Annotated in this window: 57 protein-coding genes and 1 pseudogene (2 of these 58 running past the window's edge); 31 read left to right on the forward strand and 27 right to left on the reverse strand. The window is 48.2% G+C overall.

Annotation, left to right across the window (positions count from 1 at the left end):
• The 5 genes from NC981_RS08340 to NC981_RS08360 all read left to right on the forward strand — a co-directional run.
• Positions 1–400: the end of an alpha-amylase family glycosyl hydrolase gene (locus tag NC981_RS08340; protein ID WP_348242411.1), read on the forward strand. Its footprint begins 1,253 nt before the window's first position; 400 of the gene's 1,653 nt are visible here — the last part of the coding sequence; the start codon falls outside the window, past its left edge; it ends in the stop codon at positions 398–400.
• Positions 401–529: 129 nt separating this feature from the next.
• A complete protein-coding gene (rpsO, locus tag NC981_RS08345; RefSeq protein ID WP_190377056.1) occupies positions 530–799 on the forward strand; it encodes a 30S ribosomal protein S15 in 270 nt (89 codons plus the stop codon).
• Between the two features lie 4 nt (positions 800–803).
• Positions 804–1,337: a PAM68 family protein gene (locus NC981_RS08350; RefSeq protein WP_190377013.1), complete on the forward strand. Its 534-nt coding sequence runs from the start codon at positions 804–806 to the stop codon at positions 1,335–1,337.
• Positions 1,338–1,439: 102 nt separating this feature from the next.
• Complete coding sequence (gene aroF, locus NC981_RS08355) at positions 1,440–2,501, forward strand: 3-deoxy-7-phosphoheptulonate synthase (RefSeq protein WP_190377012.1); 1,062 nt, start codon at positions 1,440–1,442, stop codon at positions 2,499–2,501.
• 184 nt (positions 2,502–2,685) lie between these two features.
• Positions 2,686–4,350 (forward strand): mechanosensitive ion channel family protein, encoded by a 1,665-nt coding sequence (locus tag NC981_RS08360; protein ID WP_348242412.1) that lies wholly within the window; start codon positions 2,686–2,688, stop codon positions 4,348–4,350.
• A gap of 67 nt (positions 4,351–4,417) precedes the next feature.
• Here NC981_RS08360 and NC981_RS08365 read toward each other — a convergent pair whose 3' ends face one another.
• Positions 4,418–5,467: a PfkB family carbohydrate kinase gene (locus NC981_RS08365; protein ID WP_348242413.1), complete on the reverse strand. Its 1,050-nt coding sequence runs from the start codon at positions 5,465–5,467 to the stop codon at positions 4,418–4,420.
• A gap of 227 nt (positions 5,468–5,694) precedes the next feature.
• Between NC981_RS08365 and NC981_RS08370 the strand changes: the two genes are divergently transcribed.
• Positions 5,695–6,180, forward strand: a complete 486-nt coding sequence (locus NC981_RS08370; RefSeq protein ID WP_348242414.1) for a DUF4383 domain-containing protein — start codon at positions 5,695–5,697, stop codon at positions 6,178–6,180.
• 5 nt (positions 6,181–6,185) lie between these two features.
• Here the strand turns inward: NC981_RS08370 and NC981_RS08375 are convergent, their stop codons facing one another.
• From NC981_RS08375 to NC981_RS08390, 4 genes and pseudogenes are all read right to left on the reverse strand, one after another.
• Positions 6,186–7,094 (reverse strand): CoA-binding protein, encoded by a 909-nt coding sequence (locus tag NC981_RS08375; RefSeq protein ID WP_348242415.1) that lies wholly within the window; start codon positions 7,092–7,094, stop codon positions 6,186–6,188.
• Positions 7,095–7,462: 368 nt separating this feature from the next.
• The gene (locus NC981_RS08380; RefSeq protein WP_348242653.1) at positions 7,463–8,650 is read right to left on the reverse strand and encodes a succinate--CoA ligase subunit beta; all 1,188 of its coding nucleotides are present in this window, start codon (positions 8,648–8,650) and stop codon (positions 7,463–7,465) included.
• Positions 8,650–9,558: an SDR family oxidoreductase gene (locus NC981_RS08385; RefSeq protein ID WP_348242416.1), complete on the reverse strand. Its 909-nt coding sequence runs from the start codon at positions 9,556–9,558 to the stop codon at positions 8,650–8,652. The genes NC981_RS08380 and NC981_RS08385 overlap by 1 nt, the downstream gene beginning before the upstream one ends.
• A 94-nt stretch (positions 9,559–9,652) precedes the next feature.
• Positions 9,653–9,757: pseudogene (locus NC981_RS08390) on the reverse strand (type II toxin-antitoxin system YoeB family toxin); the annotation flags it as partial.
• 79 nt (positions 9,758–9,836) lie between these two features.
• On the opposite strand from NC981_RS08390, the gene NC981_RS08395 reads away from it, so the two are divergent.
• Genes NC981_RS08395 through NC981_RS08405 form a run of 3 tightly spaced genes read left to right on the forward strand, consistent with a single transcriptional unit; the run spans position 9,837 to position 11,302 of the window.
• On the forward strand, positions 9,837–10,469 hold the full coding sequence (locus tag NC981_RS08395; protein ID WP_348242417.1) for a sigma-70 family RNA polymerase sigma factor: 633 nt from the start codon (positions 9,837–9,839) through the stop codon (positions 10,467–10,469).
• Complete coding sequence (locus NC981_RS08400) at positions 10,466–10,786, forward strand: hypothetical protein (protein ID WP_190377006.1); 321 nt, start codon at positions 10,466–10,468, stop codon at positions 10,784–10,786. Before NC981_RS08395 ends, NC981_RS08400 begins: the two co-directional genes overlap by 4 nt.
• A gap of 12 nt (positions 10,787–10,798) precedes the next feature.
• Positions 10,799–11,302, forward strand: coding sequence for a Spy/CpxP family protein refolding chaperone (locus NC981_RS08405; RefSeq protein WP_348242418.1), 504 nt, complete (start codon positions 10,799–10,801; stop codon positions 11,300–11,302).
• 26 nt (positions 11,303–11,328) lie between these two features.
• Here NC981_RS08405 and NC981_RS08410 read toward each other — a convergent pair whose 3' ends face one another.
• Entirely contained in the window at positions 11,329–11,691 is a 363-nt protein-coding gene (locus tag NC981_RS08410) for a single-stranded DNA-binding protein (RefSeq protein WP_190377004.1), read from the reverse strand.
• Positions 11,692–11,951: 260 nt separating this feature from the next.
• Between NC981_RS08410 and NC981_RS08415 the strand changes: the two genes are divergently transcribed.
• The 5 genes from NC981_RS08415 (at position 11,952) to NC981_RS08435 (ending at position 15,791) form a co-directional block, all read left to right on the forward strand.
• Positions 11,952–12,953: a rod shape-determining protein gene (locus NC981_RS08415; RefSeq protein WP_190377003.1), complete on the forward strand. Its 1,002-nt coding sequence runs from the start codon at positions 11,952–11,954 to the stop codon at positions 12,951–12,953.
• Positions 12,954–13,050: 97 nt separating this feature from the next.
• Positions 13,051–13,914 (forward strand): rod shape-determining protein MreC, encoded by an 864-nt coding sequence (mreC, locus tag NC981_RS08420; protein ID WP_348242419.1) that lies wholly within the window; start codon positions 13,051–13,053, stop codon positions 13,912–13,914.
• Entirely contained in the window at positions 13,911–14,477 is a 567-nt protein-coding gene (gene mreD, locus NC981_RS08425; RefSeq protein ID WP_348242420.1) for a rod shape-determining protein MreD, read from the forward strand. The genes mreC and mreD overlap by 4 nt, the downstream gene beginning before the upstream one ends.
• Before the next feature lie 333 nt (positions 14,478–14,810).
• Positions 14,811–15,380, forward strand: a complete 570-nt coding sequence (locus tag NC981_RS08430) for an HPP family protein (RefSeq protein ID WP_348242421.1) — start codon at positions 14,811–14,813, stop codon at positions 15,378–15,380.
• A 108-nt stretch (positions 15,381–15,488) separates the two neighbouring features.
• Positions 15,489–15,791, forward strand: a complete 303-nt coding sequence (locus NC981_RS08435; RefSeq protein WP_190376999.1) for a hypothetical protein — start codon at positions 15,489–15,491, stop codon at positions 15,789–15,791.
• A gap of 58 nt (positions 15,792–15,849) precedes the next feature.
• Here the strand turns inward: NC981_RS08435 and NC981_RS08440 are convergent, their stop codons facing one another.
• The 4 genes from NC981_RS08440 to NC981_RS08455 form a co-directional block, all read right to left on the reverse strand.
• Positions 15,850–17,031 (reverse strand): MlaD family protein, encoded by a 1,182-nt coding sequence (locus NC981_RS08440; RefSeq protein WP_348242422.1) that lies wholly within the window; start codon positions 17,029–17,031, stop codon positions 15,850–15,852.
• A gap of 5 nt (positions 17,032–17,036) precedes the next feature.
• On the reverse strand, positions 17,037–17,819 hold the full coding sequence (locus NC981_RS08445) for an ATP-binding cassette domain-containing protein (protein WP_190376997.1): 783 nt from the start codon (positions 17,817–17,819) through the stop codon (positions 17,037–17,039).
• Between the two features lie 165 nt (positions 17,820–17,984).
• Positions 17,985–19,055, reverse strand: a complete 1,071-nt coding sequence (locus tag NC981_RS08450) for a hypothetical protein (RefSeq protein WP_190376996.1) — start codon at positions 19,053–19,055, stop codon at positions 17,985–17,987.
• A gap of 556 nt (positions 19,056–19,611) precedes the next feature.
• Positions 19,612–20,661: a glucokinase gene (locus NC981_RS08455; protein WP_348242423.1), complete on the reverse strand. Its 1,050-nt coding sequence runs from the start codon at positions 20,659–20,661 to the stop codon at positions 19,612–19,614.
• 106 nt (positions 20,662–20,767) lie between these two features.
• Between NC981_RS08455 and pdxH the strand changes: the two genes are divergently transcribed.
• The 3 genes from pdxH to NC981_RS08470 all read left to right on the forward strand — a co-directional run bounded on the left by pdxH (position 20,768) and on the right by NC981_RS08470 (position 22,497).
• Complete coding sequence (gene pdxH / locus NC981_RS08460) at positions 20,768–21,412, forward strand: pyridoxamine 5'-phosphate oxidase (protein ID WP_348242424.1); 645 nt, start codon at positions 20,768–20,770, stop codon at positions 21,410–21,412.
• Positions 21,413–21,457: 45 nt separating this feature from the next.
• Complete coding sequence (locus NC981_RS08465; RefSeq protein ID WP_348242425.1) at positions 21,458–22,045, forward strand: Uma2 family endonuclease; 588 nt, start codon at positions 21,458–21,460, stop codon at positions 22,043–22,045.
• 62 nt (positions 22,046–22,107) lie between these two features.
• A complete protein-coding gene (locus tag NC981_RS08470; protein WP_348242426.1) occupies positions 22,108–22,497 on the forward strand; it encodes a hypothetical protein in 390 nt (129 codons plus the stop codon).
• Between the two features lie 13 nt (positions 22,498–22,510).
• Here NC981_RS08470 and NC981_RS08475 read toward each other — a convergent pair whose 3' ends face one another.
• Both NC981_RS08475 and NC981_RS08480 read right to left on the reverse strand, forming a co-directional pair.
• Entirely contained in the window at positions 22,511–24,496 is a 1,986-nt protein-coding gene (locus NC981_RS08475) for an AarF/ABC1/UbiB kinase family protein (protein ID WP_348242427.1), read from the reverse strand.
• 342 nt (positions 24,497–24,838) lie between these two features.
• Complete coding sequence (locus NC981_RS08480; RefSeq protein WP_348242428.1) at positions 24,839–25,006, reverse strand: hypothetical protein; 168 nt, start codon at positions 25,004–25,006, stop codon at positions 24,839–24,841.
• Between the two features lie 190 nt (positions 25,007–25,196).
• Here NC981_RS08480 and NC981_RS08485 point away from each other — a divergent pair, with 190 nt between their 5' ends.
• On the forward strand, positions 25,197–27,371 hold the full coding sequence (locus tag NC981_RS08485; RefSeq protein WP_348242429.1) for a hypothetical protein: 2,175 nt from the start codon (positions 25,197–25,199) through the stop codon (positions 27,369–27,371).
• On the opposite strand, the gene NC981_RS08490 is transcribed toward NC981_RS08485, so the two are convergent.
• Positions 27,368–28,762: a DUF2079 domain-containing protein gene (locus NC981_RS08490; protein ID WP_348242430.1), complete on the reverse strand. Its 1,395-nt coding sequence runs from the start codon at positions 28,760–28,762 to the stop codon at positions 27,368–27,370. The genes NC981_RS08485 and NC981_RS08490 overlap by 4 nt on opposite strands.
• A 124-nt stretch (positions 28,763–28,886) precedes the next feature.
• Complete coding sequence (locus NC981_RS08495) at positions 28,887–29,573, reverse strand: zinc metallopeptidase (protein ID WP_190376988.1); 687 nt, start codon at positions 29,571–29,573, stop codon at positions 28,887–28,889.
• A 223-nt stretch (positions 29,574–29,796) separates the two neighbouring features.
• On the opposite strand from NC981_RS08495, the gene yqeK reads away from it, so the two are divergent.
• The 3 genes from yqeK to NC981_RS08510 all read left to right on the forward strand — a co-directional run bounded on the left by yqeK (position 29,797) and on the right by NC981_RS08510 (position 31,754).
• The gene (gene yqeK / locus NC981_RS08500) at positions 29,797–30,477 is read left to right on the forward strand and encodes a bis(5'-nucleosyl)-tetraphosphatase (symmetrical) YqeK (RefSeq protein ID WP_348242431.1); all 681 of its coding nucleotides are present in this window, start codon (positions 29,797–29,799) and stop codon (positions 30,475–30,477) included.
• 44 nt (positions 30,478–30,521) lie between these two features.
• A complete protein-coding gene (gene rsfS / locus NC981_RS08505) occupies positions 30,522–30,926 on the forward strand; it encodes a ribosome silencing factor (RefSeq protein WP_348242432.1) in 405 nt (134 codons plus the stop codon).
• 336 nt (positions 30,927–31,262) lie between these two features.
• Positions 31,263–31,754 carry a CGLD27 family protein gene (locus NC981_RS08510; protein ID WP_348242433.1) on the forward strand — a complete coding sequence of 164 codons (492 nt, stop codon included), beginning with the start codon at positions 31,263–31,265 and terminating at the stop codon, positions 31,752–31,754.
• A gap of 73 nt (positions 31,755–31,827) precedes the next feature.
• Here the strand turns inward: NC981_RS08510 and NC981_RS08515 are convergent, their stop codons facing one another.
• From NC981_RS08515 to NC981_RS08530, 4 genes are all read right to left on the reverse strand, one after another.
• On the reverse strand, positions 31,828–32,037 hold the full coding sequence (locus NC981_RS08515) for a chlorophyll a/b-binding protein (protein WP_190376984.1): 210 nt from the start codon (positions 32,035–32,037) through the stop codon (positions 31,828–31,830).
• A gap of 67 nt (positions 32,038–32,104) precedes the next feature.
• A complete protein-coding gene (locus tag NC981_RS08520) occupies positions 32,105–32,983 on the reverse strand; it encodes an aldo/keto reductase (protein WP_348242654.1) in 879 nt (292 codons plus the stop codon).
• A gap of 122 nt (positions 32,984–33,105) precedes the next feature.
• Positions 33,106–33,441 (reverse strand): hypothetical protein, encoded by a 336-nt coding sequence (locus NC981_RS08525; protein ID WP_190376982.1) that lies wholly within the window; start codon positions 33,439–33,441, stop codon positions 33,106–33,108.
• A gap of 520 nt (positions 33,442–33,961) precedes the next feature.
• A complete protein-coding gene (locus tag NC981_RS08530; RefSeq protein ID WP_348242434.1) occupies positions 33,962–38,077 on the reverse strand; it encodes a chemotaxis protein CheB in 4,116 nt (1,371 codons plus the stop codon).
• 652 nt (positions 38,078–38,729) lie between these two features.
• Between NC981_RS08530 and NC981_RS08535 the strand changes: the two genes are divergently transcribed.
• Both NC981_RS08535 and NC981_RS08540 read left to right on the forward strand, forming a co-directional pair.
• Complete coding sequence (locus tag NC981_RS08535; RefSeq protein ID WP_348242435.1) at positions 38,730–39,956, forward strand: FGGY-family carbohydrate kinase; 1,227 nt, start codon at positions 38,730–38,732, stop codon at positions 39,954–39,956.
• 186 nt (positions 39,957–40,142) lie between these two features.
• Positions 40,143–40,505: a DUF559 domain-containing protein gene (locus NC981_RS08540; RefSeq protein WP_348242436.1), complete on the forward strand. Its 363-nt coding sequence runs from the start codon at positions 40,143–40,145 to the stop codon at positions 40,503–40,505.
• A 238-nt stretch (positions 40,506–40,743) separates the two neighbouring features.
• Here the strand turns inward: NC981_RS08540 and NC981_RS08545 are convergent, their stop codons facing one another.
• Positions 40,744–41,133 (reverse strand): VOC family protein, encoded by a 390-nt coding sequence (locus NC981_RS08545; protein ID WP_348242437.1) that lies wholly within the window; start codon positions 41,131–41,133, stop codon positions 40,744–40,746.
• 76 nt (positions 41,134–41,209) lie between these two features.
• On the opposite strand from NC981_RS08545, the gene NC981_RS08550 reads away from it, so the two are divergent.
• The 8 genes from NC981_RS08550 to bioF all read left to right on the forward strand — a co-directional run bounded on the left by NC981_RS08550 (position 41,210) and on the right by bioF (position 47,208).
• Positions 41,210–42,292, forward strand: coding sequence for a class I fructose-bisphosphate aldolase (locus tag NC981_RS08550; protein ID WP_348242438.1), 1,083 nt, complete (start codon positions 41,210–41,212; stop codon positions 42,290–42,292).
• A 509-nt stretch (positions 42,293–42,801) separates the two neighbouring features.
• On the forward strand, positions 42,802–43,974 hold the full coding sequence (locus NC981_RS08555) for a pyridoxal phosphate-dependent aminotransferase (RefSeq protein WP_348242439.1): 1,173 nt from the start codon (positions 42,802–42,804) through the stop codon (positions 43,972–43,974).
• 18 nt (positions 43,975–43,992) lie between these two features.
• Positions 43,993–44,256 (forward strand): type II toxin-antitoxin system HicA family toxin, encoded by a 264-nt coding sequence (locus NC981_RS08560; RefSeq protein WP_348242440.1) that lies wholly within the window; start codon positions 43,993–43,995, stop codon positions 44,254–44,256.
• Entirely contained in the window at positions 44,246–44,458 is a 213-nt protein-coding gene (locus tag NC981_RS08565) for a type II toxin-antitoxin system HicB family antitoxin (protein WP_348242441.1), read from the forward strand. Before NC981_RS08560 ends, NC981_RS08565 begins: the two co-directional genes overlap by 11 nt.
• Positions 44,459–44,610: 152 nt before the next feature.
• Positions 44,611–45,456, forward strand: coding sequence for an alpha/beta fold hydrolase (locus NC981_RS08570; protein ID WP_348242442.1), 846 nt, complete (start codon positions 44,611–44,613; stop codon positions 45,454–45,456).
• 35 nt (positions 45,457–45,491) lie between these two features.
• Positions 45,492–45,839, forward strand: coding sequence for a DUF1823 family protein (locus NC981_RS08575; RefSeq protein WP_348242443.1), 348 nt, complete (start codon positions 45,492–45,494; stop codon positions 45,837–45,839).
• 3 nt (positions 45,840–45,842) lie between these two features.
• Positions 45,843–46,058, forward strand: a complete 216-nt coding sequence (locus NC981_RS08580; protein WP_190376969.1) for a hypothetical protein — start codon at positions 45,843–45,845, stop codon at positions 46,056–46,058.
• A complete protein-coding gene (gene bioF / locus NC981_RS08585; protein WP_348242444.1) occupies positions 46,048–47,208 on the forward strand; it encodes an 8-amino-7-oxononanoate synthase in 1,161 nt (386 codons plus the stop codon). The genes NC981_RS08580 and bioF overlap by 11 nt, the downstream gene beginning before the upstream one ends.
• Here the strand turns inward: bioF and NC981_RS08590 are convergent.
• The 8 genes from NC981_RS08590 to NC981_RS08625 form a co-directional block, all read right to left on the reverse strand.
• Entirely contained in the window at positions 47,175–48,647 is a 1,473-nt protein-coding gene (locus NC981_RS08590) for a gluconokinase (protein ID WP_348242445.1), read from the reverse strand. The two genes, bioF and NC981_RS08590, sit on opposite strands and share 34 nt — an antisense overlap.
• 131 nt (positions 48,648–48,778) lie before the next feature.
• Positions 48,779–50,647, reverse strand: coding sequence for an ATP-binding protein (locus tag NC981_RS08595; protein WP_348242446.1), 1,869 nt, complete (start codon positions 50,645–50,647; stop codon positions 48,779–48,781).
• Between the two features lie 139 nt (positions 50,648–50,786).
• Positions 50,787–52,832 carry a DUF4157 domain-containing protein gene (locus NC981_RS08600; protein WP_348242447.1) on the reverse strand — a complete coding sequence of 682 codons (2,046 nt, stop codon included), beginning with the start codon at positions 52,830–52,832 and terminating at the stop codon, positions 50,787–50,789.
• A 104-nt stretch (positions 52,833–52,936) separates the two neighbouring features.
• A complete protein-coding gene (locus NC981_RS08605; protein WP_348242448.1) occupies positions 52,937–53,155 on the reverse strand; it encodes a hypothetical protein in 219 nt (72 codons plus the stop codon).
• A gap of 12 nt (positions 53,156–53,167) precedes the next feature.
• Positions 53,168–54,991, reverse strand: a complete 1,824-nt coding sequence (locus NC981_RS08610) for a hypothetical protein (protein ID WP_348242449.1) — start codon at positions 54,989–54,991, stop codon at positions 53,168–53,170.
• A 15-nt stretch (positions 54,992–55,006) separates the two neighbouring features.
• Positions 55,007–55,624 (reverse strand): phage tail protein I, encoded by a 618-nt coding sequence (locus tag NC981_RS08615; protein WP_348242450.1) that lies wholly within the window; start codon positions 55,622–55,624, stop codon positions 55,007–55,009.
• The gene (locus NC981_RS08620; protein ID WP_348242451.1) at positions 55,625–56,512 is read right to left on the reverse strand and encodes a baseplate J/gp47 family protein; all 888 of its coding nucleotides are present in this window, start codon (positions 56,510–56,512) and stop codon (positions 55,625–55,627) included.
• Between the two features lie 39 nt (positions 56,513–56,551).
• Positions 56,552–57,403: the final stretch of a baseplate J/gp47 family protein gene (locus tag NC981_RS08625; RefSeq protein WP_348242452.1), read on the reverse strand. Its footprint extends 3,066 nt past the window's final position; the window shows 852 of its 3,918 coding nt (coding positions 3,067–3,918); the start codon falls outside the window, past its right edge; the stop codon is at positions 56,552–56,554.

The following is a 57,403-nucleotide window of genomic DNA, read 5'->3' on the forward strand; positions in this document are numbered from 1 at the left end:
TGATGAATTCGGACAAGCCACCCACAAAACGCAAACAACTCTGGAGCCGAACCAATTAGATTGGTCGTTGCTCGACCACAATCGCGATTTGTTTGAGTTCTACAAACGAGCGATCGCCCTCCGTCACGAAAAATCCTCGCTCCGCACCGACAATATCGAATTTTTCTTCGAGCATCTAGACGATAAAGTTTTGGCGTATGTGCGCTGGAACGATGACGGCGAAAGGGTGATTGTGGTCGCAAATTTCTCTGATCAAACTTATGAGAATTATGCGATCGAGAATCTTCCAACCGATTGCTGTTGGCAGGACTGGAACGAGGGCAGCGAAATCGCAGTGAATGAGGGGAGATCTGCGATCGACCTCCCCAGCCTCAGCGCAAAAGTTCTGTTAAGTCATTAAGGTAAGGCGTAGAGGGATTAATTTTTCTCCTCTACTCCCCACTCCCCAAAATTTCCCTTACCTCTCCCCCGAATTGCTGTGATAATATTAAAAGCTGCCGTATTCATCGCAATTCAGGACAAACTCTCAATGGCACTGGTACAAGAACGCAAACAAGAAATTATTAGCCAATATCAAGTTCACGAAACCGACACCGGATCGGCAGACGTGCAAGTGGCAATGCTCACCGAGCGCATCAACAAGCTCAGCCTGCACCTCAGAAGCAACAAAAAAGATCACGCTTCCCGCACCGGACTGCTGAAGATGATTGGTCAGCGCAAGCGCCTTCTTGCCTACATCCAGAAAGGCGATGCCGATCGCTATCGCGCTCTGATTACCCGTCTTGGTATCCGGGGTTAAATCCATGCCCGATAACGCCCCTGATCCCAACTCAGAGCGACTTCCATTCGAGCCAGGACGCAAGAAAGCGAAGTCATCCGCAAAACCCGCGCCCGAACCCGCGAAAACTCCCGCAAAAGAAGCAAAGCCAGCCCTAATCGAGAAGCGCCCCAAATCTTCTCCGAAAAAGGCTCAGGCCCCCGCTCCCAGCCGCGAAGATCTCGCTGTCCCTGAAGTGGTCAGTCGGCGGATGGCGCGGCGGATGGCGTTCTTTTGCGGCGTTCCGACGACGTTGGGCATCGCTACATTTGTGGTCAGCTATTTCATCGTGACCCAAGGCATTTACAAATTGCCGAATACTGCGGTTGTGCTTGTGAGTATGCTCTTTTTTGGGTTAGGGGTGGTTGGATTGTCCTACGGCATTCTCTCAGCCTCGTGGGACGAAGATCGCGTCGGTGGAATTGTTGGAGCCAGCGAATTCTCGACCAACTTTGGACGACTGACCGGAGCCTGGAAAGAAGCCCGCGAGCAGCAGCGCCAAAAACGCAGCCAGAATTAGGGATTCGATCGAGTACGGTACGATTAATTGACAGCAGACTGATCCGGGCAGTTCACTGCTCGATCGGCACAAGAATCAACACATTCAGCAGGAACGTTTAACATGATTGTGGTTATGAAAGTCGGCTCCCCGGAAGCCGAAATCGCCCGCCTCACCGAAGAGTTCTCGACTTGGGGACTCTCTCCCGAAAAGATTGTTGGAAAGCATAAAGTCGTGATTGGCTTGGTCGGTGACACGGCTGAGATGGAGCCACTCCAGATTCAAGAATCCAGCGATTGGATCGAGCAGGTTTTACGAGTTGAGCAACCCTTCAAGCGGGCAAGCCGCGAGTATCGCCACGGTGAAGCCAGCGAAGTTCCGATTTCAACCCCGAATGGTGTCGTTTACATCGGTGAGAATCACCCAATCGTCACGGTCGCAGGCCCTTGCTCGGTCGAAAACGAAGAGATGATTATCGAAACGGCTCGTCGAGTCAAAGCAGCAGGCGCACAGTTCCTTAGAGGTGGCGCATTCAAGCCCCGGACTTCTCCCTATGCATTCCAAGGACACGGAGAAAGCGCACTCGGTTTGCTGGCAGCAGCACGTGAAGCGACCGGACTGGGGATTATTACAGAATTAATGGATGCCGCAGATCTAGAACCGTTGGCAGAAGTAGCTGACGTGATTCAGATCGGCGCACGCAATATGCAAAACTTCTCGCTGTTGAAGAAAGTTGGCGCTCAAGACAAGCCGATTCTGCTCAAGCGGGGAATGGCAGCGACGATCGAAGACTGGCTGATGGCAGCAGAATACATCCTTGCTGCCGGAAACCCGAATGTAATTCTGTGCGAACGCGGAATTCGGACATTCGATCGCGAATACGCCCGAAATACTTTAGACCTCGCAGCGATCCCCGTTCTCAGAACGTTGACCCACCTGCCCATCATGATTGATCCAAGTCACGGAACCGGACGCGCTGAGTACGTTCCTGCAATGGCGATGGCATCGGTTGCAGCAGGAACTGATTCGCTGATGATCGAAGTTCACCCGAATCCGAAGAAAGCCTTATCGGATGGGCCGCAATCGCTCACCCCGGATCAGTTTGATCAATTGATGAAGCAGCTCGCGATCGTCGGTAAACCCCTCGGACGCTGGACAGAACAACGTCAACCCATCGCCGTTTAGGTCTATCGGTTGAAATCTTACGCCTCCTGAAGATCTTCAGGAGGCGTTTGTTTTTGCACTTCTTCCGCAATGGAGAGACGATCGCTACAGCCGCTTCGCTAGAATCCTCGACTGATAAATCAAAAGGAGGTGTGAATTGCGATCGCGCAGGTTTATCTTCACGGTTGTCTTAAGCATCTTACTGATGTTGAGTTCTTCGGCTCTAGCGCAGAATCCTGTTCTACCGAGTCCAAAACTGGAACTCCCGCAATTTAGCAATACCGAGGTCAGAACGGCTCCAGTCCGTCTAGATGGACGAGAACTGTTTCAGATTGCGGTTCCAGCCAACAGTGGAGCAAGTCAGCCGAACCAAAGCAGCGCGCTTCAAGTCCGAGTGCAAGGCATCGAAGCAACGCTACAGCGCCTCGCAAATCAAACCAGCGCGGCTGCACCACAGGTTACCGCGACGATCGACACCAGCAGTAATCTGCCTATAATTACGGTGAATCGGCAGTATCTCATGACTGTGACGACGCTGGATGCTCAACTGCAAGGACAAGAACTAACGACTTATGCAGAAAGTTTGACGCAAATCATTCGGGACGGTCTGATTCAGGCACAGCGCGAACGGCAGCCTGAATTTATTGCACAACAGGCAGGGAAGGCGAGCGCGATTTTGTTGGGTATGGTTGCTTTAAGTTGGCTGGTTTCTCGCTTGCAAGCTTACCTCCGAAGGCATCAAAGACACCAGCACAGCGAAGCATTATCTCTCTCTGAATTGCCGCCCAATACGCCTGAAATGGCGAGTTCTCGCACTCAGTTGATGGTGAAACAACAGTTAGCAAATCGTCAGCAACGCACCATGAAAGATGTGCGCCGTCGATCGCTTCAGCTTGTGCAGCTCATCATTTGGGCAACGGGTGGATATACGATTTTAGGGCTGTTTCCGCAAACGCGATCGCTTCAGCCGCTTGTGCTTTCGACTCCGTTGAAGGTATTAGGAATTATTGTTCTAACCTATCTAGCGATTCGATTCAGTGAACTATTAATCGATCGTCTCTTTATTGCGCTTGATATTCCCCAGCAATCTACTCCGGATGTTTCTCAACGAGTGGCGCTGCGTGTCTCGACTTTCTCCCGCGTTGTCAAAGGGTTATCTACACTGATTTGGGTCAGCATTAGTTTGATCACAATCTTATCGATTCTTGGGATCCAAGTTTTGCCATTGTTAGCAGGTGCGGGAATTATTGGACTTGGCATCTCTTTAGCGTCGCAGAACTTAATTAAGGATGTGATTAATGGATTTCTGATTCTGTTGGAAGATCAGTACGCAGTCGGAGATGTGATCCAAGTTGGAACGATGACGGGATTTGTTGAATCAATTAGCTTAAGGATTACGCAGATTCGCAATTCAGAAGGGCGATTAATTACGATTCCAAACAGTGCGATTTCGATCGTCGAGAATCTTTCTAAGGATTGGTCGCGAGTTGATTTATCGATTGCGATCGCGTTTGATGCCGATGTGGATCAGGCGATTCACTTAATCGAAAAAGTTGGACAGGACATTAGCCACGACCCAAACTGGCAAACCAAAATATTAGAAACACCCCAAGTCTTAGGAGTTGAAAATATCAGCAATGAAGGAGTCACAATCCGAATTTGGATTAAAACTCAACCGTTGCAGCAATGGTATGTGGGGCGCGAATTTCGGAAGCGATTAAAGCGAGCGCTGGATGTGGCAGGAATCTCGATCGCCATTCCGCAACAAGCTTTTTCGGTGCGAGGCGCGATTGACGATGAAATTTTTGACCCCAATGAGAATGAGAACTCTAACCTTCAACAATCCTCTAACCCTAATAAGGCGAATTGATGTTAAAAGATCGAACAAGTCACAACTGCACCAAACGATGCTTCGATATTCCCTTATTACGCGAGATTTAGTAATTGTTGAATGCTACGACTTCAAGCTCCGATCGCTCAATCAGCGTTTCTAATGCCGTTTTCATCTCCGTTGTCGTTGTCGTTGTCGTTCCGAATCGTCTCACCACAATACTTGCTGCTAAATTGCCTAACACCACTGCTTCCCAGACCGTTGCGCCTGCAATTAATCCAAGTGTTAACGCAGCGACCACCGTATCTCCGGCTCCAGTCACATCAAAAACCTTTGTACGATTGAAAGCGGGAATATGCTGCTCGTTGCCGGAACGATCGAACAATGTCATCCCTTGTTCACCACGGGTGATCAGAATGTATTGCGCGTGCGTTAATCGTAGTAAATCTCGCCCTGCTCTAGACAGCGATGCAGCATCACTGATCGCATATCCAACGGCTAACTCTGCTTCGGGTAAGTTAGGCGTAAAAATCATTGCATCCTGATAACGCGGAATCTGCTTTTGCGAATCAACGATCGTTCTTGAATGCTCTAATGCTGCTTCGATCACCGGTTGCGTTAGCGTCCCATCGCCGTAATCAGAGCAGACGATCGCATCAACGAGATCAATCTGATCGCGAATATAAGCGGCTAACTGCTGCTGAAGTTCAAGCGCGGGTAACGCATTCGATTTACGATCAATTCTCACAATCTGCTGTGTTACAGACTGGCGCGAGTGTCCTGTAATTCGAGTTTTGGTTACAGTGGGTCGATCGACCTCCCAAACGACCCCTTCTATATCGACTCCTGCTGCTTCTAACAGTTGTGCTAGTGCTTGCCCTTGAATGTCTTTTCCGAGGAGTCCCACTGCTTTAACTGTCGCTCCCAATTGGGCAAAATTGTAGATTGCATTCGCGCCGCCGCCCGGAATTTGCTGCGTTTCTTCGTGGCGCAGAATCAGCACCGGAGCTTCCCGTGATACTCGTTCGACTTCCCCATTGAGAAATTCATCTAGCGTCAAATCTCCGACCACTAATACAGTCGCTTCAGAAAATCGATCGATTAATTCAAATAGGCGATCTCGATGCGATCGTAGTAACTCAATCCCGTCATTCATAGCCCAGCAAACCTTCAATTTGCGCTCTATTATGTCGGAAATGAAAAAATTCAGAATGCTGCTTGAGACAGATGAAAGCACTTTTTTCGTATTCAGCAGGTTTTGTGAAAGTAATAGTCTTTCGGCAGATTTCTTTCATGTAGAACATAGTTCAATGAAAACTATAAGCAACATTTTTGCTTACGACATTTTTGCTTACGACTACTCATTGAACCCACAACACTATCATGCAAGACAAGTTTAAAATTTCCTTCAAAAGCCTAGCAGACCTAGAAAAGGCAGTTGCCCTCATTCTTGGCATTACTTTTCTAACGATCGGAATCGCTGGATTTCTTCCTCAATTCATGGCACTACCTGGAAGTGCCCCTGTAACGGGTGATGTCTATATTCCTCGCCTGTCTTCTTCGGATGGTTACGGTCACTTGTTTGGATTGTTCCCGACCAACTATGTGCATAATGCAGTGCATATCGTTGTTGGTTTGTTGGGACTTGCCGCAGCAACTAGCTTCAGCGGTTCACTTGTCTACAACCAAGGTTTTGCAATCGCCTACACCGCGATCGTGCTGTTCGGCTTGATTCCTGCAACTAATACCACCTTTGGTCTGATGCCAATCTACGGTAACAACGTTTGGTTTAACGCTCTAACGGCTGTACTCGCGGCTTATGCGGGATTTGTAAAACCCGCGGAACTGGCAAAAGCAACCGAGGTATAATTTCGCTAGATTGCTTCTCGCACAGGCGTTTTCAAAATTCGTTTCATGATTTCAGGAATCTCAGAAGGGCGTTCAGCCACTGGGATTCCTGCACGTTTAAAGGCTGCAACCTTGCTTTCTGCGGTTCCCAAATCAGGCCCAACATTTGCAGCCTGTAAATCAATAATTGCGCCCGCGTGTCCCATGCGGCGATTTCGGGGAGCGCTGCGACCTGCCACATACGCAATCACAGGTTTGTCGATCGCTTCTGCAATATATCGGGCTGCGGTTTCTTCAAAGTCCCCGCCAATTTCCCCAACCAGCACAATCACATCAGTCTGCTCATCTTCGTCCAAGATCTGAAGCCACTGCGGAAACGTGGAACCCGCGATCTGATCACCTCCTAAGCTCACTGCGATCGATTGTCCATACCCCGCCTGTGTCAGCGTCCAAGCCACTTCATACGTGAGCGTTCCATTGCGGCTTACAAGCCCGATCGCACCCGGTCGGTAAAACTCTGGCGGATGAATCCCTAGCAGCACTTGTCCCGGTACAATCACACCCGGACTGTTTGGGCCCACAATCAAGGTTTCAGTTGCCTCAGCTTTGCGGATCAGATGTACCATATCAAGTGGGGGAATTCCGTGACTGACGAGGACAATCTGACGGATGCCAACCGAAATTGCTTCGAGGGCTGCATCCAACGCGGCATAAGGTGGCGAGAAAATTACTGTTATATCTGCCCCACCAACCTTTGGTAAGGCTTGTTCGAGCATATCGAACACTGGAATTCCTGCAAGCGTCTGCCCACCGTGACCCGGACTCACACCCGCGACAATTTGTGTGCCATACTGCTGCATGAGTGGCGCATAGAGTTTTCCCAATGGCTCTAGGATGCCCTGCACAATGACTTTGCTAGCTGGCGTAAAATTCATAAGAAGGTAGGTAAGCAAGGGATAAATAAATCATTCCGAGGAATGATGTCGGTTACTGTTCAAAGTGAGCCTTTTGCTAGGAATATAAACGGTCAGTTTCGACGAATGCAACCTGCCCAAATTGTTGAAACGAGCGGGTACGTATTCGTCTTTTGCAAGACTTACCGAACAGTGAGCAAATTGAATTTGAATCTATCTTTTTGCCGAGTGCTAGAACAGGCAAATTTTGGCTATTTCTCAAATTATAGAAGGCGCAGCGAGATTGGAAATCCTTAGATTTGCCAAAATCAACAAATGCAACTTAATTTTGTCTAGAAAAATCAGTAGAATTACCTGATTATACCTTGATTAAAAATAGATAAGAGCGCTTAACTCTCTCGTTTTTTCGCAAGAGCAATTAACCGCGCGATCGCACTATCCAAATCATCGATCAGAATGGCTGGAGTGACCGAGAGTTGCTCTTTTGCTTCGGTTAGGTTCGTGCCCAATAGCCGCACAACCAACTTTGGTGATGGAGCGCCCCGACTGATTCTAAGATCTTCTTTGTTGCTAATGGCTCTTGTCGGTGCAGGCGGACGCAGAAAGCGAACGATCGCGGTTGCAACTTGGTCGCTCTTGACCGTTCCGCTCACCATGTTGATTAATATCGCTTTAACTTGCTTATTTCTTGATAGCAACGATAAACCTTGCTCTAGTCGATCGCACAGCGTTTCGGGTTGCCAGTTGTGGTGCGTGTCACTGCCGATATTGACATAGTGCAGTAATTTTCCGCCTGCTTGAGCGATCATATCCATCGTTGTCATCGTTAAAGCGGCTCCGTTGCACAAAATCGCAATCTGTCCCTCTGGATCGATCGTCGTTAGCGACTCTGGTAAGCGATCGATGCCAAACTTGCGAGGACGGGGATCGAGAGCAGCTAATGCAGGATGACGGCCCAAAGCGGCATCATTGACGGTGATTTTCCCGTCGAGTGCCATTAGCTCACCTGTCGCACTCACGCCGAGTGGATTAATTTCAACTAAATCTAAGTCTTTGTCGATGAACAGGCGATACAGTCGCTCAACAATCTCACTGAAAGCGTTAATGAGGTTCCCTTGTAGTCCCATTTTCAGCGCTAAGCGTCGCGCATAAAACGAGGAGAATTCTTGATCAATGATGACGTGCTGCATTTCGTCAATCGCCGTTTGCACATCGATTCCCCCTTTTGTCGATCCCAGAATCACAGGTCGTCGAATTGATTGATTGAGAACAACGGCGAGATAAAGCTCCTGCTGCGCCTCATACTTTGCTTCTGCCAACAAGACTTTGGGATATTCCCCCATAATTGGCAGATTAAAAATTGAATGCGCCGCTGCGATCGCGTCGATCGTATTCGACACAAACCGCACACCCCCAACCCGTCCACGCTCACCTACATAGACTTGAGATTTGAGCGCGATCGGATACGGGATTTTCAGCGCTTTGAGATCGGTCGGACGCTCGATACATTGCGAAGGCAGCACCGGAATGCCGACTTCGCGGAACAAATCTTTGGCTTGATATTCGAGGAGATCCATTACAGGGAGGGCTGACGGTGACGAGTTTTCCATTCCTTGGCAACGCGATCGATGCCGTAGAATCTTTGCCAAAAGCGATCGACGATCCATGTGGGAAGTGCCTTTGTCATCATAAATACAGTCAAGCCGCCTGCGGTCGCTGCAATGTAACGAGAGCGGGGATGCTTCGCCACGATCGCCTTGATGATCACAGTCGCGACACGCTCCGAAGTCCAAGCCTGACGTTTTGTAATTTTATCCAAGTTTTTCAGTTGCTCAAACGCGGCTCGATAGGGTGTATTCTTCCCATCGGGCATCGTGTTATGAACTTCACGATCGACCACATCAAAAAATTCTGTACTGACAGGCCCCGGTTCGATTACGCTGACTCGAATATTAAACGGCTCTAATTCCCGCCGCAGACTATCGCTGAGCGATTCCAGCGCAAACTTAGAAGCGCTATACAATCCACCAAACGGAAACGCAATCCGACCTCCGAGCGAACTGACATTAATAATTTTGCCGCCGCCGTGATCGCGCATCACCGGAATTAAGGCTTGAATCAATCCGATCGCACCGATCACATTTACCTGAAACTGTCGCTGAACGGATTCGATCGGAATCAACTCAACAGGCCCCATCTGTCCGTAACCCGCATTATTCACCAGTACATCTACGCGCTCAAACTTGTCGATCGCCGTCTGCGCCAACGCCTTGACCTGATCCGGCTGTCCCATATCCGTTGCGACAACGAGAACTTCAACTCCAGACTGACGAATCCGATCAGCGATTTTTTCTAATTTATCGATGCTCCGAGCCGCCAGAATCAATCGGACGTTGGGCAAGCGATCGGCTAACGTTTGCGCGAGTGCGGCTCCGATTCCCGCCGATGCACCCGTAATTAAAACGACTTGAGACGACGCAGACATAAGCAAAAGGAGTGATTTCTTCTCATCGATCCTATGCTATCTGAATCAATCCGAGCAGCAGAGTTATTAGAACTTCTCAATCGGCGTAGTGGTATCAGCAAGAAATTACGGTTAAAGGCTCGTCATCTACTGCATAAACTAAGCGATGGGTCTCATCAATACGCCGCGACCAAAATCCTGCTAAAACTATTTCTTGTACAAGACTACTCATTTCAATTTGAGTCAGCAATGGTTAATTGAACCTTTCTAAACCCGTTGCAGTCTAAACAGTATCTTGAATGGATGGCACTTGGTCAGTGACTACGGCAGAAATTTCTTGGATAGGTTCTATATTCCCGGTGCAAGCAGATGATTCTCCCTCAAATTTTGCCGATCAGGGCGATCGCGAACTGATCAAAGACAGCATTGCGGGAAATACTCAAAGCTTTCGCCGCCTCTACAGACGCTATCAAAATCGCGTCCGGGCATTGCTCTACCAACTGTGCGATCCTCACGCGATCGATGATTTGGTTCAAGAAGTATTCTTGCGGGTTTGGAAAGGCTTACCCAAGTTTCGCCAAAATTCCCAGTTCTCCACTTGGCTGTATCGAATTGTCTGGAATGTGGCATCCGATTACCGCCAAGCGGCAGCAAAAAGCCGATCGCGCCTCGAAGTCCTGACCCAACACGCCCCCACCCAGCAAGATGCCCCCGATCTGATGCAGATGCACTACGAAGATATTGTCATGCGCGGCTTGAAGGAATTGAGCTTCGACCATCGCACGATTCTAGTGCTGCATGACTTGGAAGGAATGCCGCAAAAAGAAGTCGCTGATATTTTAGAAATTCCGGTTGGTACAGTGAAATCAAGGTTATTTCATGCACGTGGGGCAATGCGCCAATTTCTCGATCGTCAAGGAGTTCAACTATGAAGCCATTTTCCCAAGATGACGAGGATCTCGCTCAGTTTCTTCGGCAGCATCGATCTTCACCGCCTGCCGCAGCACCGGATTTAGAAGATCGAATTATTCAATCTTTGCCAAAGCGCCGCGTTTCTCGTCCGCTCATCTTATTTACTGCGGGAATTGCAGCAAGTTTTATTGGTGTGATGATTGCTCAACCTGTTCGATCGCCGTCACCCGATGCTGCAACCCTCGAAGCCTTTATGGAAAGTAGCTGGTCAACGGTTTTAGACGGAACTAGCGATACCAATTCTGATTACCTTGCGCTGGTCGATTCTACTAATTAGGAGTTCAGTACTATGTTGCGTCGTGTTGCCCTGATTGCAACTTCATCAGTTTTAGTATTAGTTGGAAGTGCAGCAGTATTACGGGCGGTAGATTTCCGGCAAGATCGTTTCACCGAAACGATCGCCCAAGTTCCCGCTCGTTCAATGCGCGATCGTCCCGGTAGAGGCGACGGAGGATTGATGCGTGAACTGAATCTTTCAGCCGATCAAATGACCAAGATTCAGCAGATCCGATCGCGCTATCGGGATGAGTTAAGTAACGATCGAAACGCTGCTCGCCAAGCACAGCAAGAACTTCGCGCTCTGATGGCGGGAACTGCAACCGATGCTCAGATCCAAGAAAAATATCGTCAAGTCAAAGATCTGAGAGCCAAGGTCGCAGATGCTCAGTTCAACAGTATGTTAGAGATCCGAAATGTGCTGAGTATAGAGCAGCGGCAGAAATTTGCGGAGCGCATGGACAAACGTAGAGGAGAACTGCGAGACCGATTACCGGGACGATCTCCAGGAATTTAGCGGGGAAGACTCCCCGCCCAGAGATTCTAGAAATCTTCTTCGTAAGCGGAAGTATCTCCACCTTCGTTGTCGCGCTTTGAGCCGAGAAGCTGCAAACGATCGACCAAAACCACAGGACTCGATCGGGCGGCTCCCGTGTTTTTGTCTGTCCAGGTATCCAGCTTCAGCGATCCCTTAACTCCAATCAAGCTGCCTTTGCGAACATAATTTGCTGCCACATCCGCTTGCTTGCCCCAAAGCTCCAAATTAAACCAATCGGGCTGGTCACTATTTTTTGTTTGTCGATTCACCGCCAGCGTCAAGCGACATTTAACGCTGCCCGACTCAAAATATTTGACATCAGGTTCCCCACCAACCCGTCCAACCAGCGTCACGACATTTAAGCTCATAGTTCATCTGTACCCTATTTAGCGATCGCCTCTATGTTAATCGATTTTGCTGCCTAAACGAAGACTCGATCCTTTTGGTGAATTTCATCTCACGGCTAGGTAATTCTTCGGAAATGCCCCTAGACTCAGGGTGGAAACTATAATAAGATCCACTATCGACTGACATCATTGCGTAGCATTGCAATCTTCAGCATACTCATTACACTTTAAGAGGCAGGAATCTAGTGGGTCTTTTCAGTCGCTTCTCCCTCTCGCGGGACATGGGTATCGATCTCGGTACCGCTAACACCCTAGTCTACGTATCTGGCAAAGGCATTGTTTTATCTGAACCGTCCGTTGTCGCGATCGATCAAACCGACAAAGTTCCACTAGCCGTAGGTGAAGATGCCAAACGAATGCTGGGTCGCACACCCGGAAACGTAGTCGCCCTGCGCCCCCTGCGTGACGGTGTAATTGCCGATTTTGATACGGCTGAGTTGATGCTGAAACACTTCATTCAGCGCGTCCACGAAGGCAAAGCGCTCGTTTCCCCTCGCATCGTGATCGGCATTCCTAGTGGAGTCACTGGAGTCGAGCGTCGTGCGGTGATGGAAGCAGCTTCACAAGCCGGAGCGCGTGAAGTGTATTTGATCGATGAACCTGTTGCTGCCGCGATCGGTGCCGGTTTACCCGTAGCAGAACCGACCGGAAACATGATCATCGATATTGGTGGAGGCACAACTGAAGTCGCGGTTCTGAGTTTGCAAGGAACAGTTTTGAGCGAGTCGGTACGAGTCGCAGGGGATGAATTGAGCGATGCGATCGTTCAGTACATGAAAAAGGTTCACAACCTGGTGATTGGGGAACGCACGGCTGAAGAAATCAAAATCCAAATCGGTTCTGCTTATCCGAGTGCCGCCGACGAAGAAGTCATGGAAGTACGAGGCTTGCACTTGCTGTCTGGACTGCCGCGAACCGTGACGATTAAAGGGCCTGAGATTCGCGAGAGTATGTCAGAGCCACTTTCTGTGATTGTCGATGCTGTCAAGCGCACTCTAGAGCGCACACCACCGGAACTTGCAGCAGACATTATCGATCGAGGAATTATGCTGGCAGGGGGTGGCGCATTGCTCAAAGGACTGGATACCCTGATCAGCCACGAAACCGGAATTGTGGTTCACGTTGCCGCCGATCCGCTCAGTTGTGTTGTGTTGGGGACAGGTCGCGTGTTAGAAAACTTTAAGCAATTAGAGCGCGTTTTCAGCACTCGTCCGCCCCGCTAGATTGTCCTGATCAGGCGCATCAAAGCGTGGAAATTATGTAAAGTCTTGCATCGATAAGACTCAGTTTGCTATGCAGTCTATCTCTTGAGAATGCTGAATGTACGAATTGCGCCGCTGGTGGGATCGCTTTGGAGTCCCATTTACTCTTGCTACCCTGGGACTAGGAACGGCACTCTTAGTTCGGCAGACTCAAGCTGGTTTTGTGATGGAAACCTATCAATGGCTTACCCGTCCATTTCAGTCCAAGCCTGTTTTACCCGAACAATTAGCAACTGCTCAGAATAACGAACTGCGCCAGCGGCTGATTGAGCTAGAGAGCAAAAATCAGAAATTAGAAGAATTACTGGGACTGGCTCGATCGAAGCAAGTGAAAGGGCTTCCGGCACCTGTGATCGGGCGCAGCGCAGGCCACTGGTGGCAACAAGTGACGCTTGGACGCGGCACAAATGATGGGGTCAAAAAAGGGGCTGTTGTTCTGAGCCCAGGAGGACTCGTCGGGCGAGTGACGCAGACGACCGCGAGTACAAGCCGCGTTCTCCTGCTGAGCGATCCATCCAGTCATGTGGGTGTGGTAATTAGCCGTAGTCGGTTTATGGGATACCTGCGCGGTAAAACGGGAAATCGGGCAGTGGTGGAATTTTTTGAAAAAGTCCCCGATGTTCGCAAAGACGATGTGGTCACTACTTCTTCGTTTAGCCAGTTGTTTCCAGCAGGAATTCCAGTTGGACGAGTGGAATCGGTTGATCTCACCAAAAGCCCTGCTCCTGAAGCGACGATCGAGCTAACCGCTCCAATCAACTATTTAGAGTGGGCAATCATTTATCCACATACACCCGCCCTTGCAGATCCTCAGCCTGCTGCTCCACAACCCGCAGCATCGCCCTTGCCAGAGGCAACGATTGCACCTGATGGATCTTCCGCTTCGCCTGCTCCAACCGCCTTACCCAGCCCTACGCCATGACTCTTCGTGCGATCGCAAAATTCACGGATACCTATCCGATCGCTCGCCCACTCCTCAACGGTGGGATCACGGTGGGATCGGTCTGGTTATGTCTGCTGTTGCTCCCGCTACGATTGCCTGGAATGGAATTAGCGGGAATTAGTCCGAACTGGCTTTTAATTTGGGTTGTGGCATGGAGTGTTAAGCGCGTCGTCTGGCAAGGGGCGATGGCAGGATTAATTTTAGGGTTACTACAAGATGGAATGTCTTCATCCCATCCTACTCATGCGCTTGGATTGATTGTGGTGGGGGCGCTGACCGCAAAGCTGCAAAAGCAGCGCTATGTCCAAGAAGATTTTATTTCAGTGGCGTTGATTGTTTTCTTGATGGCAGTGGTTTCGGAGACGATCACGGCGCTACAATTTAGCGTTTCAGGCGGTCGATCGCTCTCCGACATCTGGACGTATCACCAATTTATTGCACTGAGCTCTGCCATTCTCAGCAGCCTGTGGGCACCTGTGGTTTACTTCCCGCTGAATCGCTGGTGGGAGACAATGGGCATTGCAGAACAGAAACAGAATTAATGCGATCGTCTTCCACTGTCGCCACTGCCATAGCCAGCACTCGCACAACTCCCCAAGCCTGCAATTCGATTCAGACCAACTGCATCCACAATTTGTAATTTCATTGCCAACACTCCCGTGTTCACTGCAATACCCAGGTTTTAGGGGGTGCAGCCTCGGCAGTGAAATCAAATTCTTGCGCGGACTGATCGAAATCCTGCTCAATCTGTAGACGAACTCATATAGGCTTGATAAGAAAAAACTGTAGTGAAAGGCACAGTTTCTCTGTTTCGAGCATAATTGTTACGGTATTCTGACAATAGTTCAACTTTAGTTCAACTATTGAGTGCTGTTATGAGAAAGCTCTTTTCCGAAAGCCACGCTGAAACCTTGACTCGATCTCGATCAACGGTACGATCGCTGCGATATTTCTTACAGCACTTTGGAACTACCAACCAACCTCAGTTCTCTTACAGTCAAATTCTGCTCTGTTGGCTCGGAAGTTTCCTCAGTATTGCAACGCTGGCTTATCTTTCAGTACACACTCACCATCCGCTGATTGCGGCTCCCTTTGGTGCAACTGCCGTCATTCTCTCCACCCTCCCCGACAGTCCGCTTGCTCAACCCCGCAACGTGATTTTAGGAAACTGTATTGGCGCGATCGTCTGCATTCTCTCGGTTCACTACTTTGGGACGGCTCCTTGGGTGATGGCGCTATCGGTTGCTACAGCTATCAAGCTGATGCAATTAACCAAAACGATCCATCCTCCGGGCGGCGCGGTTGCCTTAGTCGGCGTGATGAATAGTGCATCTTGGGACTTTCTCTTCACTCCCGTATTAGCCGGATCGCTGATCATGGTTGGTTGTACTGCGGCGTTCAGCCGTTTCGCTACAGGAAAAGGGTATCCGAAGCGCTGGTTCTAGCGATCAAACAGAAGTATCCATTGAGGTTGACGAATCATACCTATAGAAAATTTAGAACGTTATTAGGACTTCTGTTCGCTAGATTCTTGAAAGAAGATTAAATAATAGATGGTGATTATGACAAGCTTAGGAACGAAAACTTTGGGAGCGCTACTGATCAGTGCTTCACTGCTGACTGGGAGCGTTTTACTGACAAGCTGCGGACAACCTGAAGCTGAGAAAAAACCAGAATCGCAAGCGCCACAGGAAGCCGTGAACCAACCAGCCAATCAGCAGCAACAAAACCAGAATCAAGCCCAAGATGATGACGACAAGAATCAAGCCCAAGATGACGACGACAAGAATCAATCGCCTGGTAAAGACGATGACGACGACAAGAATCAATCGTCTGATAAAGACGACAATGATTGATCGTCTTGAACAAGTCCCCTAATTCATCGTCAACTTTCAAGACAGTTTGATCAGCGTTCTAGGGTGTTGATGAACCCGTGTCGATCGGTTTTGCTGCGGATTGAGGGGGTACAGGCTGCGCGGTTGGTGCAGCTAGAATCTGAGCAATCTCGGCTTGTTGCTGGAGCTGTTGCGTCGAAGACACCAAGCCGCTTAATCCGTTAATTAATCGCCTCAAATTATCGCGCAGCTTTGGATCGCCCGTTAGCTCATCTAAATCTGAAGTGATCTTTTGCGTATTCTCAAAGGTTGCTCTAGCAGAATCTAAAGTCTGTTGCAGCATAGTTACCGTTGTCGGATTGTTCAGCGTGGCTGAAACATCCCGGAGATTTGCGGAAGTTTGAGCTGCATTTGCTGACAGTGTTTCTAAGTTGCGGAGCAAATTACTCCCCTCAACTTGATTTAGCAACGGACTGAACCGCGCTACACTGCCGCGGAGTTCAGTGCTTGTCGCACTCAAATTATCCAACGTCGAAACCAAGGTCGATCGATTCGCTGTAATGAGCTCATTGATTTGCGCGATCGTTAACGTGGCTTGATCTGCCGTATTTGCGATCGATCGTGCCGTAGATGAAAAAGTTCTCACTTCAGTTCGTGCCGTTCTCACCAATCCGGTGACTTCGCGGCTGAGCCGGGCAATCTCAGAGGCTGCCTCGCTGCTATTTTTCGTCAGGGTATTGATATTGCCAGTAAATTGAGGATTGCTATAGGTATCTGCAAAGCGAATCGTCGCCCGAATCAACTCATCGGTGCTAATCCCAATGACGCCTCTGATGCGGGAATTTTGGCAGAGAATTAGTTCGCGATCGCAGTTACGATCGCGAGGCCCCGCCGAAACCGCTGTCTCAGGAATCGCTCGACGTGGCGTAATATCTAGCACCGTTTCACCGAGTAAGCCTGTTTGATTCACGCTCAGGTCTGAATCTTTCGGAATCGCGAGATCCGACCGTGTAATCTCTAGCCTTACCTCGACCCCATTCGGCCCTGGAACGATAGTTTCAATTCTGCCCACGTTCACGCCACGGTAGCGCACCGCAGACCCCGTCTGCACCCCATTAATCGCGGCAAAATCCGCATAGACCGTAAAACTTTGATTCGCAGGATTCAGCCCCTTAATCCATAGCACCAAGCCGCCAAACAGACCTACGCCTGCCAAAATCATCAACCCGACTGAACCTTCTCGAACCGTTCGCGATCGCATAACTCCTACCTTAATACCTGAATCGGCCCATCCACACTGCCACTCAAAAACTGCCGAATTAACGGCTCGTCTGTCGTATCGAGTTCATGTACCTTGCCTTCCCACTGCACCTGCCCCTGATGGAGAAATAATACGCGATCGGCAGTCCGTCGGATTGTACTCTCTTGGTGTGTCACCATCACATAACTTTGACAGCCCCGCTGCGGATCTTGCAGCACTCGCACCAGATCCTCAATCACCGTCGAAGCGATCGGATCAAGGCCCGCTGTTGGTTCATCATAAAGTAGCACAGCAGGCGTATCTTCAGGATTCTCAGGGTTCACCATGATCGCCCGCGCAAAGCTCACCCGTTTTCTCATGCCGCCTGATAACTCTGCTGGATAGCGCTGCCCGATTCCCGACAGTCCCACCATCTCTAAGCGCTCCTCCACCAGTTGCCGAATCTGGCGACGAGACAGCCGGGAATGCTGATACAGGAGAAACCCGACATTTTCTTCAACGGTGAGTGAATCAAATAGCGCCGCTTGCTGAAACACCATGCTGATGAGTAAGGGGTCGGGAGCATCCTCGATTAATCCTTTGCGCCGTTTGCCGCCGACGTGAATTTCTCCCTGATCGGGAGCCAGCAGTCCTGCAATAATCCGCAACACTGTTGATTTTCCCGTCCCCGATGGGCCGATCACCGCCAGTGCTTCTCCCGGATAGATCGTCAGATTCACTCGATCGAGGACTTTGTTTTCCCCAAACGTTTTGCTGACTTCTCTAAGTTCAATTAACGGCTCAGCCATGCGCCTCTATCCTCGATCTGTGAATGCCAGATTGCAGCATACGCAAGGCTGTCAACAGGCGACTAGACTATCACACCAATACCAAATTAGCGATTCTTTGACGAGTTGGGCTAGGACAGATACAAGAATTTGCTAAGTATTCCAGCTAAGTATTACAAGCATCCTCTAACAAGACTTAAACATGAGTTTCCAGGCGATTTTCTCCACGATCGTATTCACACCTTCATGATGGAGTTCGATCGGTTGCTTTTTCAATCGTCGCAGTTCGGTCATGGCTTTGCGCGTGACCGCATGGCTTGTATCATCGGTGAGCAATAAGACCACATCGGCTGTCTGAATCTGCTGCACCGCTTGATCCACAATCAGCAATCCATCTTCCACGGTAGACCAGACAAAATAAACCTTGGGCAATTTCTCCTTTACATAGGTTCGCGTCGTTGTGTGTCCGCCAAACACGACTACTTTTCCCCGTAGATGGGTGTAGGATTCTTTTTCCTCAGTTTCACTGTCGGATTCACTGTCAGACGGCGCAGGCTTCGATCGTTTTTCGCTAATTGGTCTTGGTTCAGATTGCGATTGCGACCAAAGCTTACGGGCATGAGCATCCATGATTTTAAGCCTCTGGATCGCAGTCCCTTGAATCGTAATCGGCTTCTCGCTGAGTGCTTGAACTCGGTTATACAAAAACTCTACGACTTCATCTAAGCGATTGACTCCTTTTAAATCTTCGCGGTAGTGATAGACATCCATGGCTAAGTACGACGCATCATAATAATTCGTCTGTTCGCGAATGCGATCGAGCAGTTGTTCTGCGGTTTCATGCCGCTCCTGCGTTAATCTTTCGGCTTGATGCTTACTCATCTGCGCTTCGTATTCGCGCTGCGCCTGTTCTTCTCGTCGCTCTTCGATGATTTGTTTGATCAGGTCAATGTCAGCCGTGCTTTCCCCATTGTCCGCTAAAGACTGACGCGCTTCGATTAAGCGGCGAGATAGCTCCGGTAAGTCATGCTGTATCTGCGTGCGATAGTGCCGGATAGCAGTAGATAGTTGTTCGTAAGTTGCTTGCGCTTGAGTATCACTTTCGAGGATGCCTTTTTGGTCAAAGCCCTGCTTGAGTTCTTCTAGGCGAACACAGTATTGTTCTAATCGCTGTTGAATGTCTTGACGAACTTCCATTAAGCGGAGCGTTTCTTGTGAAATACATTCGAGATCGTCGATCGAGAGAAAAGATTGCATCGGGAATTCCTCTTTACTTTATAAGTCAATCTGTGAAAATTTTTGACACAGGTAATTTATGCCACTCCGTCTAGGATCTAGAACAGGTCTGAAATAGAAGCATTTTTATTCAGTCTGCCCATTGTACTGTTTGTTCGATAGATCGCGACCGAGTGAATATTCAGCATCCGTATTACTGAGTCGATGGCTAGCGAAGTCCCAAACATTAAACGCTGCCGCGAAATAATTCCTATAGTTCATGAGATGGTGAACTACCACATCTTTAGCTATACGTACACAGGGAAGTTGACTAATGTTTTTACTGAGCGCGCGATCGGTTGCGGCGAATTTGTTTGTGATTGAACCCGTGATGTAGCGATCGGGTGTTGAACTGGCTCAATTGAAGAACAATTTGATGCTTAGTATCAAGGAGCCAGAGATCTCTTGTTCCCTCTCCCTAAGGAGAGGGTTAGGGTGAGGACTGAAACGCGATGCGTTCACAAATCGACTAGGCTTGCTCTATCGTGTTTCTACACAAAATTAGCCTCTGCACAATCAAGATGATCACACAAGATGATCACAAGCGAGATGCACAGAGCGCGGCTCCAATCAGTCCAACTTGTGGATTCAACACAACCTGAACAGGAATCCGTTCCATCAACGATCGCATTCTGCCCTTTAGCGCAAACGATCGTAAAAAGCTGCCTTCTTCCATCAACGGCAAAATCTTTGCTGCAATTCCACCTGCAATGTACAATCCGCCATACGAAAGCAGTTTCAGCGACAGATTTCCTGCTTCTGCACCGTAGGCTTCAATGAAGATCTGCATCGTTTTTTCTGAAAGCCGATCGCGCTTCTCCAGTGCCGCTTGCGAGATTGCGGCTGCCGGATCAACCGTTTTCTCACTCTTGCCGATTTCCGATTCCCAGACCTGCATCAGCTTTGCAATTTCAGGAGATTCGGCTGCGAAGTGGCGATCGCGCAGAAACTGATAAATTGACACAATGCCCTGTCCAGAAACGATACGCTCGGCGGACACTCGCTCGATATTAAGCTTCTCTAATAGATAGTGCGATAGTTGAAACTCTAGTTCGGTGCGTGCAGAGAAATCTGTATGCCCACCTTCTGAACCAAAGACTTGATACTCTTTGCCGTTGTGAATCAGATATCCCTGCCCTAATCCTGTGCCCGCACCAATCAGCGCGATCGGCGCACTCGGTTCGCGCTTGCCAACTTGTAGTGTTTGCAAATCCGATTCATCTAGCGCTAAAAGCCCATAACCAACCGCCGCAAAATCATTGATTAGCGAAATCTGTGGGGTGGATAGCTGTTCCGATAAACGATCTGCTTCCAGTGTCCAGCCAACATTAGTAACCTTGCTTGTGTTGTCTACCACAGGCCCTGCGATGCCAAAACAGGCTTTTTGCGGCTGAAACGTCTGTCCGGTTTCTTCTTGCGCTTGCTTGAGAAACGTCTGCACCATTGGTACGAGATCTGGGAATTCACGGCTGGAATAGCGTTTCTCAAATCGGTTGTTTCGGGCGGTTTCTATATGATCTGCTTCCGCTTCCACCAGACGTAGAATCGTTTTCGTTCCCCCAATATCGCCAGCAAGTAACAGCGTCATTCGTTGTCGTCCTCCGATCGTGCAAGTCTTCAGTAATCTACTCTGTGTCTTTAATACAATGCAATTAGGACAAAGAATGCAATTAGGACAAAGATAGATAAAAACGATGGCTACTTCCTCGATCGCAGACCTCAGAAAAGACTACACCAGAGAAACGCTCAACGAAACAGATGTTGATCCAAATCCTTTCGAGCAGTTTCGCCGCTGGTTTGATCAAGCGGTGAAGGCAGAACTACCCGAACCCAACGCGATGACCGTAGCGACCGCATCGCAAGACGGCATTCCCGATGCCCGAATTGTCTTGCTTAAAGCGGTGGACGATCGGGGCTTTACCTTTTTCACGAACTACAACAGCACCAAGGGCAAAGAGCTAGAAACCAATCCTCAAGCCGCACTGGTGTTTCTGTGGACAGAGTTAGAGCGCCAAGTGCGAATTGTGGGCGCGGTCGAGAAGGTTTCACCGGAAGAATCGGATGGATATTTTTCTAGTCGTCCACACAATAGCCGCTTGGGAGCTTGGGCATCCGAGCAAAGCGAGGTGATTCCGAACCGTGAGGTGTTAGAGCAAAAGTTAGCGGCATTGAAGCTTGAATACGAGAATCAAGAAGTGCCGCGCCCGCCGCACTGGGGAGGATTTCGAGTGATTCCGCGTGAAATTGAGTTTTGGCAAGGTCGATCGAGTCGCTTGCACGATCGATTACGCTATCAGCTTCATGATGGGCAATGGGTCATCGATCGTCTGTCCCCCTAAGCAATAATGAAGGAGCGTATTCAAGCCAGCAGTGGGAGTTAAAAGATGGAACTGTCGCTTCCCCTCAAGTTGAATCTGGATCATGTTCATCTCAGTGATGAGCAGTTTTATCAACTCTGCATTCGTAATCCTAAGTTGAACATTGAACGGAACACGAAAGGAGTGTTAATCGTTATGCCCCCGGTTGGCGGAGATAGTGGCAAGAGAGAGGCTAACTATATCATCGATTTAGGAATCTGGAATCGCCAAACAAATCTTGGAGAAGTATTCAGTTCCTCAACATTGTTTAGGCTCCCTGGTGGGGGTGATCGCTCGCCCGATGCAGCATGGGTTGAACGATCGCGCTGGCTGGCACTCACCCCGGAACAACGCCAAAAATTTCCCCCGATCGCGCCTGATTTTGTAATTGAACTGCGCTCTCGAACCGATAGTCTGAGCGATTTGCAAGAAAAGATGCAGGAATATCTCGATAGCGGTGTTCGGCTGGGGTGGCTGTTTAATCCACAGGATCAGCAGGTCGAAATTTATCGACAAGGTCAGGATAAAGAGGTCAAATCCCTGCCGACACCATTATCTGGAGAAACAGTTTTACCTGAATTTGAGTTGCAGGCTGATTTATTCACCGATGAGTGAGTGATTGATTTTTACGCGAGGCATTCGTTATCTTTGAGGACAACGTTTGTCCTTTTGCAAAGATGTCGATCGATTTACTTGTCTTTAGCATCACGGTTGATCCAAGCGCGATTGCGGGGGCTTGTCTCTGGGCGTTGGCGCTCTATTTGGGATTCTCGCCTGTGAGCGATTGGGTGATGGAGCAACTGAATCGCTGGTTTAACTATGCGGAGCGATCGCTCTATTCATCGATCGAAGAGTTTGAGCGCACTCGATCGGCGCGAGAAGCTCAGAATGCGTTTTATGCTTCGATTCTGAGTATTTTCCCGTTTTTGGGCATCGGGGCGCTGTGCAATTTTGGGGTGGAGATTGGTTTGGGAAGAAGTTGGGCAATTAGCGTTGGAGTGCTTGCCTGTATGGGCTGCGGTGTTTATGAACTGGGTCGCCGGGATGGGCAGAAATCCGAACGCTAATTGCTTTTTCAGGTTATCGAACTACGGTTAAAGCTGAGGTGGGCTGCACTGGACGACTTACCTCTTCTTTGAGTAACACTTCTCGAATTAATCGCGCTGCGAGTCGCTGAGACAGATCGCTGATGATTTGCTGCCCCATCTTCTGAGTTTCAGGTTTCGCTAATAAACGCGGGATTAATGCAAGCATTTTCGTCTGATTGAAGCCGCGTGTTTCTCTCAGGATATTCCACACCCGCTTGAGATGGTCTAAAGTGGCTTGGTTTTCAGGCGGTAAAGGCGATCGTTCGACTGCTAAACCCACTCGTTCGCGAAAACCATAAGACAGGGTTTTCCAAGCAGTTTGGCTCAGTGAATCTAATGCTTTCGCAATTTCATCGACTAAGTTTGCGCGAATAAATTCACCCCGATCGCTAAACAAATAGTCGGCCGCCTGATCGAGCGCCTGATCTAAGTTGTAGTCTGAATTGTCTCGCGCATTCTTCAGCAAGTTCTCTAACCGATTCCAGCGAAAACTTCCATCTTTGAACAAGAGATCGCGCAGCGATGCCCGCAGTTCTGGAGCCGGATCAGTTAAGAGCCGTTTTGATACATAAGGATAAGCTTTGCTCAGAACTTTGAAATTGGGATCAACATTAATCGCAATTCCTTCAAGCGTGACCAGCGATCGAATAATTAACGCGAAGAATGCAGGCACTTGAAAAGGATACTCGTACATCAGCGCCGATAATTTATCGGTGATGCTTTTGATGTTGATTTCGGCAACAGAAGCACCTAATGCTTCGTTGAATACTTCCGCGAATGCTGGAATGATCGGAGTCAGATCCATCGTGGGCGATAGAAATCCCAGATTGACATAATCTTGAGCTAAGCCCTCAAAATCCCGGTTTACCAGGTGGACGATCGCTTCGATTAGCCCATATCGCTGATAAGGTTCAACCTGGCTCATCATGCCGAAATCGAGATAGGCTAAGCGTCCATCGGGCATTGCCAGTAAGTTGCCAGGATGTGGATCGGCGTGAAAGAATCCATGCTCTAGAAGCTGTCGGAGCGAACATTGCACCCCAACATCAATCAGGTGAGTTGCATCAATGCCCTGAGCGCGGATCGCTTCGAGTTGCGTCAGCTTGTTTCCAGTAATCCATTCCATTGTCAGAACTCGCCGTCCCGTATATTCCCAGTAGATCTTAGGAACGTAGATCTCTGGCAGGTGTCCGTAGAGTTCTTGGAATCGCTCGGCGTTATGTCCCTCATGGGTGTAGTCCATTTCTTCAAAGATGCGAGTCGCTAATTCATCAGCGATCGCAACCAAGTTACTCCGGATTTGCTTGATGTTTTTCATCGCCCACCCTGCCAAACGCCGCAGAATGAACATATCCAGAGCAATGCTTCGCGCCAGTCCCGGACGCTGAACCTTGACCGCAACGGTTTCGCCTGTTTTCAGCTTGCCTTTGTAGACCTGACCTAAAGAGGCAGCGGCGATCGGCATCGGACTCAATTCTTCGTATATCTGATCCGGGGTTTTGCCTAACTCTTCGCGAATAAATTGGAATGCAACTTCGTTTGGAAATGGAGGAAGCTGATCTTGAAGTTTGGTTAATTCTTCCAGATAGGTCGGCGGCACTAAATCCGGTCGCGTAGACAGTGCCTGCCCAATTTTGATAAATGCAGGACCTAAATTCGTCAACATCTCGCGCAGATGTATCGCCTGTTTGGGCTGACTTTCAATCGTTCTTCCGGTAATGCGATCCCACCACAGCCGCGCTGCAAAGAAGAGAAACGGTAGAAAAATTCCCAGCGTGCGCTGCCAAACTTTAAGCGATCGCGTCCGATAATAGGCTGCAATCAAATCAGGGTCATAGCGCAGCGTTGTCATATCGGCTTGATTCGGAACCAATGCTAACTCCGATGTGATCATGCCGTTCTCGGTGCGAATAAAGGGAAGAGTGTCCGTAGGTTGAGGCGCTTCAGCAGCAATAGAGGAAGGAGAGGTTACATTCATCGATCGACACCGGAGGCAAGAATTATAAAGTATTGTAACAACAAGCTCTTAAGGATTGACTGTCTTTAGTTAATCATTTTGCGGAAGCTTTGAGAGTGCCCACGATTGTTAGATTACCGAATGCCAGACATCAGGAAATCCTCACCGAGTACGAGAAGTCACACCAAAATCTTCATCTGCCTCCCTCTTGACGCAGAGATAGAATGAATTTGCTCTATCTAAAATCAAATCTTTCTTGTTATTTGCATTCTCCTCGTTCATCTTCAACAGAAATAATTACTTTGAATAAATAGAAATAGAGAACGTTCGACCCTGGTTCGACTCTGGTTCGACTCTAGGCGGTCACTTCGTGGAGCTAAGCGATCGCTTCAAGTTCTCGTTTGAGCTAATCCAGCACGATCGCGATCTAGCTTTTTCAGGGCCCAACTCTAAACTCCGTCGTCCTGTCCTAACTTCATGCCGAATATCCCGCCAAAGGTTCTCAAAGTCTTCCACAGAGCGCTGCTGCATTAAATGAAAGTGCCGTCCCTACTCCCTACTTCCTACTCCTTTTAGCGTTCACGACTCAAACGGGATCGCTATAGGTCTACGGTTTATGTTTTTTGTTTGAAGTGCTTTCAGAAGCGAATAAGTTGCGTCACAATATGGAACGGGTTGGAGTCGAAGAGAACACTTGATGCAAATTGAAACGCGCTCTGACATGCAAAGAATTGAGACAGATCGAGGCATTCGGTTCTGTCAAAGTTTCACGATCGCTAACACAGCGCCAAATGCAAAATACGTAGCAATTCACTATTGGCTAGAAGTCACCGAACCTAGCTTCTTTTCCCTGCTGGAATGGCATTCCTTCTCACCGACATCGCCAACGGCCATCGCACCGGGAGAAATCAAAACCATCACGCTCAACTTTGATATTCCCGCTCATGCGGCTCCGGGCATTTATCACTACACGATCGCCTACAAATCTGAGCAACACATCAACAAAACAGTTCGCCATCCGCTTCAGTTTGAAGTCCCGTCCATTCAGCCCCAGCAAGAAACGCTAAACGTGAGGATCGATCCAGGGACGACGGCTGAAATGCCTTGTCTATTGCGCCCTGGTCGCTCCGTTACCTTCACGATCAACATCGAAAATCGTTCTGCATTCTCTGATTTGATCTATCTCAACTGTGCGGGACTGCCACCAGAGGCATTCACGATCGAGTATCTCAATCGCAATTCCCAATCCGTCGATGCGGCTGAATCCGTCGATGGCTTACGGCTCGAAGCTCGGCACTGTGGCGAAAACTGTGGCGAAATTCGCTTTACGGTTCACCCGCCCAAATCTACGCCTGCCGGAAACTATTCGCCGACCTTGCAACTGATCTCGATGAATGCTTCAGAACTGTTGACGCTCGATGCGCTTCATATTCAAGTGTTAGCCGAAGCGCATCTCGAAGCTGAACTCAGCCCCAAAGTGCGATCGGTGCCCCAAGAAGATGCCAGCTTTACGCTAACCATTCGTAATCGCGGCAACGTTGAACAGACGCTACGCCTTGATGCCAGAGATTCAGAAAAGCGCTTCCAGTTCACGATCGAGAACAGTACGGTCACAGTTCCACCAAATCAGGAAATGGCGATCGTCCTCAACGCCACACCCCGGCAGCAGTGGCAGCGCCCGTTCTGGGGCAAGCCAATACGCTCATTGGTCAGCTTGTATCTGATTCCCACCGATCTCGTCTCAGCGACTCCGCCTTATCCGCCGCAAGCAAAACTCCTCTGGTTTCCGCAACCGAAATGGGTTTTAGCCGCTTTGCTGCTGCTTGGAGCCAGTACCATTCTCAGTCTGTTGGGTTTGGTTTATCGATTCAACCGTCAACCGATCACAACGGCTGATGTGCTCACGTTTAGTCCGACCAAGCGAACCTATCTTGAAGGCGCAAGCAATGCGGTGCGCCTAAATTGGGCAGTGCGAAATCCTGAAACCCTGAACCGACTGGTGCTGGTTCAGTTAGATGAAGGCGCAGAAATTCAAAGCAAAGCCTACAATTTTTCCACCTCAATTCCTCAAGAACTGCAAGCGAAGTCCGATCAGGACAATGGCTGCCGTCGTGTCCGCCCAGAGATACCCGCTCAGTCTGCACCTGTTCTTTGGGAACTCCCGCTTCCTGACCTGCCCTGGTTTTCCTCGCTTCAGCAGCCCGCAAACTATACGAAAATTGAATGTCAGGGGATTCCCTTTGTCTCGTCGCAATCCGGCACGTTTAAATATCGCCTGAAATTGTTCTCGAAATCGGACACCCGCGTTCCGATCGTTCAGCAAACCACTGAAACCGTCACCGTAAAATCAACCGGTTCCTCTCAGTCGTCTGAGCAATCTCCTTTATTTATTGAGCGATCGTCGGAAACCGATCGACGACCTCAAATTCTTTCGTTTACCCTCAACGGACAAGATGCCACAAGCCAACTGACACACACCTTTCCTGTTGCAAGTGGAGATGTTGCGAATGTGGAGGTTTCTTGGCAAGTTGCAGACGAAAATGGCTTAGAGGTGGAGCTTTTGCCGTTTTCGGGAGCGGTCAAGCCGCGAGGCTCAATCACCTATCCGATTATGCCGGGTAACTTAAAAACGATTACGCTCACGGCTCGAAATCGCAACGGGCAACAGGTTACACAGTCGGTGGATATTCAAGCTGTCGTTGCCGATGTTCCCCGTTCTCCTCGGCGGATGCCACGTCGATCGATGCCGCAGCCTTCACCGAGCACGAGTTCTACGCCTTCACCTGAAGTGACTCCGACTCCTGAAGTGACTCCGACTCCTGAAGTGTCTCCCTCACCTGAACCGAGTGTATCGCCCATGCCTACGCCTGAAGTGTCTCCCTCACCGAGTCCTTAACGGTGCAGCAATACAATTCCGTCTTGAGCAAAGACCTGCTTCAATCCATAGGTTTGCTGAAGCTGCTGAATTTCTGCTTCAGACATCGCTCGCCGCACTGCCCAGACTCGTTTGGCGTTGATTAACACCGCATCATATGGCTCTGATTGCTGTCGTCCCAATTGCTCGATGACTTTTCGATGACTTAGGTGGGGAACCAAACGCGCATCTGCCAGTACCCGATCGTCTTCACGAATCAGGGCGATCGCGGCTCGGCTCGCTGCCCAAGTGTCCATCCGCCGAATGTAAAACGTGAAGTAGCCATACTTGCCGAGAATGAATAATCCCACGATCGACCAGGCTAAAATCGCTCGGCGGCTCGGCAACCATTTCGGCGGATTGGCAACGGTTGCGATCGCAATTAGCATCAAAAACGGCAACAATGGCAGCGCATATTGATCGGTGAGGGTGCGCTGTCCGTCTTCCTGAGACAGCATATTCATCGCCAGTGTGGGAACGGCTGCAACTAAAGGAAGCCAATTGCGTGGATGACTTGCCCAGACGATCGGCGCAAAAATCAAAATGATGTACTCAAAGTTCCGAAAGGTGAACAGGGTCTTCAGAAAAAGCAGCGGATTGAAGATGAGATTTTTGGCGATTTCGCTGTAAGACTTTCCCAAATGGGCATAACGGAATAGAAACCGATCGATAGAAACGCCGCCCTCAGCGCTCGGTATGATCACCTGCGTTGCAATCACAAACCAACTAATCCCGGCAAGAAGCGCGATCGCACCATAAACCCGCCGATCTTCACACAACCAGAGCCAAATTCCCATCGCTGCCACACTCAATCCGAGTGCATCCCGGCAACTCAGAATAATCGCCACACAAATACAGAATTGCCACAATCGCTGAGCGCGGGCAAACCACACTGCACCTAAGAATGCGGGAACGGCGATCGTTTCAGGATGAAAATCGGCAATATTCGCATTAAACGTTAAGGGATACAGCAAATACACCCCCATCAGCAGCGTTGCCCATTTCGGTGTGATCTTTGCCTGAAGTGCCAGTTCTCGCACAATCCAACCGCCAATCACAAGCGCGATCGTTTGAATCAACAATAACCAGTACACACTGGGGTAAATCTTGTAGAGCAGGGCGATCGGGTAAAAAATTACGGCAGCATGATCGCCCAGAATATGAAATCTTAACAGCGTCGAAAACGGTGTTTGACCCTGGCTAATCAGATAAACTGCCTGATCAAAAATTCCGAGATCCCAAGCTTCAGACTGCATCATAAAATGCCGCATTCCGCTGAATCCAAACCCGATGATGCCTGCGATCGCCAAAATTCGCCACGGTATGCTTGCGGCTGGATCGTTTTTCGCTTCATTGGGGTTGGATTTGAACATGGTGGAATCTACGACCCTACGATCGCGAAGTTCTGGAATTCGCAACAGTATCCCATCAAATCTGCATGAAAAAACCGATCGATCCGACTCGATCGGTTTGCTAAATTTGACTCAAATTAATCGACTAATCACGCTGACCCATTGCAATCAGAATGTATTGCACCAATTGAAGCACTGCATACAGCGCAGTCGCTACGTAGGTAAACGCTGCTGCATTCAATACTTTCCGCGCTCCCTGATTTTCCTCACCCTGCAAAATGCCCAACTCATCGATCAGCCGCAATGCCCGATTCGACGCATCAAACTCAACTGGCAAAGTCACAATGTGGAAAATAATTACCGCTGCAAACAGCGCAATTCCAAGCGGGATGAATACCTTACCCAGTGCGCCAATGAACAGACCCGCCATGATGAGAATTGGACCAAAATTCGCACCCAAGTTCACGGCTGGAACCAGCGCCGCCCGCATATTCATCGGCTTATAACCCTTCACATCTTGCAGAACGTGACCACATTCATGAGCGGCAACGGCTGCGGCAGCCAGCGAAGTCGAATTGTAAACCACTTCAGAGAGCCGGACTGCTTTCGCGCTTGGATCATAATGATCAGTTAGTTCGCCCGCAACGGGTTCAACCGTGACGTTGTAGATGCCCATACGATCGAGAATCATCTTTGCTACCTGCGCTCCAGTCATTCCCCCACGCGAGGGAATCTCTGAGTATTTACGATAGGTGTTTTGAACGCGCTGCTGCGCCCAAAATACCAGAATCATGCCGGGAATCAGCAGGAGATATGACCAGTGAAAAAACATCGCCCTTTTACCTTTGCTTAAGTTCTGTACAAGACTTAATTGACTGCTTTTATCCCGTATGCTATCACCTGAAATTCCAAGTGTCTGCCGCAAAAACCGAACTTACGACCGGAGCAGTCGAGAATAGAGAGTTACGTTAAAATGAGGACAGAACTGAGAGGATGCAAGCGCTAAATGTCGAGGATTACTTGCTGTGTGTCGCTGACTGGAGTTAGCCACATATATGCGTGAATTGCCCAAAGCACTACAGACTGAAGGGACTTCGCCGCAGGTGAATCAATCGATCGCGCTCTCAGGTTTACTGCCTCCACCGGATCGAACTCGCGCTAGAGTCTTATCCTGGCTAAAAGGAAACGTGCCTGAAACTCGAATTCGACATATTCTGCGGGTGGAGCAGTTTGCGATCGAGCTTGCCGAGTTGCATGGTCTCAATGTCGAAAAAGCGGCTCAAGCGGCATTGATGCACGATCTCGCTAAGTTCTTTAAGCCCAAGCGATTGTTAAATATGGCGATCGCCGAAGGCTTAACGCTCGATCCGATCGACGAGTCGAATCCACATCTTCTCCATGCCGATGTGGGGGCGATCGTAGCGCGGGATGAGTTTGGAGTGCAGGATCAATCAGTATTGGATGCCATTCGTCATCACACGTTGGGCAGTCCGAACATGAGCTTACTCAGTTGTGTGGTGTATCTGGCAGACGGGCTGGAGCCGGGACGCGGGGACACCCCAGAGCTAGAAGAATTGCGTGATTTGAGTCGGCGAGATTTGATTCAGGCAACTTGGCGATCGGCGGATGCCTCGCTCAAGCACCTGATTCAAGCGGGTCATTTGATCCATCCGCGTACCGTTCAGACGCGCAATGCGTTCTTGCAGCAGTATAAAACTGGGGCACGATCGCGCTGAATCACAGTTTACTAAACCACTTCGTAAAAGGAATTCAAACCTGAATGACAGAACTTTCTAACCAACAAACCCTTTCCACACCGATTGCAAATCTCGACGATCGCAGCGCTACACTGGCACGTTTGGCGGCAGAGGCTGCCGATGAGCGGAAAGGGAGTGAGATTGTGTTGCTGAAAGTGGGCGATGTGACGGTTCTGGCAGATTATTTTGTCATGGTGACGGGCTATTCAAAAGTGCAAGTACGGGCGATTGCTCGATCGATTGAAGAGAAAGTCGAGGAAACGATGAACCGGAGACCGATTCGCTCCGAGGGCTTTGCGGAGGGCAGTTGGATTGTGGAAGATTACGGCGATGTGATTGTGCACGTCATGATGCCGCAAGAGCGCGAATATTACGGCTTAGAGTCGTGTTGGGGTCACGCGGCACGAGTGCCTTTTGTTGAGTTCTAGAGTTGTAAATTGAATCGATCGGGAGGTCACAGCTTGACCTCCCGATTTTTTTGACTGCGATTCTATTAAATTTCGAGCTTGCTGAAATGACGTGAACTTCGGTGATAGATTGTACTGTGCAAGAAATCGCATCGCACTTCTAGAGGATGATTTTGATCTAGAGAGCAACTCAAAAGAGCAGATTTTAGCCGATTTGAAAGAGTCCCTTCGCGAAGCGGAATCAGAACAAACGCTGCCGCTCTCAAAACTTTGGGGTGGCATTGTTTTACGTCTCCTTTCATCCTCTAGCTAAGTCTTTTATACTAAACGATATGTTTTCCTTTCCTCGGCTTGATCATGAACTCAGTTAGTTGTCCCGTTCCTGAAGAACAGCGACCAATCAACGAATATCAAGACCTGAAGGAATCTTGGTTTTTTCGGTGGGCAACGCTTGATCGCATTGGCTACCTGAAGCCGATTGCGGTTCTTTGGGCGATCACCTGGCTCATTTCTGCTCCCGTTGCTGCCGTCAGTTTTCCACCTGCGAAACATTTGCCGCAATTTCTCCTATTTGCATCGGCAGGAGCGCTGGTGATTCCGGGTCTAGCTTTGCTGCGGCTTTATTTGGGATGGGCGTATGTGCAGCGACGATTGCTCAATCCAGCCGTGTTTTATGAAGAGTCGGGCTGGTATGACGGGCAAATGTGGGAAAAGCCGCCGGAAGTATTGGCGCAGGATCGATTGGTGGTGAGTTACCAAGTTCAGCCAATTTTAGAGCGGTTAAAGAAGACGTTTGGGGCGGTCGCGGTTGGAATTACGATCGGGGTTGCAGTTTGGTTCTTTTTGTAAAACAGAACTTATAAAACAGAAAAGGGTGACGCATTCTAGTAGCGTCACCCTTTTTTATAAAATATTGCGAATTTTATAGGCTGGTTAAGAATCCGATGATGCCATGTCCGGTAAAGGCTTCTAAAAGCAGGAGCGAAACGAAGCCGATCATTGCAAGCCGACCGTTCAAGCGTTCTGCGTTGGTGTTGAAACCGAACTGAGGCTGGTCAGTGACATACATCTGGGGTTCGATCGCAAAATTATTTAACTTGCCTTGGTCGTCAACAATTGAACCGCTTCTCATTTTGTTTTTTCCTTGATTTCTTTACAAAGCTTAACAGGGATTGTTGAGTTTTGTAAAGAAACTGAGATTAAACGGTTGCAATCGCATCTTCGACGATCGCGATTTCTGGTGGTTCGAGTCGGACTTGTGCGGCTTTGATCGAGTCTGCGATCGTTTCTGAGCGGCTGGCTCCGGGGATCGGAACAATGCAAGGAGATTTCGAGAGCATCCACGCCAGAAGCAGGCTGTAAATTGATAAGCCTTTTTCAGCCGCGAGATCGGTCATTCCGGTGAACTGCTGTAATTGCTTGACGCGACTCATGCCACCGAGTGGACTCCAGGGTAAGAAAGTGATGCCTTCGGCTTCGCAGTATTCGAGTACGCCATCATATTCAGGGTTGCGATGCCAGGGATTGTATTGGTTTTGCACTGAAACAATTTCGACTACATCGCGAGCTTGTTTGAGCTGATCAATGCTGAAGTTTGATACGCCGACATAACGAACGATTCCCGCATTTTGGGCTTCTTTGGCGGGAGTGAGTGCATCTTTGATCGAGTAGTTGGGATCAGGGGAGTGATATTGCCAAATGTCGATCGGCTTATCTCCGCCCAATGCTTCAAAACTTTCGCGAATCGTTTTACGCAGATGATCCGGGTTGCCGTTCTGTGTCCAGGCTCCATTCGGGCGCATTAATCCGCCTTTGGTGGCAATCATGACTTGGCTTTTATCACCCGTGTATTGTTGCAGGGCTTTGTAAATCAGTTTCTCATTGTGATGCTTGTCGGATTCGTCGCGACAGTAAGCATCGGCGGTATCGATTAAAGTAACACCAAGTTCTAAAGCTTTATGAATGGTGGCGATCGATTGGTCTTCCGGTGGACGATCGCGGATTGACATCGGCATTCCGCCAAGCCCGATCGGGAAGACCATTTCTCGCGTGATTCCGAGTTCTCTTAAATGGGACATTGACATTACTTTGTCCTGAGTTTCCATAGCAACACCTCTAAACTGTTTTTCAGTAAAACGGTATTCGCTCTGTTCCTACGTCCTGCCCAAGAAAGAGTTCAGAGATAATTAAGTTTATCGAGTTAAAGTAACAATTCAAGCTCAGTTTTGAGTGAGTCAATGTCGGCAACACGGCTGACAAGAAGGCTTTCTTTGCCTGCATCTTGGAGTCGATCTTTCCAGTGGTGAATCAAATCAGAATTTTGCATCCAAAAGTTCACAACGGTTCCGACAACTTGGTCTAGATGCCAGTTGTGCTGCGGGCTGACGGTTTCGACTGAGTGAATTAAAGCATCAAGTGTACATTCAAAAGTTGAGAGATATTCAACTCCTGTAGATAGATTTTTTTGAGTAATAGTTTGTTGTTGATTGAAGAAAGACAAAACTGGAGAGACTCCAACAATATCAAAGGTATACATTAATACCGTTTCTCCTCAGAACTTCGTTAATTTTTGAACGTTATTTTAAAGAGAAACAATTTGATTTGAGTAGATTTGTTGAACAAATTTAACGTAAGTTCGACAGAAGTTTGTGGCTGCGTTTGGAGCGGTGGAAAGCCCCCTAAATCCCCCATTCTGGGGACTTTGCAGGTTGGAGAACTCTCTAAGATGTGGAAAATTACGCTAATTCTTCACTTGTGGGGGATGTATACCAAATTGATCTTTAATCGCTACAGATCTTGTAAGCCCCCTAAATCCCCCACGAATGGGGGACTTCAAGTCAAAGAAGGATTAAATTCTCAAAGTCCCCCATTCTGGGAGATTTAGGGGGCGAAGGATCTGTAGCATTAACAAACTGATTGGGTATTAGGAGGCACGATCGAACACCAATGACGCAGAAGATTCATCGCACTTACGTCAACTTAATTCATACTTGGGAGGTTTGTTATAGTTCCATTCATCCTTTGAACTTACCGTTTGAACTAAGCCTAATAAGTTTCTAATTCGGTCTAGCTAAAGTTGCGATCGCCACCGCTAATTGAATCGGCTCAACGGGTTTGGGAATGTGCATCTGAAATCCCGCCTCGATCGCTCGTTGTCGCTCATTCTCACTGGCATAAGCGGTGAGGGCAACCACAGGAATTTGCCTACCTGCATCTAGCGATCGAATCTCTCGAATCAGCCAATACCCATCGTATTCGGGCATTCCAATGTCGCAAATCATCACATCATAGCGATCAGCATTAGCCCGCAAAGCAGATAAGGCTTCTCTAGCAGAATAAACGTTTTGCACTTTAGCCCCATACATCTCTAGCGCCAGTTTGCAGAGATCGCCGGTATCTCGTTCATCGTCAACGGTTAAGATGCACAATCCATCTAAAACAGGCTCAACTGTATTGTTCGTAGAAGTTGACCAAGACGGTGTGAGCCTAGAGGGTGCTATTTCCGAGGACACATTTTGCAATGGAAGCCGAACCGTGAAGATTGCGCCTTGTCCCTCACCCGGACTTTCCGCCTGCACGGTGCCTCCATGAAGTTCGACCAAATGCCGGACGATCGATAATCCCAATCCCAGCCCTGCTTCTGCTTTGGTCGTGCTGGAATCGCCTTGACGGAATCGATCGAAAATGTACGGCAGTAAGTCTGCTCGAATTCCGCGTCCGGTGTCGCTGACTTGAATTTGCGCCTCGGTTTCAGTCGAGGTCAGCGTCACTTTAACCTGTCCCCCTGCCCTTGTGAATTTGATCGCATTCGAGAGCAAGTTCCATATCACTTGCTGTAAACGATCGACATCGCCAAGCACGATCGCAGGTTCTAAGTCTGAGACAATTTGAATGTTTTTGGCTGCAGCTGAAAGTTGAACCGACTCGATCGCTGCTTCAACCCCTAACCTCACATCAATCCAACGGCGGCTGAGATTGATTTTACCGCTCGTGATGCGTGAGATATCGAGTAAATCTTCAATCAGTTGAGATTGCATTCTGGCGCTGCGATCGATTGCTGCTGAAGCACGATCGATCACAGTTTCGCTATGCGTGTGATTGCGAAGCATTGTTGCCCAACCGAGCATCGTGTTGAGCGGGTTCCGCAGTTCGTGCGAGAGATTGGAAAGAAAGTCATCTTTCATGCGGTTGTCGGCTTCTGCCTGCTGGCGGGCGAAGCGTTCGCGCTCAAGCTGTTCACGCTCGGTCACATCTTCGATCGACAGCAAAATCATGTCTGCACCTCCGTCTCGTTGCAGCTTACACGCATTCAGCAGCATGATTTTTTGCCCGATTCGCTCAAAAGTACGACTCACCTCAAAATTGTGAATCGGACGATCTTGAGTCAGCACTGCTTCGAGCATCGATCTCAGTTCGGCAAAATCCCACTGTCCGTTAGTGAACTCGGAGAAAGAAGCAGGGACAGTTTCTGAAGGAGAAACCTGAAACGTTTCATAGAACGATCGATTGACTTTGCTAATTCGCAGCTCGGTATCGAGTACCACAAGCGGGATTTGCACGGTTTCAATGATTGATTCTGCATAATTACGCGCCGCTTCTAGCACTTCACTATGGCGTTTGAGCGCATCGATATCTAGGAAAACCATTGTCACACCGTCAATCTGGTTTTGGGTCGTGCGATACGGACGAATGCGGAGCGCATACCAGTAACCGGATTGAGTTTGAATCTCTTGCACCTTTGTGTTGAGGGTGTCTAACACCTCTAAAGCCATCGCTTGTAAGTTCTCCGCATCAAAATCGGTGCGGAGGTCGTGAAACGGTCGTCCGACATCGCCAGGAATGAAATTAAACAAGCGCTGTGCGGCGGGAGTAAAGCGGTGAATTCTCAAATCGTTGGTCAGCATCAGAATGGGGACATTAATGCTGTCGATAAAGTTGTTGAGATCGCTATTGTCTCGGTTTTGTTTTAGATTGCGGTTGCGAAGTTCTTCATTCGTTGTCGCCAGTTCTTCATTCGCGGCTTGAATCTCTTCTTTCGCCGTTTGCAGTTCTTCGTTCGTGCTTTGCAGTTCTTCGTTGCTCGATAAAATCTCTTCGTTTGCGACTCTCAGACTTTGGTTGAGATAGTTCTGTTCTTGAATCACGGCTTGCAGATGAGCTTGGGCAGAGAGTTCTCGCTGAGTCGCAGCGACGAGGGCTTGCCGCAGTTGGACGATTTCGCGCTCTAAATCTTCTGGCTCTCGTCGTTCAACCGGGATTGCAGTCGAGGGCGCGATCGGCGGCAAAACCGCTTCAAAAATCACCAGAAAATAAAGCGTATTCGCGTTCGCAGGCTGGAACGGAATCACTTCTAGATTGAGCAGCGTTGTTCGCTCATCGGATTCAATCTCAACTTGTTCTTGTCGAATCAGGGCGTTTTGAGCTTGAGCGCGATAAATTGCGGTGCGAAGGGCGATCGACAATCCTTCTCGCGCCATCAGCAGCAAATTTAACTCAGTGCTACTGGGAGCCAGCTTCAAGTAAGGGTCGGTGTCGCCGCGCACTGACAAAATCTGCATTTGGTCATCGACCACTACAGTAACAGGCGCATATCGATTGGCAATCAGTTGATCGACTTCTCGCGTTAGATCAGATGACTTGGCGATGGCTTCAGCTACGCGCTGCTGGCTATTGACGTTCGTAAGCGAGAAAGAAGGTGTGGTAAATGCAAACAGAGAACGGTTTGCGCTTAACTTTCGGGTGTAGATTTTAGCGGATTCATTGATCGCACTGAACAAGTCTGAAGCAGCCTTGATGCTTTCTGAAGTGCCGAGAAGCAAACAGCCCGTTAGGTTGAGGCTATAGTGAAACAACGCCATAATCCGCTCTTGGAGCGGATCGGATAGATAAATCAGCACGTTGCGACAGCTAATCAAATCGAGATTCGAGAAGGGCGGGTCGCCGCCGATGTTATGTCGAGCAAATACACACAGTTCTCGAATCGCGCTGCTAATTTGATAGCCTCCATTGGGTAGGGGGACAAAAAAGCGATCGCGGCGCTTTTCTGAAACCCCGTACATTTGGCAGTCTAAGTAGATGCCTAGTCTGGCTTTGTTGAGGGCGGATTCGCTGATATCGGTTGCAAAAATCTGAATCGGCGGAGGGGTAGCGCAATAGCTAAGAAACTCCAACAGACAGATCGCGATCGAGTAGACTTCTTCTCCGGTAGCACAGCCTGCGACCCAAATTCGGATCGGAGTGTCTGCGGTTTTGTTTTGGCTAATCGTGGGAAAAACCTGCGTTTTCAGTTTCTCAAAGACTTCCGGATCGCGAAAGAAGCTGGTGACATGAATCAGAATTTCTTCATACAATGCCCGCACTTCAGCCGGATGTTCTTCGAGGTATTGAGCGTAGTCTTCTAGGGTTTCGAGCCTATAGAGCAACATCCGTCGCTGAATGCGGCGATTCAGCGTGGTGGGTTTATAAGCGGTAAAGTCAACGCCAGTCCTGGTTCGCAGCAGCGCAAAAATCTGGGTTAAGGCATCGCCGGGTTGGGTGACTTGCTTAACGAATTGCAGTGGCTTTGAGTTAAATAAAGCGGGTTTATGGCTAAAGGTTGTAAGTTGTTCGGCGATCGCTTGGGGCGGCATCACAAAATCGACGTTTCCCGTAGCAACGGCGGTGTTTGGCATCCCGTCAAATTTTGCGGTGGCCTCACACTGAGCGAACGTTATACCCCCTGCAACTTTGATCTCGGTTAATCCTTGTGCCCCGTCTCCATCTATGCCTGATAACACAACCGCAACCGCTTTGGTTCCGCGATCAGCGGCTAATGAGTTGAAAAACACATTTGCAGGTAGGAATTTGCTCTTGCTCCGCTGCCGTGGTGCTAAATGTAGGGTGTTATTAGCGATCGTTATTTCTGTGTTTGGCGGAATCACATAGATTTTATTTGGCTCAACGATCATCTGGTCTTGCACCTCCTGTACCGGCATTTGAGTCACTCTACCGATAATTTCAGCCAGCAAGCTTTCATAGTTAGGAGACAAGTGCTGAATCAGCACAAATGCCATACCTGTGTTGGACGGAAGATGGCTAACGAGTTCTGTAAACGCTTCTAGTCCACCGGCTGAAGCAGCAATCCCAACCACAGGAAAGAGGGCATCGCTCTGAGGGGATTGTGCTGAGTTCATAGCTTCACCTGAGAGCGGTATATCTGAGTTTTCTCTGGGGGGGGGAAGAAGTCATAGCGGGAAGGATGGGGATTGGAACACTATACGAAGCAACAAATACAAAGCAACAAATTAATCAATCAATTCCTCAGCAAACTTTGATAAGTAATCTACTCTTCAGAGTAGAAACGATAAGGAATAAGCCCTGAGGAGGAATAAATACTATATTTACAGGATTTACAAGCTAAGCGCTTTTATTTCTTGGAAATTCGACGTTCAGTAAAAAGCTAAAGTTTTATATCTCATCTCATACTTCAGCGGGTGTGTGTGAATCGCAAGTATAAATCACTCGATGTTCGCCTAGCATCTTCTCTAGGTAGATTTTTGACTTAAACTTAGAGCGAACGAAAGCTCTCATCCTATAGCAATCCTAAGTCATTTGTGAGATGCGTAGTTGATCGCGCCCCCTAAATCCCCCACGAGTGGGGGACTTTGAGCAAGAGGCGTTGAGTTTCAAAGTCTTCCAGAATGGGGGATTTAGGGGGCAGAAGCATACTGAAACGGAGCGACAAAGCCGCATTTATAATTCATTTAGGATTGCTATGGCAATCAAGCCTTTTCAAGAACTGTATAATTTCTGACTGATGTTATCCGAACTATTGCTGAATGCTGAATGAATTTATCTTTAGGGATTGATTTTGGAACTTCTGGAGCAAGAGCGATCGCGATCAATTCCACAGGTGCGATCGCGGCACAAACCAGCGTGACTGCTTCTTCAGATTGGACTCAAATGTTGTGGCAATTACTCGACGCATTACCGATCGAGGTGCGATCGCGTTTAAGTCGGATTGCGATCAATGGCACATCTTCAACGGTGTTATTGTGCGATCGTGCAGGTGTTGCGATCTCTGCACCATTACTGTACAACGATGCTCGTGGTGCAAGTGTGTTAGAGCAGATTAAAGCAATTGCGCCTGCTCAACATACGGTAATGAGCGCAACTTCTAGCCTTGCAAAACTGCTTTGGTGGCAAGCAAATAATGAAAGTTTTTCTAATGCACAATACTTTCTACATCAAGCGGATTGGTTGGCGTTTCAACTTCACGGACAACTTGGAATTAGTGACTATCACAATGCTTTGAAGCTCGGTTACGATGTGGAACGATTAGAGTATCCCAATTGGTTGCCACTCCGAGAACTATTGCCGATCGTCGTTGAACCTGGAAGCGCGATCGCACCGATTCAAGCAGCGATCGCCCAAAGATTCAACATTCCATCCGCTTGTCAAATCTGCGCGGGAACGACGGATAGCATTGCGGCGTTTATTGCTAGTCAAGCGAATGAGAGTGGAGATGCAGTTACTTCACTTGGCTCAACATTGGTGCTGAAGTTATTGAGTGATGTTCGGGTCGATCGTGCAGACTTTGGTATTTATAGTCATCGATTTGGCGAACGGTGGTTAGTCGGTGGAGCTTCTAATACAGGTGGAGCCGTGTTGCAGCACTTTTTTACATCGGATGAACTGAGGGAATTGAGCGATCGTATTCCCGATCAAGAAAGTCCGCTTGATTATTATCCATTGTTGCGGGTGGGCGATCGGTTTCCGATTAATGATCCGACGCTGGCACCTCGACTAGAACCGCGACCTGATGATCCGATGGAATTTTTGCATGGATTGCTGGAAAGTATGGCAAGAATTGAAGCGCAAGGATATCGACTGCTGGAATCGTTTGGAGCGACACCACTAAAGCGAGTTTTGACCGCAGGCGGAGGAGCAAAGAATACGGCTTGGACAGCAATGAGGCAAAGACATCTTGGGGTTTTAGTGACGCAGGCAAATCAGACTGAAGCGGCTTATGGGACGGCGCTATTGGCGCTGCGGGGAGGATTGGAGAATTAAGGGTGATTGGGGGTTTCTTTGTGGAATGAATCTAATGGGATGTGGGTTCGATGGATTCTCTTTGCTTCGTTTCAAGAGGCTTCAGCCCCCTAAATCCCCCATGAATGGGGGACTTTGAGATTTGAGAAAGGAGAACAATTCGGATTACTGGGGCACTCTTAGGGGAATTTATGAGTGATTGAATTGATGGATTCTCGGCGTATTCGTGGAACAAATCCAAATATTATCGCTGCGGCTCGTCAGCTTCGGCAGAATCTTACGCCTGCTGAAAAGATATTGTGGCAAGCACTCAACAAACGCCAACTCAATGGATTGAAGTTTCGTTGTCAGCATCCAGTCGAATCTTTTATTGTCGATTTCTATTGTCCGCAGCATCGGTTGGTGATTGAACTGGATGGTGAAATTCACGATCGACAAGTGGAGTATGATGCTGCCCGAACAGAGAAGCTAAATCAGCTTGGGTATCGAGTGATTCGATTTCGGAATCAAGAAGTCATGGCCAATTTAAGTCGAGTTCTACAAAATATTATCACCGAAATTAAGAGTTAGTTTCACTTTCAAAGTCCCCCAGAATGGGGGATTTAGGGGGCAGAACCCACCTCAAACGAAGCCGAAAAACTGATCAAAATTCAGGTTGAAACAACGTGAGTTTGACAGAAATGATTTGCTGCGTTCATGTATTGGCGTTAGCCCCCCAAATCCCCCATTCATGGGGGACTTTGAGAGAAGAGGGTTTCGATTTTCAAAGGGAATTCCTAGTTTCGTTTATTTGTCGCCGATCGACAAGTCACGATCGCAGTTCCAATCCATCAACAAATTGCTCATACAAAATGATGCGATTGCCGTCCGGATCGTAAGCATACGCCTCACGCCCATGAGAAACCGATCGAATCTCACCTACAAACGTATCCACTTGATCAAGATGAGCGATCGTACGCTCCAAGTTCTCAATCTGCACACACAGACTCACCGCTGGAAATAACGTGATCGGCGCTTTCTCTGGAGATTCTTCCGTAGTTGGGCGATAAATTCCCAGTCGAATCCCAAATGCCTCAAACTCGGCATACTTCGCAGGCGTAAACAGTGACGGTTCTTGCTGGAACAAATGGCGATAAAACTGCACCGATCGATCAAACTCCACCGCCGCGATCGTCACCCAAGCTTTCTGAATTCGCATAAAAATACTCTTACAGACATAAGCCATTTTGAACCTAAACGTTAGAGTGAATGAGAACAGTATTGAGGAAACTGCGATGACCGCTACACTCTCTGCGCCTCAGTCAGTCACATCTTGGCTAGGGGATGAAGGCGAAGACTTACTCACTCACAAAGCGAAAGTTTCTAAAGACTTACTGCATTTACCCGGAGCGGATTTTCTCGATCGCATCTTCATACAAAGCGATCGTTCTCCCCAGATTTTGCGGAGTTTGCAGCAGCTTTATTCATTCGGGCGGTTAGGCAATACTGGATATATTTCAATTTTGCCTGTAGATCAAGGGATTGAACATTCCGCAGGCGCTTCGTTTGCTCCGAATCCGATCTATTTTGATAGTGAAAATATTATTAAATTGGCGATCGAAGCGGGTTGTAATGGCGTTGCGACTACATTAGGCGTATTAGGCAGCGTTTCGCGCAAATACGCTCACAAAATTCCGTTTATCGTCAAGCTAAATCATAATGAGCTCCTCACCTCTCCCAATCAATACGATCAGGTGATGTTTGCCTCGGTGGAGCAAGCTTGGAACCTCGGAGCCGTTGCGGTTGGTGCAACGATCTACTTTGGATCAGACAATTCAACCCGCCAAATTCAGGAAGTCAGTCAAGCATTCGCTCTCGCACATGAATACGGCATGGCAACGATTCTTTGGTGCTATCTGCGAAACAATGCCTTTAAGCAAGACAAAGACTATCATCTCGCGGCAGATTTGACCGGACAGGCTAATCATATTGGCGTAACGATCGAAGCCGATATCATCAAGCAAAAGCTGCCGGAAATCAATAACGGCTATGCTGCAGTCGCCAAAGCCACCGGGCAAAGCTATGGCAAAACCGATCCAAAAGTGTACAGCGAACTGACCACGGATCATCCGATCGATCTAACGCGCTATCAGGTTCTCAATTGCTATGCGGGACGTGCAGGGTTAATCAATTCGGGTGGTGCTTCGGGTAAAAATGACTTTGCTGAAGCGATTCGGACAGCCGTGATTAATAAACGGGCGGGTGGAACCGGGCTAATCTCAGGGCGCAAGACGTTCCAGCGACCCTTTGAGGAAGGCGTGAAGCTGTTTCATGCGATTCAGGACGTTTATTTATCGTCGGAAATTACGATCGCATAAACTCAACTGATTCTGAACGCAGGAGAGAGGCTTGAGTTTGACAAGTCTCTCTCCTGCGTTCAGAGCTAAAACCAATCTAGAATCAGTTTCTCAAGCGTCGCGCTAAGAGGGCGAATTATTTTGATTTGCGCTCGCGCTTAAAAGTCCTCGCGAGCTGCACGACATCAATGTCAGTTCGATGAGGTTTTTCGCTTCGATTTGAGCGCTCTGCCCCCTAAATCCCCCACTTGTGGGGGACTCAGAGAAAGAATGGCAATTCTCCAAATTTAAGAAGCTTTCTAACCTTAAAAGTCCCCCACTCGTGGGGGATTTAGGGGGCTACCCGCAGATCCGAACGCAGCCCAGACTTGTATCGAACTCACGTAACATTAGAAGCAATCTGTGATTAACGGTCATTAAACTGAGGTTAAAGTTTGCGGCACAACGATCGAGGATCGCGTTAGAATCCTTTAGTTGCGTCCGGTTAAGACGCTTCCCTTCACCAGCCACCTTGATTCAAAACCGTTGATATGAAACTGGCAGCACGAGTAAGTCAGGTAACGCCTTCGCTCACCCTCGCGATCGATGCAAAAGCAAAAGCCATGAAGCGCGAGGGCATTGATATCTGTAGCTTCAGCGCAGGTGAACCCGACTTCGACACGCCAGAACACATCAAGCAAGCCGCCACTGATGCGCTCAAACAAGGAAAAACGCGCTACGGCCCCGCAGCAGGTGAACCGTTGTTGCGAGAAGCGATCGTCCGCAAACTCCAGCGCGAAAATCAATTAACCTACAAACCCGAAAACATCATTGTGACGAATGGCGGAAAGCATTCGCTCTACAACTTAATGATGGCAATGATTGATCCGGGGGATGAAGTGATCATTCCGGCTCCGTACTGGGTGAGCTATCCCGAAATGGTCAAGCTTGCGGGCGGAACGCCGATCGTGGTTAAAACCACCGCAGAAACTCAATTCAAAATCACTCCGGATCAATTACGAGAAGCAATCACGGATAAAACAAAGCTGTTTATTCTCAATTCGCCCTCGAATCCAACCGGAATGGTTTACACACCGGATGAAATTCGAGCGATCGCTCAAGTGATCGTTGAGAAAGATATCTATGTTGTTTCCGATGAAATTTACGAACGCCTGTTGTATGACGGTGCAGAACATTTAAGTATTGCCGCAGTGAGTCCGGAGGTATTCGATCGCGCCATCATTAGTCATGGATTTGCCAAAGCTTATTCGATGACCGGCTGGCGGGTTGGTTATCTTGTAGGCAATGTTGATTTAATCAAAGCGGCTAGTAAAATTCAGGGACATAGCACCTCGAATGTGTGTACCTTTGCTCAATATGGCGCGATCGCAGCCTATGAAGATCCGCGATCAAATGAATCAGTTGAACTAATGCGGCAGGCATTTGCAGAACGCAGACAAGCGATCGTCGATTTAGTCGCTGCAATTCCAGGATTAAGCTATATCAAACCCGATGGCGCATTCTATCTGATGATTGATATCAGCAAGTTTGGCATGAGTTCACTAGAGTTTTGTGATGGCTTATTAACTGAGCAGAAAGTAGCGGTGATTCCTGGAATTGCCTTTGATGCGGATGATCATATTCGACTGTCTTACGCAACAGATATGGCAACGATTGAGAAGGGGATCGATCGTTTAGCAACGTTCGTCAAATCAAAGCTGTAGAGGTGAAAAGCAGACTAAGTGAATCGCCAAGATAAGCTGCTGGTCAAAATTCTTCTCGGAACCTCCGATGCTAATATTCCATTTGAATCGCTGTGCAACCTTCTGACAAACCTGGGATTTGAGCAACGCATTCAAGGAAGCCATCACATCTTCTTCAAGGAGGGAATTGAAGACATCTTGAATCTTCAGCCCAAACAAGGAAAAGCAAAGCCATATCAGGTTAAACAAGTTCGTAACGTTATTTTGAAGTATCAACTTGCAGGCGAAGAAGATGAAGATTAAGTATGAACTGATTATTTACTGGAGTGAGATCGACCAGGCATTCATTGTCGAAGTGCCCGAACTGCCTGGATGCGCCGCAGACGGAGAAACGTATCAAGAAGCTGTGCAAAATGTTGAAGTCGTCATTCAGCAATGGATTGCAACTGCTCAGGAGCTAGGACGATCGATTCCCGAACCGAAAGGGCGTTTGCTTTTCGCGTAGATTGCTAAAATAGCGAATCGGATCCCAGGGATTGATACCGAATTAAACATAGAACGCGACAGATCATACTCAAAGTCCCCCAGAATGGGGGATTTAGGGGGCGAGAATCTGTTGCATCCACAAATCAATTTGGTATGAGTTGAATACAATCGATGAAATTTAACTTGGATGGACTTTACAAGATTTTGATTGTCGCACTGCGGATTTATGCGATCGTCTGTCTTGTCCTATTTTTTATTCAGACTCGATTTATCTTCATCCCAACGCGCACGGTCTACAAAACGCCTGCAACGCTCGGTCTATCGGCTCAAGAAGTTTGGATTCCGGCGAAAAATTGGTTAGGTCAAACCGAACGGATTCATGGTTGGTGGCTTCCGGGCAAAGATCCAAGCTTAGGAACGGTGCTTTATTTTCATGGCAATGGTGGGACGTTGGGCGGCATCGATCAAATGGATCGACTTCATGATTTGGGTTTTTCGGTGCTGGTAATTAGCTATCGAGGATATGCAAAAAGTGAAGGCGGATTTCCCTCAGAATCGCAAGTTTACGCAGATGCTGAAGCAGCTTGGAACTATTTGACAAACGATCGCAAGATTCCACCGAATCAAATCACGATTTACGGATATTCGATCGGCGGTGCAGTTGCGATCGATCTTGCCGCAAAACATCTCGATGCGAGAGCGCTGATTGTGCAAAGCTCGTTTACGTCGATGAAGGATATGGCGTTGAGACAGAAGCATTTTCGCCTGTTTCCGTTGGAGCTAATCTTGACACAGCGATTTAACTCGATCGACAAAGTACGATCTCTAAAAGTACCTGTGCTGTATTTTCATGGCGATGCAGATAGCTTAGTGCCACCGTCGATGAGTCAGGCTTTATACGAGGCAACTCCGACTCGAAAGCAATTAATCTTTATTCGAGGCGCAGAACATAACGATGCAGAATTTAGCCTCGAAGATTTAGAAGCGATTCGGAAATTTGTGCAAATCGTTCGATAATGGTCGATCGTGAATAAATTCTCGAAGCAAGAACAATGCCTGATTTACCTCCGTTAAACTCCGATACGATTTGGGCGATTTTGAACGACACGATCGACGATACAACCGCAAATCGCTTGGTTTGTCACTATCTCGGTTACGATGACGGAACTGCTTCTCCAGAATGGTTAGAAACCTATCCTGAACCTCCGAACTTTATTGAAAGTCGTCCGGCGGTTGTGAAATTAACGCGATCGATTCCACCAGAAGATAAGCAGTTATTAAAAGAAAAGCTTGGATTTTCGGGATATACCGTCGATCAACTCGTGCCGCGAAAAACTCGACGTGCAACAATGGCGAACTGGTTGCTAAGTTATATGCAGCAGAATCAAATTGAGGTTTAAATCATGGGAATCGAACGCCGGATGTCGAGAACAATGTTTCTCCCTGCTGAAACAGTTCAATTGCGTCAAACTTGCTTTACACCCGGAAAGGTTTATCAACCGGGTCGATACATTGCAGGTGAACTTCCTGATGTTGCCTTTGAAATGGGTTTAGTCGATAAACTGCCCCCGGTGCGCGGTAAAAATGCAGAAATTCGAGAGCAACCGAATGAAGAATGATCCGTATGCTTGGATTGAACAATCGTTTTGGTCGATCGACCGCGCAGGTTGGCATCGATCGACCAAAACGATTGATCGTCCCGGTGCAGTCATTCAGATTGATCACCGCGCTTATCTCAACTTTGCAAGTAATGACTATCTTGGACTCGCAACCGATCAGCGTTTAATTGATGCTGCAATTCAAGCTGTTGAACAATACGGAACAGGAAGCACCGGCTCAAGATTGCTCACGGGACATCGACCTTTACACCGAAAGCTAGAATCCGCGATCGCACAACTCAAACAAACCGAAGATGCAATCGTGTTTAGCTCTGGCTACTTAGCGAACTTGGGAACGATCGCAGCCTTAGTCGGCAAACGTGACTTAATTCTGTCTGATCAATACAATCATTCGAGCCTACGAAATGGTGCAATTGTGAGCGGTGCAACGATTTTGGAGTATCGGCACTGTGAAATGCAGGACTTACGCACCAAGCTCGAACAACAGCGATCGCACTTTCAAAAATGCCTGATTCTCACAGATACCGTATTCAGCATGGATGGCGATCTCTGTCCGTTGCCTGAAATTCTGGACTTAGCAGAACAGTTTGACTCAATGGTATTAGTCGATGAAGCTCACGCGACCGGAGTGATGGGCGCAACAGGTGCAGGATGTGTCGAGCATTTTGGTTGTACCGGACGGGCACTGGTGCAGATGGGAACTTTGAGCAAAGCATTAGGTAGCTTAGGTGGTTATGTAGCTGGTTCTGCATTACTGATTGATTTCCTTAGAAATCGTGCGCCAAGTTGGATTTACACAACAGGATTATCACCCGCTGATAGTGCTGCGGCTTTGTGCGCTATTCAGATCGTTCGACAAGAGCCAGAACGTCGATCGCGGCTTTGGCAAAATGTCGCTTATCTCAAATCAAAGCTAACGAACTTCGATCTGTTGCCTTCGGAATCCCCGATTCTCTGTTGGCAATTACCCGATGTTCAAACGGCTCTAAAAACCGCACAAGCATTACAAAATCAGAGCATCTTTGCACCAGCGATTCGACCGCCGACTGTTCCAACGAGCCGAATTCGGATGACGGTAATGGCAACTCATACAGCAGAGCATTTAGATTGCTTAGTTCATTGTCTCGAAAACTCTGACTCTAACTGTTGATAGAGCCTCCCATAGCGTTCAAATTGCTTGTGATACTGCTCAGATAGCTGCAAGTTTGGAGAATGTCGATCGCGAATCCGAATCATCGATCGTCCTTCCTCGAGCTGATCAATCTGATTAATCGCATACATCGCTAACACAACTGCCCCAAATCCACTCGCTTCATAGACTTCGGGCACAAGCACTTCGATCCCAAATACATCAGCCATCATTTGCCGCCAAAGGTACGATCGTGCAAATCCTCCGGATGCCAGAATCGTTTGACTCGTTCCAGTCAGTTCACTCAGCACAGTGTTAATGCTATAAGCAGCAAACAAAACGCCTTCTAAAACAGCGCGAACAAAGTGCGATCGCTGATGCTGTAAAGACATACCAAAGAACACTCCTCGCGCCTCTGCATTCCAATAGGGCGCACGTTCACCAGAAAGAAACGGTAAAAATAACAATCCCTCTGCACCCGCCGAAACAGTCCCAGCCAGTTGAATCAGGGAATCATACGAATCTTGTTGTCCAAAGTTATCTCGAAACCACCTTAAAACAATACCCCCATTGTTAGAAGCACCCCCAATTAACCATTGTTTCTCAGTCATGGCATAGCAGAATGTTCTGGCTTGTGAATCGGTTAAAGGCTCAGACACTACTTTTCGGACTGCGCTACTGGTGCCGATCGTGATTGCTAACTGATTCGATGTAATTGCCCCAACTCCAATATTGGCTAACGCTCCATCACTCGCACCCACTACAACTGGAACATTCGGATCAAGTCCCATTAGTTCTGCATAGTGTGGTTTCATGCCTTGCAGAATGTGCGTCGTTGGAACTAATTCACTCAGTTGATCAGTGCGAATTTGTGCAAGTGCTAGAACATCTTTATCCCAAGTCAAAGTTCTGAGGTTAAACAATCCGGTTGCAGATGCGATCGACCAATCCACAACATACTGATCGAACCACTGATACAGAACATACTCTTTAATCGAGATGAACTTTGCAGCCTTGTTAAATCGCTCTAAATCGCACTCCCGCATCCAAAGCAATTTTGTGAGCGGTGACATCGGATGCAGAGGGGTTCCGGTGTTTTGATAAATCCAGTTTTCTTGTTGCTTCAAGGCTTCTGCTTGCCTCACACTCCGACTATCTGCCCAAGTAATACTCTGGCTCAAAGCAGTATGATCTGCACCCATGACAATCAAGCTGTGCATTGCAGAACCACATCCAACCGCAGCAACATCTCGACTTGATAACTGTGCCTGCTGTACGGCTACTTGTACCGATCGCAAAACAGCCTCAAAAATTATGTTTGGATCTTGTTCTGCAAATCGGGGCTGAGCAGAAAGTAAGGGATATTCCTGACTAGCAATACTTTTAACTTCACCTGTCGATGAAACGACGATCGCTTTTGTACTGGTTGTTCCAATATCAATGCCAATAAAGTGCTTCATATCGCTTTGCCAAAACACCAGAAACCCTGCCTTGAGAATAAATCAAAGCAGGGTGAATACATATCCATTTTAAGGGTTGACCATCGGTTCCCTGAATAGGCGGTGGTTGCAAGTTCTCAGACTTGATGATCTTAGTGCCAGTCATCCATCAATAACTTCCCCATCTTTTGGTACTCGCGCTGAGTCGCCCGAATTAAATGCGTCATCGTAATCACACCGCCCTCACTCGCCGCTAGAAATGCGGCAGCTAGAGCAATATTGCGAATATTGGCACCGCTAATTTCAAATCGCCGTGCCATCGCAGATAAATCGACATCGGGACTACGCGGGGTCGCGGCTGGAAAAATTCGCTCCCAGATGCACAAGCGATCGCGTTCATTCGGCAGGGGAAAATCGATCATAAATCGCAATCGCCGCACAAAAGCATCATCCAGACTGCTGCGTAAATTCGTCGTGAGGATAGCAATGCCTTCGTATTCTTCCATCTTTTGCAACAGATAGCCAATTTCAATGTTGGCGTAGCGATCGTGGGAATCCTGCACCTCCGATCGTTTGCCAAACAAGGCATCGGCTTCGTCAAACAACAAAATCGCATTGGAGTTGGCGGCGGCGGTAAAGATGCGATCGAGATTCTTCTCGGTTTCGCCAATATACTTACTTACAATCTGCGACAGATCAATCTGATACAGATCAAGCTGTAACTCTTGAGCAATCACTTCTGCCGCCATTGTTTTGCCTGTTCCCGGTAATCCCGAAAACAGTACATTTAAGCCTTTGCCCCGCGATAATCGTTTTCCAAAATCCCAGTCTTGATAAACTTTCGGTCGATACTTTGCCTGATTGCAGAGTTCTTCTAGCTGTGCTTTTGAATCGGTGGACAGGATAATGTCATCCCATCCATACACTGGGTTGATTTTGCGGGCCAGTCCAGTCATGTCTTGTCCTGATTGAGCGCGAGCCGCAGCAAATAAGTTGATCGGTTCTGACTTCCATTCCGCAACATGACGAGCGGTTGCGATCGCATCAACAATCTGAGTGTCTGTCAGCCGAAACCGATCTGCCAAGGCATCAAGATCACTTGCAGCGATCGCAAGATTCGCTTCCTCTAAATGCTTTTTCCAAGCTTGCTGGCGTTGAGTAAAATCTGGCATCGGAAACATCAGCGTCACGATTCCAAGGGGTTCAGCCGAGCGAAACGGTTGTTCACCCGACAGAAGCATCCGAGTTTTGCGGAGTGCTGGAACGGTTTCAGAATCAATCTCAACATAAAGCAATGCGTTTTGAAACCAGGCTTCTCGAACCCAGTAAGCAATATCAGTCGCTTGGGCTGCAATCAGTAAAGGACAATTCAAAGCTTTTGCCAAGGCTTGCGCTGCTTTTCGTTTGAGGGCGCGATCGCTGCCCTGAAAGTATACGGGCATCTGCCAATCCTGGTCGATCAATGCCTTTAACGGTGTGCTCAAGTCATTGGGTAGTTCTTCTAAACTGATTGTGGATTGCACGAGTTCACAAAGCTCACAACCAGGATCAAGTCCAGGCTGATGCAGCAAGAATCGAATCAATTGGGGGTTGAGATGAATCTCTTGTGCGAGCAGGGTTGGTTTACTTTGCTCAGATTCCAAAGAGAGTAACCCTTCTTGAATCAAGGGCGATGTGGAAGCAAAGCGATCGCGCTTCTCTAAGCGCTCGATCGCATCCACACAGAGTAAATTTAAGGCTAAATCAACACTGGGACGTTTAGAACGAACATCATTTTGGAGATAAGCATAAAGCGATTCATAGCGGCGATCAAGTTCGGGAGCTAGCGCGATCGCGATCACGTCTAGGTCGAACTGAGACAAGCTGAACTTCTGCTGCACTGAGGCAAGCCGCGAATCAGGTGAAATCTCTGCAGTCAGAATTAGGGGACTTTGCTGCTTCTCATCGCTTGCTGCTTGTTCCAGCAGTCGATCCAATCGCTGCAAGAGAGGCAGAAGTAAGGCTAACTCGGACTGATTCATGAAGGTGCTGGAGCAGATGATTTCACATTAGAGGCTATGGCTTACCAGTCTGCTTGACCAGATGCAGAGGGCAAAGTTTGGCAGAGCCATTTACCGATCCCTGCAAATAGAACAGTAGATAAGCTTAGGGATTATTGCTTCAGTCTTGTTCCTCCTTGCTCTTTTTTCGAGCGTGACTAATCAATTCTCCTAGAGTTGAAAGCATCAGTAGCTTAGGATTCAATGTCTCTCCTGTTTCTTGCTCATAGTCTGCCAAGAATTTAGAGTTAATCACTTTCTCAAACCATTCTTTTTCTTTTTTAAGCCTCTTTGGGGGATTTGCTGCAATACTTTCTAGCCCCTTTTTGATCTCCTCATAGTGGCTATTTCTCTGCTCCTCCTTCTGCTTCTCTTTTGCTTCATGTAGACTGCGCTCTTCTGCCTCACGTTTCTCTGCTAGCTTTTGCTTTTCTTGTCTCTCAATCTCTGGGTTGAAATACCTTTCTGCTCCACTTAAACTTACATTCTCTAACTTATTTTTTCGGAAAATTTGCACTTCCACGACAGCATTTCTAGGGACTTCTACCAGTAATGTTTCTCTATTTTTTTCTGCACTATATTTATACAGCTCTAGTTCCCTTTTCGCTGTATTGTTGTATTCTTTATTTCGCAAAGATGTTTTGAAGTGATGAGACTCCTCAAGATGTTGATTGTAAATTTTATCCTGATCGATTTTAGCAAGATCGATTTTAATAACAGCCTCACTCGTAAACAATTCTCCATGATTGCTGTGGACTAGCCGATTAGGCTTTGCATGAGTCACGGAAAGCATCCGCTGCTCATCACCACTTCCATCCCGCTGCTGCAAGAACTCGCGTTCTTCTTGAGTGATAGTATCCTGTCTTCCTTTTCCCTTAAAATCATATTTTTCAGCTTGATTGCCAATTATCATTGTTGGATTTCGAGGAGACATTTTACCCTGTGTGAAAAGCTGGTTCATTTGCTGATAGCTACAACCTCTATAGACATAGCGGGTAATATATAGCCCCCGTTGATCTTGAACATATTCTTTTGAGGTTCCTTTCTTTTTATAGACGGAATTACGCAAAGGTTCCATCCCTTCTTGGGTAATGGGAGATCCAAATCTCTTACCTGCAAAAAGAATGCTGTACAGCGGCTTCTTAGTTTTTTTGCTAGTGACGACAATCTCATCATTAACGTTCTCTCCAAAGCTAACTTCTCCATTTGTTGCCTTCTCGATCTCCGTTTGAAGTTTATCTAAATTCCATCCTGTCGTAAGATAGCTGTCATGGTATGACTTCAGAGCCTCTACTTTTTTCTCTTTGTAGTTATCTCTAATCTCTTTACTTTCGCTTTTGGCATTCTCCCCCGATTGAACTTGCTTAAGTTTCTGTTCCTCTTCTCTAGTTAGCTTCACGATATTGGCATCTTTGCTAGACTCAATCTTGTTTTTTGCAACTCTTTTTGATCGCTGATGCTCTTTGATCGCCACTTCGATTTTCTTAATTAATTCAGCATCATTGTTATCAGTAATTGGCTTTGCCTCAAACGCAATCTTATCTCCTGCCCGTTGAATCGCTGGGGCAGCTGGATTAGCGCTTTGCTGGACAACATGCGCTAGTTCATGGGCAATCAATTCCTGCCCTTTGCGGCTTGTAGGATCGTAGCTTCCCTGCCGAAAGAAGATATCCTGCTGGGTGGTGAAGGCGCGAGATTGCAAGGAGTGATTCAGTTGATTTGCGTTCGCATCTGTGTGAATCCGAACCTGCTGAAAGTTCTGCCCAAAAGCATCTTGCATTGAGTGCTGCAAATGATTGGGTAATGGCTGTCCACTGCCTACTGCTTGCTGAATTGAAGCTTCCAGGGCTGGTGTCGCATTCTTGCCTTCATTAAAAGCGGGTTGCTTCAATGGCTGTAGCGATTCAGTTCGCTTGGCTTTGGGCTGTGCAGGGGCATGAATTTGCTCAACTACACGAGTAGCTGTTTGTTCCGCTTCTTGTTCAAAGCGATCGCCAGCCTCGCCAACCGCTAGTTTGGTTTGAAGCGACATCAATTCACCTGATAAACCACGGAATGACGGTTTATCGGGTGAAAAAATGGACTGGGAAGTGGGTTGAATTGACCGGATAGAAACGGGCTGCGATGACACAATTTCAGGTTTTGTTTGACGCATAGATTGCCGCATAACACGCTCCTAAATAAACGATCGATCATTGATAAGCTAGTTCAATATATCAAGTCAAACAGAGTAGATTTCACGCCGCTTCCTCTGAAGTTGGGCGTAAGAGATTAGGGGACGATCACAGGCGTTTCAACCTGCGAGTAGTTATCAGATTCAAGTGTAGAGTCTGTTTCTAAAACTTCTTCTAGAACTTGAATCGCTCCATCAATTCGCAAGAGTGTTTCTCGGAGATTCAACTGTTTTGCTTCTAAGTCCACCAGCATTTTTTGTCCAGTTTCATATTCATTTCTGAGCTGTTGTAAGCGTTGTTCCATTTTTTCTCTCATGATGCACATCCCTTAGATCTTGATGATGAAGCAGAGCGCATAATACGGGGGTCTATTTTCGTGGGCTTGGTTGCCTCCAGCATAATTGGTCTGGACTTGATAGTTTGCAAGGACATTCACCTGTTGATCAGACTTTGCCATGCTGTGACTGGTCACACTTCCGAATCCTCCCCCTCCACTATCAAAATCTAATGAGTGATTGTGGCTTGGAATCTGATTGATATTCAAGGTCACGGTATCTTCTCCGCCCGTATTGCTCAGTGCATAATTTCGACCTGCTCCAACAATGAATCGATCTTGCAAATCTGGGGTTCTGCTCTGACCATTATTGTAGGCTTGACCATTGCACAGTAACCATCCTGCTGGAACTGCATTTGCGGCTCCTGACCACATGACGATCATGCCCGTCACAATCATGTTTTCAGCAAAGATTCTCACATAGGCATCTGAGTTGAGATTGCCATCTTTGAAGTGAATGCCGTTCGTCTGTGCTTCAATGCGATGCCAAAAGCGTCCTCCGTGGTGGAATCGAATTGCGGGAAAGACTTCTGGAACCGTCACACTCGGATCTTCTTGGAATAGTTCCAGAAATAAGTGCTTTCCGCCCGTGGTTTCGGTACGGCTGCGGATTAGACGTAAATGTTCAGTCGTTGCAGCAACCGTCAACCTCGCAGTCGATGCCCCGGTTCCAATTCCCACCGTTCCGCCGTTATGCGCGATCGCGAAATTCCCTGTACTGCAATCTAACGCCAATCTTTGAGTCCAATTTGCGGTATTCGTGCTGGCGGTGGCATACACTTCAAAGCGGGGTTTTTCTCCTGTATCGTCCATTTCTAAAGTCACGGCTGTGCGAGCGCGATCGGGGAACACCCAATTACTGTTATTTGCATTGCGATGGGCATTGTAGGACAAACTACTACCACCCGCATTGCCGCTCAGGTACAAATAGTTTTGTCGAATTCCAGTTGTGCCGCTCACGTGCAATCGATTCGTGGCTTCATTACTGCCAATGCCAACATTTGCGCCGCTAGGATTAATGAGCAATGCTCCACCTCCCGTATTCTCAACCACAGAACTATTGCCACCCGCACTGAGAGGGCGTACCACTAGATTGGAACCAATGTGCTCAAGTTTGAGGCTAGATTCTGTGGAAGCACTCGCTAATTTGACTTCTAGCTTGGCATTGGGGCTGGTAGTGCCGATACCGACTTGATCGGTGATGTTTAAGCTGCCGCTCAGGGTTGCCCAACTTCTGCCTGCCATGCCGCGCGATCGCAAGTTCAAATTCGCGCCATCGGCAGTGGGAAGCTTGATGCCTGCATATTGCCGCACGGTTTGATCGCCGTCGTGGGTGACGTTGCCGTCGCCATTGAGGGTTAACCTTGCCAGTCGAATGGCGTTTTCCGGCGGCGATTCATCTGTTTTCTGTACCGTAATCGCGGGATCTTCGTGCCAGCGCCGATTTGATTCTCCACCTTCTTGAGCCAAATCGGATGCCACTTCTCGATAGGCAATGAACACGTCGATCGCTTGATTGCGAAACTCTTTGAGCGGCAAATCTTTGAGGCTGCCAAGGACAATTTGTTGCCCTTTGGGGTCGATCGCAGTTCCAGGTCGGACAATGGCGCGATCGACATCATCTCGCGATTGCTGACTGCCTGGATCGATCGTTAAACCTTCGACAATTCCAGGACTATGCAGAAACCGGAGGGAGCGACGTTGGCGATCGAGATGGTACTTTTGCTCATCGACAAAATCTTGGTCTTTTAAAAATTGCCCATCAAAATAGCGGACTCGTTTTTCGATCGGATCGTATTGCCTGTAATCTGCTGCCATAAAGTTCTCCTGGCGTTACTGCCCTAGCTGGCTGGTGCCTAAAATTGTGTTTTCGCCCACGATTAAGCCAACGCGGGGGTCATTTCTCAATTGCATAGTAGGAATGACAATTTGTAAGGCATAAAACGTGTGGGCAGGCTTCTCTTGGTCGATGATGCTGCGAGCAATTTGCTGTTTGCGGCGGAGTAACCCGCGATCGTTCGCGCTCAGGGTCATCTTGACCTGAAAATAGTGTGTTATGTGCTCAAATTCTTCGATTTCGACTTCTTCATTCGTATAGAGTTTGAGCAATTTTTCTAAGCCTGCTTTTGTTCCCCGTTGGCGATAGAGCGGCACAATCTGGCTAATAAAGCGCCGTTTGACCTCTTCCTCCCAATCTTCTCGCAACGTTAGGGCGACCCAATTTGCAAGCCAAGGGAGAAAGGCTTCTGGGGCTTGCTGGGGATCGAAATAGGTATGAATGCGATCGATCCATTCTTCTAGTCCAGGTTGTTGAGCGATCGGATCTTCCGGGTCGGGCGGAAACAGTCCACTCAAGATCCGCTCAAACGCTAGCAGAAAGCGTTGAATAAACGGATCGGTTTGGACGATCGCAGGTAAGTATTGCTCATAGCTACTGGTGCGTTCGATCATCTATGCCTCTTGGATTGTCAAGCTATTGGGAGTGAGTGCGATCGCCACAAGCTGATGCTGCTGGAGCGGAACCTCGGTCAGCGCGCGATCGTTTTGAAGCGTTACGTTAGGGACATAATCGACTCCCGGAATTTGATCAAAGAGTTGATAGGCTTCTGAAAGATAAACGCTACGACCAAACTCCCAACGCAACGGATGGAAGAACGTTTGCAGCGCTGCGATCGCTCTTTGACGCAGTGTGTCCGCCTGAATGCCCCGTTCTAGGCGTAGTTGAGCCGTGATTTGTACGGGAACGTAATCGGGCGCAATGATGTGGTGGCGAGTGGTGAGTAGGCGGCGCGGGTCGAGCCATTTCCAGAGTGCGGCTCGTAGTGCTAGGGTCGGCTGGGGCTGTAACTCCGTTTCGGGGGCATCGGGCATCACCACGATCGTGATATTTCCGGGTGCAGCGTCATGAGAAATCGCTAAATTGCGCTCTGGTAAACATTTCACTCGTCGCACAATCCCCTGTTTGCCCAATGCCTGCGCCGTGGGTGTGGTCTGCCAATCTTCTAAAATTAAGTGTTCAAAATCGTCTGCGCTAGCGGCTCGGTGGCGTTCCCGTAGCGATAAGATGGTTTCTCGAATTGCGGTTTCTAATTCGGTTGGCGGAATGGAATCTGCGCCATTTAAGAGTTTTAAGAAGGTTGCGTAATTTTTGTTGGGAATTTGATTGACGCGATAGAGCACCATTTCGGTGAGCCAAGCGAGCAATTCCATCAGAATGATTCCGGTATCGCTGGGGTTGTGATCCGTCCATTCTGGGAATTCGCTGGGGATGAGCGATCGCATCTCTGCGACAAGGTCAGCGTAGGTGCGATCGTCGAGGTTGGGGAGCGGTAGAGGCATAGAATTTTAGAGTCTGGAGTTTAGAGTTTGGAGTTTAGATTAAGGAAGAATGATTTGGTGATTGCCGGAATAGATGAGAAAGCGATCGAGCCGGTCGGCAGGTAAAGGCGTAATGGTTGGGTCATCTCCGAGAGAGGGAATGCTGACAATCCTTAAACTGGTAACGTGGTCAATCTCCGGAATGGATTCGAGCACAGCATACAAGTCAGAAGGAAACGGACGGCGACCGAAAGACCAGCCTTGCCCGCTAGAACCTCCAGTGAGAGGATGAAGAAACCGAGTCAATACAGCATTTGCAGCCGTTCTAGCAGCATCTGCAACATCTAGAGAAACCGGAACAACGGCTGCACGAACCGTGACTTCTACCCAGTCAGGCTCTGTAACTTGGAGATCGAGCGTGGGAGAGGCGCGATCGCGTAAGTATTGTTCAACCTGATTGATCAACATCAGGCTTGGAGTGGGCTGTGCTGCCGTACTTTGAGGCACAATCATCAACTCGACTTTGCCTGCATCTGTGATCTCGCGATTTGCACTACTTGCAGGCGCTTCCAACCCCTGGTTTTGCGAACCGTTGGGCGTTGTAATGGTTAGTGTCCCTTGCATATTGTTGTCGTTGTGATTCACAACAGTGATTTTCCAAGCATTGCCTAGCTCGAAGAGTTCTGGTGTGACAGTGAACGTGAGTTTGTCTCGATTCGATCGAAGGATTTGCTGAGCATAAGCATTCGATTGGGCTGGGCCGTAGAGCTTAACTTCTAAATCCAAATTAGCGGCTCGGCTGGCATCGACAGCAACGCTGGCTTGAATCTCCCCAGCTTGATCTAAGCGAATCGGATAGGAGGGAAACCATTGCAGCGTAATCGGATCAAAACGAGGTGTGATTGCTTTTGC

The sequence above is a fragment of the Leptolyngbya sp. DQ-M1 genome (genome assembly GCF_039962505.1).
In the GTDB taxonomy this organism is placed as follows: Bacteria; Cyanobacteriota; Cyanobacteriia; order Leptolyngbyales; family Leptolyngbyaceae; genus Leptolyngbya.

Bases quoted from the DNA above. Each gene is read 5' to 3' on its own strand.
- NC981_RS08490 (WP_348242430.1), bottom strand. From the start codon at position 28,762: ATGTTCAAATCCAACCCCAATGAAGCGAAAAACGATCCAGCCGCAAGC.
- yqeK (WP_348242431.1), top strand. From the start codon at position 29,797: ATGCGTGAATTGCCCAAAGCACTACAGACTGAAGGGACTTCGCCGCAG.
- pdxH (WP_348242424.1), top strand. From the start codon at position 20,768: ATGGCTACTTCCTCGATCGCAGACCTCAGAAAAGACTACACCAGAGAA.
- NC981_RS08400 (WP_190377006.1), top strand. From the start codon at position 10,466: ATGAAGCCATTTTCCCAAGATGACGAGGATCTCGCTCAGTTTCTTCGG.
- rpsO (WP_190377056.1), top strand. From the start codon at position 530: ATGGCACTGGTACAAGAACGCAAACAAGAAATTATTAGCCAATATCAA.
- NC981_RS08385 (WP_348242416.1), bottom strand. From the start codon at position 9,558: ATGTCTGCGTCGTCTCAAGTCGTTTTAATTACGGGTGCATCGGCGGGA.
- NC981_RS08415 (WP_190377003.1), top strand. From the start codon at position 11,952: ATGGGTATCGATCTCGGTACCGCTAACACCCTAGTCTACGTATCTGGC.
- NC981_RS08360 (WP_348242412.1), top strand. From the start codon at position 2,686: ATGTTGAGTTCTTCGGCTCTAGCGCAGAATCCTGTTCTACCGAGTCCA.
- NC981_RS08410 (WP_190377004.1), bottom strand. From the start codon at position 11,691: ATGAGCTTAAATGTCGTGACGCTGGTTGGACGGGTTGGTGGGGAACCT.
- NC981_RS08475 (WP_348242427.1), bottom strand. From the start codon at position 24,496: ATGAATGTAACCTCTCCTTCCTCTATTGCTGCTGAAGCGCCTCAACCT.
- NC981_RS08600 (WP_348242447.1), bottom strand. From the start codon at position 52,832: ATGCGGCAATCTATGCGTCAAACAAAACCTGAAATTGTGTCATCGCAG.
- NC981_RS08605 (WP_348242448.1), bottom strand. From the start codon at position 53,155: ATGAGAGAAAAAATGGAACAACGCTTACAACAGCTCAGAAATGAATAT.
- NC981_RS08445 (WP_190376997.1), bottom strand. From the start codon at position 17,819: ATGGCTGAGCCGTTAATTGAACTTAGAGAAGTCAGCAAAACGTTTGGG.
- NC981_RS08590 (WP_348242445.1), bottom strand. From the start codon at position 48,647: ATGAAGCACTTTATTGGCATTGATATTGGAACAACCAGTACAAAAGCG.
- NC981_RS08530 (WP_348242434.1), bottom strand. From the start codon at position 38,077: ATGAACTCAGCACAATCCCCTCAGAGCGATGCCCTCTTTCCTGTGGTT.
- NC981_RS08380 (WP_348242653.1), bottom strand. From the start codon at position 8,650: ATGGATCTCCTCGAATATCAAGCCAAAGATTTGTTCCGCGAAGTCGGC.
- NC981_RS08515 (WP_190376984.1), bottom strand. From the start codon at position 32,037: ATGAGAAGCGGTTCAATTGTTGACGACCAAGGCAAGTTAAATAATTTT.
- NC981_RS08350 (WP_190377013.1), top strand. From the start codon at position 804: ATGCCCGATAACGCCCCTGATCCCAACTCAGAGCGACTTCCATTCGAG.
- NC981_RS08450 (WP_190376996.1), bottom strand. From the start codon at position 19,055: ATGCAATCTTTTCTCTCGATCGACGATCTCGAATGTATTTCACAAGAA.
- NC981_RS08595 (WP_348242446.1), bottom strand. From the start codon at position 50,647: ATGAATCAGTCCGAGTTAGCCTTACTTCTGCCTCTCTTGCAGCGATTG.
- NC981_RS08455 (WP_348242423.1), bottom strand. From the start codon at position 20,661: ATGACGCTGTTACTTGCTGGCGATATTGGGGGAACGAAAACGATTCTA.
- NC981_RS08535 (WP_348242435.1), top strand. From the start codon at position 38,730: ATGAATTTATCTTTAGGGATTGATTTTGGAACTTCTGGAGCAAGAGCG.
- NC981_RS08465 (WP_348242425.1), top strand. From the start codon at position 21,458: ATGGAACTGTCGCTTCCCCTCAAGTTGAATCTGGATCATGTTCATCTC.
- NC981_RS08405 (WP_348242418.1), top strand. From the start codon at position 10,799: ATGTTGCGTCGTGTTGCCCTGATTGCAACTTCATCAGTTTTAGTATTA.
- NC981_RS08495 (WP_190376988.1), bottom strand. From the start codon at position 29,573: ATGTTTTTTCACTGGTCATATCTCCTGCTGATTCCCGGCATGATTCTG.
- NC981_RS08615 (WP_348242450.1), bottom strand. From the start codon at position 55,624: ATGATCGAACGCACCAGTAGCTATGAGCAATACTTACCTGCGATCGTC.
- NC981_RS08375 (WP_348242415.1), bottom strand. From the start codon at position 7,094: ATGAATTTTACGCCAGCTAGCAAAGTCATTGTGCAGGGCATCCTAGAG.
- NC981_RS08520 (WP_348242654.1), bottom strand. From the start codon at position 32,983: ATGTCCCATTTAAGAGAACTCGGAATCACGCGAGAAATGGTCTTCCCG.
- NC981_RS08565 (WP_348242441.1), top strand. From the start codon at position 44,246: ATGAAGATTAAGTATGAACTGATTATTTACTGGAGTGAGATCGACCAG.
- NC981_RS08480 (WP_348242428.1), bottom strand. From the start codon at position 25,006: ATGCAGCAGCGCTCTGTGGAAGACTTTGAGAACCTTTGGCGGGATATT.
- bioF (WP_348242444.1), top strand. From the start codon at position 46,048: ATGAAGAATGATCCGTATGCTTGGATTGAACAATCGTTTTGGTCGATC.
- NC981_RS08620 (WP_348242451.1), bottom strand. From the start codon at position 56,512: ATGCCTCTACCGCTCCCCAACCTCGACGATCGCACCTACGCTGACCTT.
- NC981_RS08545 (WP_348242437.1), bottom strand. From the start codon at position 41,133: ATGCGAATTCAGAAAGCTTGGGTGACGATCGCGGCGGTGGAGTTTGAT.
- NC981_RS08540 (WP_348242436.1), top strand. From the start codon at position 40,143: ATGGATTCTCGGCGTATTCGTGGAACAAATCCAAATATTATCGCTGCG.
- rsfS (WP_348242432.1), top strand. From the start codon at position 30,522: ATGACAGAACTTTCTAACCAACAAACCCTTTCCACACCGATTGCAAAT.
- NC981_RS08575 (WP_348242443.1), top strand. From the start codon at position 45,492: ATGCCTGATTTACCTCCGTTAAACTCCGATACGATTTGGGCGATTTTG.
- NC981_RS08610 (WP_348242449.1), bottom strand. From the start codon at position 54,991: ATGGCAGCAGATTACAGGCAATACGATCCGATCGAAAAACGAGTCCGC.
- NC981_RS08440 (WP_348242422.1), bottom strand. From the start codon at position 17,031: ATGCGATCGCGAACGGTTCGAGAAGGTTCAGTCGGGTTGATGATTTTG.
- NC981_RS08580 (WP_190376969.1), top strand. From the start codon at position 45,843: ATGGGAATCGAACGCCGGATGTCGAGAACAATGTTTCTCCCTGCTGAA.
- NC981_RS08525 (WP_190376982.1), bottom strand. From the start codon at position 33,441: ATGTATACCTTTGATATTGTTGGAGTCTCTCCAGTTTTGTCTTTCTTC.
- NC981_RS08570 (WP_348242442.1), top strand. From the start codon at position 44,611: ATGAAATTTAACTTGGATGGACTTTACAAGATTTTGATTGTCGCACTG.
- NC981_RS08470 (WP_348242426.1), top strand. From the start codon at position 22,108: ATGTCGATCGATTTACTTGTCTTTAGCATCACGGTTGATCCAAGCGCG.
- NC981_RS08510 (WP_348242433.1), top strand. From the start codon at position 31,263: ATGAACTCAGTTAGTTGTCCCGTTCCTGAAGAACAGCGACCAATCAAC.
- NC981_RS08435 (WP_190376999.1), top strand. From the start codon at position 15,489: ATGGTGATTATGACAAGCTTAGGAACGAAAACTTTGGGAGCGCTACTG.
- mreD (WP_348242420.1), top strand. From the start codon at position 13,911: ATGACTCTTCGTGCGATCGCAAAATTCACGGATACCTATCCGATCGCT.
- NC981_RS08430 (WP_348242421.1), top strand. From the start codon at position 14,811: ATGAGAAAGCTCTTTTCCGAAAGCCACGCTGAAACCTTGACTCGATCT.
- NC981_RS08370 (WP_348242414.1), top strand. From the start codon at position 5,695: ATGCAAGACAAGTTTAAAATTTCCTTCAAAAGCCTAGCAGACCTAGAA.
- aroF (WP_190377012.1), top strand. From the start codon at position 1,440: ATGATTGTGGTTATGAAAGTCGGCTCCCCGGAAGCCGAAATCGCCCGC.
- NC981_RS08365 (WP_348242413.1), bottom strand. From the start codon at position 5,467: ATGAATGACGGGATTGAGTTACTACGATCGCATCGAGATCGCCTATTT.
- NC981_RS08485 (WP_348242429.1), top strand. From the start codon at position 25,197: ATGCAAAGAATTGAGACAGATCGAGGCATTCGGTTCTGTCAAAGTTTC.
- mreC (WP_348242419.1), top strand. From the start codon at position 13,051: ATGTACGAATTGCGCCGCTGGTGGGATCGCTTTGGAGTCCCATTTACT.
- NC981_RS08555 (WP_348242439.1), top strand. From the start codon at position 42,802: ATGAAACTGGCAGCACGAGTAAGTCAGGTAACGCCTTCGCTCACCCTC.
- NC981_RS08550 (WP_348242438.1), top strand. From the start codon at position 41,210: ATGACCGCTACACTCTCTGCGCCTCAGTCAGTCACATCTTGGCTAGGG.
- NC981_RS08395 (WP_348242417.1), top strand. From the start codon at position 9,837: ATGGATGGCACTTGGTCAGTGACTACGGCAGAAATTTCTTGGATAGGT.